Below are 55082 nucleotides of genomic sequence, written 5' to 3'. Positions count from 1 at the left end.
TCCAGCCCCCGCAGCCGCCGCCGACGCTGCCGTGATGCCCGGGACAACCGCCCAGTCCACACCCGCCGCATCAAGCGCATCCATTTCTTCGTCCAGCCGCGCAAACATCGCCGGATCACCGGATTTCAGCCGCACCACATGGTGGCCCTGCGCCGCATGGGAAATCATCAGATCGTTGATGTCCGCCTGCGACCAGCTTTCGCCAAAGCCCCGTTTGCCGGTTTCAACGACAATGGCTTCGCGCCGCGCCAGCTCCAGAATTTCGCCGGTGACCATCTGGTCGTGCAGCACAACGTCTGCCTCATGCAGCAGTTTGCGTGCCCGAAGGGTCAGCAGCTCCGCATCCCCCGGACCAGCACCCACCAGATCGACGCGTCCCGCACTTCGTTTGGCCGCGATTGTCTGCGCCAGCAGGTCTTTCAACTCTGTGCGAACGGCCTGTTCGCCGCCGGACGTCAGCGCCTTTGGCCCGCGCTCGAAGTAAAACCGCGACCAGAAATCCCGCCGCTTGCGGCCCATAGGAAGAACCTCGACCGCGCTGCGAAACGCCTGTCCCAGACGCGCAAGTGCGCCAAGGGACGGGGGCAGGGCCTCTTCCACCTGTGCCTTGATGTGACGGGCGAGAACCGGTGCCGCGCCTTCGGTGCCGATGGCAACCGTGACCGGATCACGGTCTACAATAGCGGGGGTGATGAACTGGCTGTCTTGCAGGTTGTCCACGATATTTACCAGCGCACCGCCCGCGCGACCCAATGCTGCTACACGCGCGTCCGCTGCGTCATCGTCCTGCGCTGCGTAAACCAGACGTGCGCCATCCACGTCGTCCGCCTGCATATTGCGGCGGTGCAGTGTGATGCGATCCGCTTTGGCCCAGCTTTCAATCAGCTCTACCGCTTCCGGCGCAAAGACGTGAACCTCGGCTTCGGTCTTGAGGATCAGCCGCAGCTTTGCCACCGCCGTTTCGCCGCCGCCAGCCAGCAAAACCCGCTGGTTCACAAGATTCACAAAGATCGGAAAATGCTTCATTGTCCCGTCCACTTTCAATTCGTTAGGCTCGATATAGCGGTTTGGAGGAAGAAATTCCATTTACAAACCCGATTTGACGTGAAATAGGAAAATATGACTTTCGAAAGCTTCCAAATTGGAACAAGCGTCGCGAAATGAGAGGAAAGACAAAATGTCCATCGCTCTAGACCCTCTGGACCGGAAAATCCTTGCGGAATTGCAAAAGGATGCCTCCCAGTCGCTGGATGATATCGCCCGCACGGTCGGGGCCAGTAAGACGCCTGTCTGGAACCGCATCCGCAAGATGCGCGAGGCGGGCCTGATACGCGGCCAGACAACCTTGGTCGATCCCGAGATGTTGGGGCTAGAGGCTTGTTTCTTTGTGCTTATCCGCACATCCGAACACGATCAAAGCTGGCAGGATGCCTTCCTGAAAACCCTGCTGGAACGCCCCGAAGTGATGGAGGCGCATCGTCTTGCAGGGGACATTGATTACATCCTGAAGGTGCGGGTCAGTAATGCCAAAGCCTATGACACATTTTATCAGGCGCTGATCTCTGAGGTGAAAATCTTCAACGTCACCGCGCTTCTGTCTATGGAAGAAATCAAGAGCACAACGATTCTTCCGGTCTGAAAAGCGCACAGCACTCCGGTTTCAATGTTCCGGAAATACTCGATTTCCCGACAACGGGCAGCACCCTACTTTTTAGCCAAACCGTCTGCCTTGCGCCGCACAATCACTGTGCGCAGATCGTGCATTGCCATCAGCAGATCATCCGCAAACATCTCGATCTGTTCGTCCGTAGCGCGGGTCTGCACCCACTGCGCCGTCAGGTTCAGGTGGTCTGTGGTGCGCAGCAAATCGTCAATGCGCCGTTCTTCGATAATCTTGCGCCGTGCCACGACCCATGCGTCAATCTCGTTGCGCTCTGCCGCGGTGGGAATCTGATCCCCCTGAGGTTTCACTTCGCCAGAGCGGATATTCACCACGGCGATTTGTTGCATGTCCAGACGGCGCTGGCGGTTCTCGGCATCAACACGATACACCGCCGCACCGTTTTCGCGAACACGGAAGAACAGGTTTTGCAGGTCGGCCATGGGTTCTCCTACTTCAATCGGGCGCAAAAATTCTGGATGCGGGTGCAGGCATCCGTCAATTCTTCACTGGAGGTGGCATAGCTGACACGAAAGTTCGGCGACAGACCAAAGGCTGCGCCAAAGACAACAGCAACGCCTTCTTCTTCCAGCAGTTCGGTAGCAAACACCTCATCAGAGGTGATTTCCACGCCCTTCCGTGTTGTCTTGCCAATGCAATCTGCGATGGAGGGATAGACGTAGAATGCTCCGTCAGGGGTAGGGCAGGTGATGCCTTCGGCCTTGTTCAGCATATCGACCACAAGATCGCGGCGATCCTGAAACACGGGGCGGGAGGTTTCGATATAATCCTGTGCGCCGTTCAACGCCTCGACGGCCGCCCACTGGCTGACAGAGCTGGGGTTCGATGTGGATTGCGACTGGATCTTGCGCATCGCTCCGATCAGATGTTTCGGCCCGGCGGCATAACCGATGCGCCAGCCTGTCATCGCATAGGCTTTGGAGACGCCATTTACTGTCAGGGTGCGCTCGTAAAGCTTGGGCTCCACTTCCGCAGGGGTGCAGAACTTGAAATCCCCGTAGGCGAGATGTTCATACATATCGTCGGTCATCACCCAGACATGAGGATGGCGCAGCAGCACATCTGTCAGCTCTTTTAGCTCTACCGCGCTGTAACCTGCGCCCGAGGGATTGGACGGAGAGTTGAAGATCAGCCATTTTGTTTTCGGCGTGATCGCCGCTTCAAGCTGGTCTGCGGTCAGTTTGAATCCCGTCTGGATCGAGGTATCGGCCACAACAGGGGTGCCTCCGGCCAGCAGAACCATATCGGGATAGGACACCCAGTAAGGTGCCGGGATCACCACTTCGTCGCCGGGGTTCAGCGTGGCCATCAGCGCATTGTAAAGCACCTGTTTACCACCCGAAGAAATCGAGACCTGATCCGGTGTATAGTCCAGCCCGTTGTCCCGTTTGAACTTGGAACAAACCGCCCGTTTTAACTCGGTGATGCCATCGGGGGCGGTGTATTTCGTTTTGCCTGCGTCAATCGCGGCCTTTGCTGCGGCCTTGATGTTGTCCGGCGTGTCGAAATCCGGTTCGCCCGCGCTCAGCGCGATAACGTCCCGTCCGGCGGCTTTCAATTCTGCCGCTTTGGCGGAAATCATAATCGTCGGAGAGGGTTTCACCCGATCCAGCGTTCTAGACAGAAAATCCGACATAACTTACCCCTTCTTGTATCTCGCACTGTCTTAGGAGGGCGCTGCGCGGGGTGCAAGGAAAACCCTGTCATGCAGGCTCTTGCCTGTCCCGCGGCCCCGTTCTAGAAGGCGGTATGGAACAGATGCACCCAAAAGACGAACCTTATGAGACCCGCCTGCGCAGACTGCGGATGCGTTCCTGGCGGCGTGGTATGAAAGAAATGGACCTGATTTTGGGTCGTTTCGCAGACACGGAACTGGCCAATCTGGACGCTGAAGCGCTCGACGCCCACGAGCATTTCATGAACCAGCCGGATCAGGTGCTATATTCGTGGATCAGCGGTGCTGCACCCACTCCAGAAGAATTCAAACCGGCTCTAGCGCGAATTTTAGACAATTTGTCAGTAAGATAATGGCAATTTCGAAAAAAATAACTTCTGTTTAACGAGTTGTTCGAACTTTTCCGCAATTCTGCCTGTGAATGGCTAATGGCGGAGAATAATGATGAGCATTCATGCACAAGTAAACCCAACCGAAGTTGATACCAAAGGGCCGGAGTTCCTTGGCTCTTATCTTGAAACACTTTCAATGGTTGAACGCCTTCACAGGCTGCTGCTTGACGTAATCAAGGATGAATTCGAACGTCTGGGGTTGCTGGATATAAACTCAGTTCAGGCGCTATTGTTGTTCAATATCGGTGATAATGAGGTGACCGCAGGCGAATTGAAATCCCGTGGTTACTATCAGGGTTCCAATGTGTCCTATAACCTCAAGAAACTGGTGGAGGCTGGGTACATGCACCACCACCGCTGCGAAATCGACAGACGCGCCGTGCGTGTCAGATTGACCGAGCGGGGGCGTGAAATCCGCGCTATCGTCACTGATCTTTTCGAACGGCACGCCGGTGGCATGGTCGGGCAGGACGTCATCGGAGAAGTGGGTTTGAAGAACATCAATACAGTGCTGCGGCGGGTGGAACGCTACTGGACTGATCAGATTCGCTATATCTATTAAAGCAGCCGACTGCATCTGATGGGCAGATGGGACTGGGAAAAACCCGGATGTTGCATCTATTCCAAGGGGTTGAACAGCCAGACTCAAGTGTATTCAGTTCAGGTTCCGGCTGACACATGCGGCGTTTTGTGGTCTAACTGTCTGTGCTAGAATACCCTATCTGGGTATCGACCCGACGTTCGGGCCGCAATTTTAGGGTGCCACCTATGGATTATGACCAACATATCGACGACGCTTTGAACCGCCTGCATGATGAAGGCCGGTATCGTGTGTTCCAGAATATCCGCCGGATGAATCAGCAGTTTCCCCGTGCGATCTGGTCAAAACCTGATGGCAGCGAAGCGGAAATTACCGTTTGGTGTGGCAATGACTACCTTGGGATGGGCCAGCATCCGGTGGTTCTGGATGCGCTGAAAACAGCCGCAGACGAAGCCGGCGCCGGTTCGGGGGGCACCCGAAATATCTCTGGCAATACAGCCTATCACCACGAGTTGGAGGCAGAGCTTGCGGATCTGCACAATAAAGAACGGGCGGTTTTGTTCACGTCTGCTTATAACGCAAACGAGGCAACGCTTTCGGTTCTGCCCAAACTCTTTCCCGGCTTGGTGATCCTGTCTGACGAACTGAACCACGCTTCCATGATCGAAGGCATCCGTCACGGTTTCGGGGAAAAGCACGTCTTCGCCCATAATGATGTGAACCACCTGCGCAGCCTGCTGGAAAAGCTGCCCCGTGACACACCAAAACTGATCGCATTTGAATCGCTTTATTCCATGGACGGGGATTTCGCGCCCATTGAAGAAATTTGCGATCTTGCGGATGAATTCAACGCCCTGACCTATATTGATGAAGTACATGCTGTCGGGCTCTATGGTCCGCGCGGCGGCGGCATCACGGAACAGGACAATCTTGCTGGCCGGATCGATATTATCAATGGAACGCTGGCTAAAGCATACGGTGTTATGGGGGGCTATATTGCAACCTCCGACCGGCTGGCCGATGCCGTGCGCTCTTATGCGCCGGGGTTCATTTTCACCACCTCGCTGCCACCTGCAGTTGCCGCCGCCGCAGCGGCTTCGGTCAAGCACCTCAAGACAGACAATGCCTTGCGTGGCCTTCACCAGAAAAAAGCTGCGTTGCTGAAAGCCCGCCTGCGCGCATTGAACTTGCCGCTTGACGATCAGGGCAGCCATATTGTTCCGGTCCATGTGGGAAATCCGGTAAAATGTAAAATGCTGTCGGATATGCTGTTGGAAAACCACGGTATTTATGTCCAACCCATCAATTTCCCGACAGTTCCCCGCGGCACAGAACGGCTGCGGTTTACACCGTCGCCGGTCCATACCGATGCTATGATCAACGCTCTGGTTTCGGCGCTGGACGGGCTTTGGGGTCATTGCGCGCTGAACCGTATGGATATGGTCGGATAAGCTTCGGGTTGCCCAAAATCTGAGCGTTCTTGAGCGGTTTTTCGCCACCTCGTAAAATGCAACAATTTTTGTGCGCAGGGGTGCACAAAAATCGTATCCTGTGGTAGAGATGCAATATAACAACGGATGAACGAATCGTCCGATGCGGGGGCAACCGCAAAACAAGTATCCGGACGCAAGGGGTCAGGCAGGTTGGATGGACAAGGGCTTTGGGAAACAACAGCCACGCGGCTTTGATACGTTCGAGGTAACACTCGGCGACCAAATGCGCGGAGAGCGAGCCACGCTCGGCAAATCCCTGCTGGATGTCCAACGGGATTTGCGGATCAAAGCCACCTATATTTCGGCTATCGAAAACTGCGATCCTTCGGTCTTTCAGACGCAAGGGTTTATCGCCGGGTACGTGCGGTCCTATGCGCGGTATCTGGAAATGGACCCTGACGAATGTTTCGTCAGATTCTGTGAAGAAAGCGGCTTCAACGGGGTACACTCCGAACTGAAACCCAATTCGCTCGCCAACAAATCTGCAGCCTTGCTACACACGCCGGTGCGTCCTGCAACTGCCGACCCGATTGCGCGGCCCCGTATCCCAATGACCCCGCCTTCCGCCAGTTTCCTGAGCAATATTTCGCCTTCCGCGCTCGGTTCCGTGCTGGTGCTGGCCCTGTTGGTCGGTGGGCTTGGATACGGCAGCTGGGCAGTCCTGCAAGAAGTCCAGCGCGTGCAGTTCGTTCCGGTGAACCAGACGCCGGGTGTGACGTCCGAAGTAGCAACCCTTCCGATCGAACCTACGTCCCAGCGGGATAATGTTGTGGCTTTGAACCCGACCTCGGATTTCCAGACCTCGAATCTGGATCAGCTTTATCGGCCGACCGAACTGGAAGTGCCGCAAATGGTGGCGCGGGATGCGCCGATTTCATCCTTCAATGCGGGCAGCCTCGGGGCTTATGCGGATTTGCAAACACGCGATGTGCATCCCCCCGTTGTGGAGCAGGTGGAAGAAGCCGCGCCGCGCGTTGTTGCCGAAGGCCCGCCGCCCGTGGATGTGGTCGCTCTGAAACCGGCGTGGATTCGCGTTTATTTTGATGACGGGTCTGTTCTGTTCGAAAAAATCCTAGACGCAGGGGAACGGTACCGCATCCCGAGCGATGTTGACGGTGCCAAGCTGCGGGCCGGTAACGCAGGTGCGGTTTTTGTTATGGTCGGAGACAATACCTACGGGCCGGTCGGAAATCGCGGCGGGGTCGTGCGCGATGTGGCTTTGGGCAAGGAAAACGTGACCGAGACGATGGCTCTGGCCACGGATTTGTTCACCACGCCACTGGCGCCACCTCTTAACGGGATGAACCCTGTGGCCGATGCAAGCGGGTCAAACTGATCTGCGGCATTGCAGCACTCGTCGCTGCATGTAAAACACCCTATATGCAGTAGAAACCGAATACTCGTCAGGAAACCCTATGTCCCTGAATGCCGTGCGCCCGTGGCGCAATATTTACCGCCGTAAGTCCCGTCAGATCCACGTGGGGTCTGTGCCTGTGGGGGGCGATGCGCCGATTTCAGTGCAAACCATGACCAATACGCTGACCCATGACGCGGCAGCGACAATCAAACAGATTCAGGCCTGTGCGGATGCTGGGGCTGATATTGTCCGCGTGTCCTGTCCCGATGAGGCAAGCACTAAAGCCATGCATGAAATCGTGCGGGAAAGTCCCGTTCCCTTGGTAGCGGACATCCATTTCCACTATAAACGCGCGATTGAGGCGGCGGAAGCAGGTGCGGCCTGTCTGCGGATCAATCCGGGTAACATCGGCAGCCCCGAAAGGGTGCGCGAGGTGGTAAGTGCTGCGCGGGATCACGGATGCTCCATCCGCATCGGTGTGAATGCCGGCTCGCTTGAAAAGCACCTGCTCGACAAATACGGAGAGCCCTGTCCTGATGCGATGATCGAGAGCGGTCTCGATCATATGCGCATTCTGGATGACAACAATTTCCGCGAATACAAGATCAGCGTGAAAGCTTCTGATGTGTTCATGGCGGCTGCTGCCTATCAGGGGTTGGCCGAAGCAACGGATGCACCCATCCATCTGGGAATAACCGAAGCAGGCGGGCTGACATCCGGTACGATCAAATCCGCAATCGGACTGGGCAATCTCTTGTGGATGGGAATCGGTGATACCCTGCGTGTCAGCCTGTCTGCCGATCCGGTGGAAGAAGTCAAAGTGGGCTTTGAGATCCTCAAATCGCTGGGCCTGCGCCATCGCGGGGTGAACATCATTTCCTGCCCGTCCTGTGCCCGTCAGGGGTTTGACGTCATCAAAACCGTTGAAATCCTTGAGAAAAGGCTGGAACATATCAAAACCCCGATGAGCCTGTCGATCATCGGCTGTGTTGTGAACGGTCCGGGGGAAGCGCTGATGACGGATGTGGGCTTCACGGGGGGCGGTGCCGGTTCGGGCATGGTCTATCTGGCGGGCGCGCAGAGCCACAAGATGTCCAACGACCAGATGATCGAACATATCGTAGAGCAGGTTGAAAAGCGGGCGGAACAGATCGAATCCGACGAAGTAACCAAGATTGCCGTTTAGGCAGTCCTTGAAAAGAGGTGTTGTGATGTTTGGCTGGTTCCTGATTGCACTTGTTGTTGCTGCCCTGTTGTGGTTCCGCTTTGCGCCAAGCAATCCGGCACTGTGGCACAAAGATCCGGCCACTGTTCAAAAGACGGCCAAACCGAACCAGTTCCTGATGCGGGGTGGCGCGGATTCTGACGGCGCGGATACGGCAGCAGAAATCTTTGATGTTCCGGCAGAAGAACTCGCCAGAGCCTTTCACAAGGTTGCAATGGCGCAGCCACGGGTCAGCGTTCTGGCAGAAGCAGACAATGACTTCTGGATCACCTATGTGCAGCGCAGCAAATTAATGGGATATCCGGATTATATCTCTGTACGCATTGAACCTGTGGGCACGGACAGATCCGCGCTTCTGGTCTATTCACGCTCGCGCTTCGGCCGCTCCGATCTAGGGGTGAACAAGGCCCGCATGAAGGACTGGCTCGGACAGTTGCGGCAGGCTGTTGCGCGATGACAGACACCCTTGTCCGGTGTCCCGCCACATCGGGTTGTTCAGGGACATTTCGCATCGGGCCTGGAAATCCCGCCCGTCCACCCGCAGACAAATGACTTCGCCCAATTCAACCCGAGCCCCGGTTTTATCGGTGCAGTAACAGTCAGGCCAAGTTACATCGGCATTTTGTGCAAGTGCGGCCGACCCGAGAGCCGACACGAGCAAACCGGTCATTAAAGCGGTTCTCATCCCCTAATAATAAGGGATTTCCGCCGATTTGTCACTTACTGCTTGACCTGCGGCCTGACGCAGGTGATTTCACGCCTATGATCCCGATAGAAAAACTTGAACAGATAAAACAACGCTTTGCCTTTCTGGAGGCAAAGATGTCCGAAGGTAGCGCCAGCGATGATTTCGCTGCACTGTCAAAGGAATACGCAGATTTGCGGCCTGTGGTGGAAACGATCCAGCAATACCAGTCTCTGCTACAAGATATTGCAGAGGCCGAAGATATGATGGCCGATCCCGAACTGCGGGAGCTTGCAGCCGAGGAACTGCCAGCGCTTCAGGAGCGATTGCCTGCCCTTGAACATGCCGTACAGCTCAGCCTTATTCCCAAGGACGAAGCAGACGAACGTTCTGCCATTCTGGAAATCCGTGCCGGTACCGGCGGGGATGAGGCCGCCTTGTTCGCGGGGGACTTGTTGCGGATGTACCAGCGCTACGCAGAAGGCGCGGGCTGGAAGTTTGAAGTGATGGAGGAAAGCGCCACCGAACTTGGCGGGCTGAAAGAAGCAGTGATCAACGTCAAAGGGCAGGGGGTTTTTGCCCGTCTGAAATTTGAAAGCGGTGTGCACCGTGTGCAGCGTGTGCCGGTTACCGAAAGCGGCGGGCGCGTGCACACTTCGGCGGCGACAGTTGCGGTTCTGCCCGAGGCGCAAGAGGTGGACATCGACATCCCCGCCAGTGACATTCGTATTGATACCATGCGGGCGTCCGGTTCCGGCGGGCAGCATGTGAACACCACGGATTCGGCAGTTCGAATAGTGCATATTCCGACAAACATCATGGTCGTCAGCGCCGAAAAGTCCCAGCACCGCAACCGAGAGATCGCCATGCAGGTGCTGCGCACGCGGCTTTACGATCTCAAACGCCAGCAGGCGGATGACGAACGGGCCGCCAGTCGTAAGGGGCAGGTCGGCTCGGGGGACCGTTCGGAGCGGATCCGCACCTATAACTTCCCGCAGGGGCGTCTGACGGATCACCGGATCAATCTGACGCTATATAAGCTGGATCAGGTGATGCAGGGCGATCTGGACGAGATTATCGACGCGCTGATTTCAGATGATCAGGCGGCCCGACTGGCAGAGATGGACCCATGATCCAAACCGCTTCTATGGTGCTGCGCAGTGGCACGAAATTGTTGCGCGACGCGATTGGCGACGGTGCGAACCGCGACGCCCGCATCCTGATGGCGCATATGATGGGGATTCCCGCAGACCGGCTGACGCTGGAATTGTCGCGTACCATCACCCCAACGCAGGTGTCCCAGTTCGAACACATGATCAAACGCCGCGCTGCGCACGAGCCTGTGTCCCATATCATTGGAAAACGGGACTTCTGGAAGCATGAATTCAAGGTCACGCCGGATGTGCTTGATCCGCGCCCTGAGACCGAAACACTGGTAGAGCTCGCTCTCCGCGGACCTGCGCCGCAGAGCATTCTGGATCTGGGGACGGGATCGGGGTGCATCCTGCTGTCGCTGCTGGCAGAGTATCCGGAAGCCCGTGGATTGGGGACGGATATGTCCGGGAAAGCCCTGAACGTTGCACAGGAAAACGCCGCTGCGCTGGGACTGGCAGATCGTGTCAGCTTTATACAGGCCGACTGGTTTAGCGGACTGTCCGGACGCTTCGATCTGATCGTCAGCAACCCGCCTTATATCACCGCGGCGGAAATGGATGAGCTGTCATCGGATGTGCGGGATTACGAGCCCCATCAGGCCCTGACACCTGGTGGCGACGGATTGTCTTCCTATCGCACGCTGGCAGCCAGTCTGGCACATTTTCTGGCCCCCGCCGGGCGGGCGCTGTTTGAAATCGGCTACAAACAGGGACCGGATGTTGTGGCAATTTTTAGGGATGCAGGTTTTACAGAGGTTAACCTTCACAAAGATTTGGCGGGCCATGACCGGATCGTCACCGTTTCCTAGGCGAAAACCGGCGAAAAGGGCAAAAATAATGCTCAAGCGCCCGATTTCACCGCATTTTCGCTTGTCATGGGAACCTTAGCCATTGTACTTTGGCCTATCGGATGATGGAACCGGTCGGTTCTCATCCCCTAGCATCCAAATAGGCATCTGGACTTTAGGTCTTTACGAAGACTGCTCAAAATCAAAGACGAAAAAGGTACTCGGATCATATGAGATCTTCTAGCAAATCGCGCTCGCGCAACAAGAACCGTTCCAACCGTTCCAATCTCGGGAATGTGGTTAATCGGGTGTTCGACAGTTCCGGCCCCGACGGTAAGGTGCGCGGCACGCCCCAGCAGATTATCGAGAAATATCAGACCCTGTCCCGCGATGCCCAATTGTCCGGTGACCGTGTAGCAGCTGAAAACTTCCTGCAACACGCCGAACATTATGTTCGCCTACTGGGTGAGGCTCAAAAGGAAATGGATCAACGCCGCGAACAGCAAGAAGCGCAGCGTCAGAACCAGCAGAACAACAACAATAACAATCAGGCTGGTGGCCAGAATCAGGGCTCTAACCAGCAGAATAACCAGAACAACGGACAGCAGCAGGAAAAGAAACCTGCCCAGAACGCCAATGCCAACGGTAGCGGAAACAACGCACCCGCACCGGCGGCTGTTGATCCGTCAGGCGAACAGCCTTCCATTCCGCAAAGCGATGACCTGTTTCCGGGACAGGAAGACGACAGCAATCTGGTTGAAACACCGGAAAGCAAACCGGCCAAGCCTGTAAAGAAAGCTGCTCCGCGCAAACGTGCACCGGCAAAGCCGAAGGCGAAACCGGCAGCGGAAGCTGCGGAAACCCCTGCAGAGCCGGCACCGGCTGTAGCAGAAGACACCAAAGCCGCAGAGTAAGGCTTTATTGCGCCCGAAGCTGTTCGCTAAGGGCGCAAAATCCGGCGAGGTCGATTTCTTCGGCCCGTTGCGTCGGTTTGATTCCCGCAGCAACAATCCTGTCTTCCAGATCCGGTGCCAGCCCCTTCAGGCTGGCGCGCAGCATTTTGCGGCGCTGACCGAAGGCTTTGGCCACTGTGCGGGACAGCCACACCGGATCAGCGGGATAGCGCGGTTCTTCCAGACGCTCCAGATGCACGACGGATGAGGTTACCTTCGGGGGCGGTGTGAACGCTTCCGGAGGCAATTCCATCACGATTTTTGCATCCGTGCGCCACTGCGCAAGGATTGACAGTCGGCCGTAGGTCTTGCTGCCGGGTTTTGCCACGATCCGCTGGGCGACTTCTTTCTGGAACATTAACGTCAGGGACTGCCAGTAGGGTGGCCATTCGGCGGGTGACAGCCAGCGGGTCAGCAGTTCGGTGCCCACATTGTAGGGCAGGTTCGATACGATCCGTACAGGGGCTGTCAGATGCTCCCACGGGTTGATTTGCAGCGCATCGCCCTGAATCACTGTCAGCTTGCCGTCGTAATGCTCTGACACTTCGGCCAGCGCAGGCAGGCATCGGGGGTCCTGTTCAATCGCCACCACATTGCGCGCTCCTTCCAGCAACAACGCGCGGGTCAGACCGCCCGGACCGGGGCCGACCTCCAGCACATCGCAGGTGGTCAGATTGCCCGCCTGCCGCGCGATTTTTGCCGTCAGGTTCAGGTCCAGCAGAAAGTTCTGGCCAAGGGATTTCTTGGCCCGTAACTCATGGGTGTTGATCACCTCCCGCAAAGGGGGAAGACCGTCAATGCTCAGCGTCATAAAGCGCCCTCGCTTTGGCCATGTCGCGCGCACGGCGCAGGGCCTCTATCAGTGAAGTGGCATCTGCAACCTGCTTTCCGGCAATGCCGAAGGCCGTGCCGTGGTCGGGGGAGGTGCGGATGAAGGGCAGGCCGAGTGTCACATTCACGCCTGCCGAAAAGTTCAGGGTCTTGATCGGGATAAGGGCCTGATCGTGATACATGCAGACCGCTACATCATAGGTGGCACGGGCGGCCGGATGAAACATGGTATCCGCAGGCAGGGGGGAAGTGATTTCCATCCCTTCGGCCCGCAGTTTTTGCAGAACGGGTTCGATTAGGGTAATCTCCTCGCGTCCCATCACGCCGCCTTCACCTGCATGCGGGTTCAGTCCGGCAATGGCAATGCGCGGGGCGGCAAGGCCGAAATCCCGTACCAATGCGGCGCGGGTGATGCGGATGGTGTCTTCCAGAAGGTCCGCGGTCAGCGCCTGTTTCACCTGTTCGAGCGGGATGTGGATTGTCACCGGCACCACCGACAGTTCAGGCGCGGTGAGCATCATCACAGAGCGTTCCACCCCGCCAAGTTCAGCCAGAAATTCGGTGTGACCCGGATGGGGAAAGCCCGCACCTTCGATCAGGACCTGTTTGCTGATCGGGTTGGTACACACGGCGCTGGCTGTACCGTCTTTTGCAAAGGCAACAGCCTGTTCGATAGAGGCAATAACGCCCGCTGCATTCGCGTGGTCCGGTTGACCGGCGGTCGCAGGAGCGGCGAATTCCAGAGGCAGCAGGGGTACACCCCTGGCCATCGCGGCCCGGGCCTTGGACGGGGCGGAAATTTCCACGGTTTCTGGGAAATGACGCGGATCGCCGATCACAAAAAAGGTCAGTTCTTCCTTCAACGCAGACCATGCTGCGCGTGTGATTCCCGGCCCGACTCCTGCAGGGTCTCCGCTGGTCAGAGCAATGGGACGGGATCGTGGATCTGTCATGGGTAAACGATGACAGCATCGCCTTTCAGTTCTTGCAGATACCCCTGACCCAGTGCGCTGACACGCTGGTTGAACAATCCGTTGCGGATGTTATCCCGTGTACCTTCAGGCAGGTCGCGGGTCCGGTCACAAAGCATCACAACGCTCAGAGTACCCGCCGTATTGGTGTAATAACTGGCTTCATGCCGGTCGAGCCCGGCCAGCGTCACGGCAATGTGGTCGGGAACCGTTCCAACCGTCTGGCTGTGATCGGTGTATCCCGGCACGGCAAAGCGTTCGGATTGCGCCCGCAAGTCGTCGCAGGTGTCAACGTCATTGATCAGATCGGTCGCCTCTGCCAGCAGACGCTCTGAACCGGGTTCTCCGGGGATATCTACCGTCGTATAGCTTACAGAAACCACCTGATCGGCTGACGGAGGATCGTTGCGCACGCCACGCAACTGGAACAGACCGACAGTTGCGCCAAGTGTGACAGGGGCTGTCACTTCGCCCGGTTGCAAGGCCATGATCTGGCCTGCGAGTGCTGCGGGCAGTTGCGCAACTGGCAACCAGTCGAGACGGCCGCTGCGGGCACGGCTGGGTGCGCGGGAATAGCGGCGGGCTGCCGCTGCAAAGGCGGCTTCGGAGCGAATGGATTTTGACAGGTTGTCAGCAAGTTCCAGCGTCTGCGCATCAGTCTGCTGGTTAAGGGGAAGACGGATTTCCGAAAACAGGATGGACTGAGAGGGGCGCACAGCGATCAGGTTCAACGTGGTATCGATTTCACTGTCGCTTACATTGGCACGTCCGGCGAACCGGACCTGAACCAGATTACGCCACAACAATCCGGCACGCACGAAATCCTGCATGCTTTCCCGCGCCGCGCCCCGTTGGGCCACGAACTGGTAAAGCTGTTCGCCTGTCAGATTGGCGCGACCGGCAAACTCGTCGACACCGGCTTCGATTTCTTCATCGGTCACGTTGAGGCCAGCCTGTTTGGCGGCTTGCAACCGCAGACGATCCTCGATCAGTTGCTCTTCGGCGATTTCGCGCAGATCGCCGGTTGTCCCGAACGCCTGCAACAATAGAACACGCTGGCTGATCTCAAAATTGGTCACAACGCTGTCATTTACCCTGATGGCAACGCCGTAAGGGTTGCTGCTTTGTGCAGATGCAGGGGAAGCAACCGCCATCAGACCTGCCATTATAGCCATTGCCACTGATTTCATATCTACCACCTGAACTACCCGCTTAAAGCTGCACATCTGCGTGCATATTTTGTGTTTCTCTTTTTATTGCCCAGTCCGGCCAGTTCCACGGTCAAGCCGACCTCACGTGTAGTGCTTACAGCATCATCCGTATCGTATTCAAGCGAGAGCGAAAGGTTCACTGCGACGCATTCGTTTTCGTATCGCACACCAAATTCACCGCTTGTCGCGTGGCCTGTTTCCAGATTCTGCCGCCATTCACCGGCGTAGGTCCAGTAATCATTCCGGCGATAGCTGAGTTCGAGCGAAGCTTCGTGGCTGCGATCGGAAGCACCTGCGACAACATCCTGCTCCAGATAGATATAGGTTGCCGCAGTCGAAAGACGGTCAAAATCCATCGCCAGTGTTGCTTCGTTTTTAGAAACGCTGAAATCGCTGTCAAAGAGGGTGCGATTGCTGAAATCAAAACGGTCCTGATAGGAAAGGGTAACGGCACTAACGTAGTCCGAATGGCGCCCGTCGAGTCCTGTGCCGGTGCCAAACTGGTTCAGGTCTTCAAGCCGGTAAACCCGTCCCACTGTCAGGCCGTAGGACCAACCCTCGGGATTGTATCGGGTGTAAGAAACACCGACATTGGCACGAAGACCCCGTTCTGAGTCATCAAAGCCCGGAAACCGGTTGTAGGAAAACAGGTTGGTTTCCTCAAAGTTCAACTGGACGCTGTCTTCATTCGGGTTGGCGCGGGCGTCTTTCGGGGACCAGACCAGTTGCACCCGCGGTTCGATGACATGGGTCACACTCCCGTTCTGGCGGGACAGCGGATAGCGCAGGTCTACGGCGGCGGTGGGGATGGTTTCAGACAGGGTGCCATCGTTGAAACCGGTAATGTTTTCGGTCAGGTAGGTGCTGGCAGCAACACCGGCGTAAGCCGAAACGATCAGGCCGTTGCGCAGGTACCAGTCGTTGCTCCACTCTGCCACCAGACCGGCACGCGCGAACCTGCTGTCGTCTTCGCGCAGCAGGGTAACCGATTGCGCCGTCAGGGCCAGTTTGCCGCCGAACCATGGATCACGCCATGTCTTGCGCCCGTAAATTTCCGGAAATACCAGCGGAATTTCCTGATCGATCTCATTCGTGCGCAAGCTTTGAATGTATGACGCGCTTACGCTGGCAAAGGAGTCCTTGCGGGTACGGCGCAGGGTCACAAAGGATGTCAGGCGATCTTCGTCCTCTTCTCCGATGCCGTAATCGTCGCGAAAGTCATTGTCAGACGCTACGTCGATCTGGAACTCCAGTTCGATCTCGTTGGGAAGCTGAAACAATCCGGTCGCCGTCAGGGACGAACGGGTGTCGTTGTCTTCCAGATCGTCGGCCAGTGTCAGGTAGGAATCAACTTCGAAATAGCCCCTCTTTACATATCGCCGGTACTCGGGGTTAAGGAGGAAAGCGCCCTTGGAATAGACCTGAGTGGTCACGGTCAGATCCGCATGTTCCCCAAGCGGCCAGTAATAGGGAATTTCCATCCCGTAGCCGAGTGTATTGGAACTGGAAAATTTAGGAACGAGCATCCCTTTGGCACGGTTTACGCCCGGTTCCGGCACGCGCAGGTTCGGGACATAGGCCACCGGTATCCCGATCACATCCAGTGTGGCATTTTCAAAGTAAAGCTGGCGGGCCTCTTCGTCGTGTATCACGCGACGGGAGCGGATTTTCCAGAATGGAACGGGATATTGCGAACAGACCTGACAGCTTGTCGCGACGACCTTGTCGAGCACTTTGAACGCGCCATCCTGTCGGTGCATCCTCTCACTGACAAGCTGCAACTGCTGTTGGATTAACAGTTCCGCCCCTTCGATCAGCCCGTTTTCCAGATCCGTATCCAGTTCAGCGCCGGCAGCACGCGTAATCACGTCCTTACCGTCGGTCAGGGTCATCCGGCCCGGTACTGACAGATGGCGGTTGCGCTGGTCATAGACCAACCGGTCGGTCGCCAGCACCTGTGTGCCGCGGAACACCTGCACATTGCCGGAGGCGGTCAGCACGCCGGTTGCAGGGTCGAAACTGACAGTGTCGGCTATCAGAGAAATCGGACGGGTTTCTTCGCTCGATGAAAGATTTTGCGGTTCTGCGGTTTGCGCTTTCACAGGTGAAACCCCCGTGAGGGCAAGAGGTGCGCTTGTGGCAAAAAGGAACAGCAATGCCCAACGTTTCATGACTTACCCGTCCTCAAATCTGAGGAACAACCCCACGGCAAACAAGTTAGCAGCAAGCGGAGGCGCCCAAGCCGCCGCGAAAACGGGAATCTCCCCCGCTTCTCCCAGAGTCATAGCAAGATTTTGTAGGAAGTAGAGTGAAAAACCACAAATTAACGCGATAAACACCGAGACTCCGAGGTTACCCATTCGCGCATTTTGCAAGGTGAATGCGGCGCCGATAATCATCATAGCCATAAGCATCAGGGGCCGCGCCAGTTCCATATTCAGATGTATACGGTGGGGCAGGGTCGAAAAACCGGCGTCGCCGATTGCGCGGATGGTACGCCATTTGTCCCACAAAGGCACAGCTTCCGGTTTGGGGTATCCTTCCAGAATTTGTTCCGGTGTGATGTCGGTTGGAAACCGCTTGATCTCGAAAACTTCAGACGTGCTTTCAGGGTTGGCTGTTGTGCGGTCCGTGCGCCAGTATTTACCATTCGTAAAGACCCACTCGCCCTCGCGCAGGATCGCGGTACGGGAATAGAGGCGGGACACAAGCTGCCCCTCTGCATCAAATTCCAGTGCTGTCGCCCCGCGCAGACTGGTACCGCGCGAATTGGCACTTTCGGCATGGATCACTGTGTGGCCATCCGCATCTTTCTGACGCAACCAGAAGCCGTCCTCGCTGAAGGAAACCGTTTTGGTGTTCGAGTTTGTGTAAGTTTCCCGAATACTGTCATGCTGGATCGCAAAAAACGCTGACAAAGGGTTTAGCACCAGCATCGCCGCAAGCCCCAATCCAAATGCGCTAAGGGACGGGGCTACCATCGCCTTCAGGGCTGACACCCCGACAGCGCGGGTTACGACAAATTCGTTCGAACGCGCCAGACCGACACAAAACGTCAGTCCGCCGAGCATCACGATGATGGGCATCGCTTGTAAAACCAGCTCGGGAGAACTGAAGGCTGCCAGCCACGCTGCCTGCCCGAAATCCACCCCGTGTTTTGAAAGCCCGCGAATGTTTTCAAGGGTCTCCAGTACAAAGATCAGCAAGGCCAGCACCGCAAAAACACGGACAAATGCCCCGAGAAACCGTTTTGCGAAATAGAAATACAGGGTCATGGCAGGCCTCTGTTGGGGAACAGAAGGCCACGCAGCCCTGATTTCCAAGGCGCCTGACCCATACGGATCATAAACAGCACCGCCAGAAATGCGACGAGCACAGGCGCGTAAAGTAAGGGCCAAGCTTGCGGTGTGGCCTCAACCAGTCCCTGAAACACACCACGGGCGGAATTGATCGCAACCATGAATACCACCCCTAGCGCAATGCGCAGGAAAAAACCGCTCCGGCTGAACCCCGCCGAGAGCAGGACAACCGCACCGAGTACGGGTACGATGATCGCGAGAAGGGACTTCACAAGTCGATCATGAAATTCCAGCATCGCATCCCCATTTTCAGAATCCGGCAAGTCCCAGCTATATTGTTCGCGCGCCGAAATCTTGCGGGCGCCGACCGTTTTGGCAAACTGGCTGAGGTCATAGCTCAGACTGTCAAACTGGATGGTGCTGAGGGTGCGCGCTTCCGGTTCGAACTGCTGGATTGATCCTTCAAACAACACCAGTTTCGGCTTGTTTTCCGAAGAGATCAGCTGTCCCGAGGCTGCTGTGTGGGTCACAATCACGGTCTCGTCGCGGCGGTCATTGATCAGCACATCCCGCAAGTTTCCCTCTGGCGTGGTCTCTCCGAAAAAGATCGTCACCCCATCCGCAGGGCTTGCAAATTCGCCAGCCACAATGAATTGCGTCAGGTACTCCTTGCTGATTTCGTATTGCCTGTCCTGAAAGGTCGAAAGGGACCAGGGTGTTGCTATATGTGTTAGAAGGCTCATCAGAAGAAAACACAAAAGGCCAAAGGCAAAGAACGGCGTCGTAGTGTTCGCCGGCCCGTGGCCGACGCCCATGAACACCACCAGTTCGGATTCCGAATACAATCGGTTGGTCAGGTATATCGCACAGGCAAATGCTGCGACAGGGACAACAGTTTCCAGAACTTTGGGCAAAAGATAGAGTGAAAGTTCCGCAAAAACGCCTCCCGATTGCCCGTTGCTGATGACGACATCCACAATGCGCAGCGCCTGGTTCAGCCATAAAATGCCGCCAAAGATCACCATGAAAAACAGAAACGGCCCCAACAACTGGCGCAGAACATACCTGTCTATCCGTTTCACCTTTGCAGACCTCTGGTTTCTCCAAGTCTACCTGACCTAACGCATTTTTTTCGGAGGCAACAGACGCAGGTGGTCAAATCGGCTGAAAAACGTTAAATCGGGGGAAAACACGCAAAATGAAAAGGGCGTTCAATGACTTCTCCCATCTCTCCTGACTTCGTGGAAACCGATCTGGACCGGATCGACAGCTTTGAGGGCAAAATTGTATGTTTTCTCACGCCCGCAGGCGGGCTGGACCCTCTGGCGCGGCGAGTGAACAAACTGGCCAGAGGCGTGCTGGCGCGGTTCTCCGAATCAGAAGCCTTTGAAAACATGAAGACAGGTGCGGTTCAGGTGATGGACTATCCTGCGAATATTGCTGCCAAGGCGATCGTGATCGTAAAGCTCGGGCGCAAGGCAGATGCCGAAGTGGCCCGTAAGGCCGGTGCCGATGCCGCAAAGGCCGTTGGCAAATCCGACGCCATGCTGCTGGCCGGTGCAAACCGTGCGGCAATTGACGTGGTGCAAGGCTATGTGCTGCGCGCTTACGATTTCAGCGACCACAAATCCGGTGAGAAAACCGAACAGGGCGGTCTGACAGTGCTGGCCAATAACGTAGAAGAAGCGAAATCGGCCTATGCAGCCCGTCAGGCGGCCAATGAAGGGGTCTTCATGACCCGCGATCTGGTTAATGAACCGGCCAATATCCTGACGACAACGGAATTTGCCAACCGTCTGACAGAAATGGAAGAAATCGGGTTGAAAGTGACCGTTCTGGAAGAAGCGGACATGGAAAAGCTGGGAATGCATGCGCTGCTTGGTGTGGGGCTTGGTTCTGTCAGCCCGTCGAAGCTGGTGGTTATGGAATGGACCGGCGGCGGGGATGAAAAACCTTTCGCGCTGGTGGGCAAGGGCGTTGTCTTTGACACCGGCGGGATCAGCCTGAAACCGGCTGCCGGCATGGAAGACATGACCATGGACATGGGTGGCGCGGGCGTTGTGGCGGGCGTGATGAAAACGCTGGCGCTGCGCAAGGCGAAAGCCAATGTTGTCGGTCTTGTCGGGTTGGTCGAGAACATGCCCGACGGCAAGGCGCAACGTCCGGGTGACGTTGTGACCTCCATGAAAGGCGACACCATCGAAGTGATCAACACCGATGCCGAAGGGCGTCTGGTTTTGGCAGATGTACTCTGGTACGCGCAAAAAACATACGAGCCTGTGGGGATGATCAACCTCGCCACGCTGACCGGTGCGATTATCATCGGGCTTGGACATGAAAACGCGGGTGTGTTTTCCAACAACGACGATTTGTGCAACCGCTTCCTCAAAGCCGCCAAGGCCGAATCCGAAGGCGCTTGGCGGATGCCGCTCGGCGATGCCTATGACCAGTTGATCAAATCCCGCATTGCCGACATCAAAAACACCGGCGGCCGTGCGGCAGGTTCCATCACTGCAGGACAGTTCCTGCAACGTTTTGTAGAACCGGATATGCCGTGGATTCACCTCGATATTGCCGGTGTGGCCTCGGTCAAGTCCGCCACGGACCTTGCCCCTGCGGGTGCAACAGGCTGGGGCGTTCGCGCGCTCGACCGTCTGATTGCCGATAACTACGAACAGGTCGATGGCTGAGGTTTTCTTCTATCACCTGACTCGATCCCGGCTGGAACAGGCGCTGCCTGACCTGCTGGAAAAAGTGCGTGCCAAACCCTGGCGCGCACTGGTGCGGGGCAGGGAGGATAGCAAGCTGAACCAACTGGATGCCGCACTCTGGCAATACCGTGAGGACGCCTTTCTGCCCCACGGCATTGCTGGCGGCCCCCATGACGCAGAACAGCCGATCCTGCTGACGCTGTCTGATGATAACCCCAACAACGCCGAAATCTTGTTGCTGACAGACGGGGCAAAAACCACCCCCGAAGAAGTCGCCCGCTATGCCCGCGTCTGCCTGATGTTTGATGGCAATAATTCCGATGAACTGACCGCCGCGCGGGAAGATTGGAAAACCCTCACCGCCGCGGGGATCGCGGCGCAATACTGGGCACAGGAAGACGGACGCTGGACCAAGAAGGCAGAAAAAGCGGGAAGCTAACTCCGGCCCGCTTCAATGTTCCAGAAATACTCATGACTCAAGGCCGCAGGATCAATTTGTCCCCGCGCATGGAGATCTCTGAAAACCGGTTGAGGTAGGTCATTCCCAGAAGTGACCCGTTCATTTCTCCGCCATTAACCGAGGCCCGAACATCATAATCTACCAGATCCCCGAGCGCGACGCGGTCAAGTACAGTGGAGGCTGTTTCGACCACGCCATTTGCGGTGTTTGCCCGCCCCAAATAGCTGAGACTGTCCGGGTCAATACCGACTTTGATCGCGTCCTGACGGCTCAGAACGATTGAAGTCGCGCCTGTATCTACCACAAATGGAACGGTTTTTCCGTTCACTTCCAGCGCAAGGTAGAAGTGTCCGTCCCGTGCGCGCTGCACGACATAGCCGTCACTGCTCATCGTTGCACGGGATGGCATAATCTGCTGTTTCAACGTGTCCGAAAACCCGTAGGCGATGATCACGCCAACAAAAATCAGTCCCCAGATCGCGGCTTGTTGCAGGCTTTTGCCCAGCTTCTGGCGGTAGCCGAACAGGAAACCGCTGCCAATAAACAGCAACAGCAAGGTCAGATAGAAGAAATAGGCCTTCTCGTCACCGCTCATATCACGCCCAATCCGTGCATGCCGTCCACAACGAATTGCACCGCCAGCGCTGCCAGTAACATGCCCAGCAGCCGCGTCACCACGTTGATGCCGACTTTGCCAAGCAGGCGTTCGACAGGGCCCGCCAGAAAGAACAGCGCCAGAACAAGGGCCAGTACCAGAAACAACGCGCCAAGGGTGATCGACAGTGCCTGCACGCGGTCGGTCCCGCCCCCCGCCAGCAGGATCACCGCCGCGATGGAACCCGGCCCCGCAATCAGCGGTGTGGCCAGCGGAAAGACCGAAGGATCGGGCCGGTCAGAGGCTTCGGTCTGGTTGCCCCGCCGCTCTGCGCGTTTCTCAAACAACATGTCCACCGCTGTCATAAACAGCAAAACACCCCCCGCGATGCGGAACGCAGGCATGCCGATGCCAATCCCTTGCAGGATCTGATCACCGGCAAAGGCGAACAGCAACAGCACAAACAGCGAAATTCCGGTAGAGCGCAGGGCAATGCCACGGCGTTCGGTTTTCGTATGCTCGCTTGTCAGCGCGATGTAGAACGGCAGCAGGCCGATCGGGTCGATAACGAGGAAAATCGTAACGAAAGCAGTGACAAACAGATCAAACGTCATTGGCTCTTTGCAAGCTCCAGTTCTTCGGACGCGGCCATCCACAGTTCTTCGGCCCGCTTCAGACCGTCATTAATTTCGCGGGCTTTGCCCTGTAATAACATCAGTTTGTCGCGGTAAACAGGGGTGTATAGATCGGGGTCGGCCAGCCGGTCCTCAATTTTGGCTTTCAACTCTTCCAGCTTGGCGACACGGGCTTCGCATTTGGACACTTCCGCCTGCAAGGGCGCAATCGCCTTGCGCTGCTCGGCAGCAGGCTTGCGTTTCTCGCGGGGTTTCTTCTTTTCAGGTGCCGCAGCAACACCGCCGCCGCCCCGCTCGCTCAGCAGCAGTTTCTGATAGGCATCCAGATCCTCATTGAAGGGTTTGACGCTGCCATCTTTCACCAGCCACAGACGATCCGCCACCATGCCCACCAGATGGGGGTCGTGGCTGACAAGGATCACCGCACCGTCATAATCCATCAAGGCGCGCACCAGTGCCTCGCGGCTTTCGATATCAAGGTGGTTTGTCGGCTCGTCAAGTATCACCAGATGGGGCGCATCAAGTGTGGCCAGCAGCATCGACAGCCGCGCTTTCTGGCCACCGGACAGTTTGCCCACCAGCGTTTCGGCCTGTTCCGGCCCGACGCCCCCCTGTGCCAGCCGCGAGCGCAGCTTGGCAGGTGGCATTTCGGGACGTTCGCGGGCCAGATGTTGCAGCGGGGTTTCGTCCAGATGCAATTCGTCCACCTGATGCTGGGCAAAATAACCGATGCGCAGTTTGGAAGAGGCGATCACCTCTCCTTTTTGGGGCACCAGCCGGTTGGCAAACAGTTTGGACAGGGTGGATTTACCCTGACCGTTCGCCCCGAGCAGCGCGATCCGGTCGTCCTGATCAATCCGCAGGTTCAGGTTGCGCAGGATCGTGACATCGTCATAGCCCACGTCCACTCCGTCCAGTTTCATGATCGGTGGCGAAAGCTGTTCGGGAGAGGGGAAGTTGAACGAGGCCACGTTGTTTTCCGTGGCGGCCGCAATGGGTTCCATCCGCTCCAGCATTTTCAGACGGGACTGGGCCTGTTTTGCTTTGGATGCCTTGGCGCGGAAACGGTCTACAAAACTTTGCATATGGGCACGTTCTGCCGCCTGTTTCTTGGCCGCTGCCGCCAGTTCCGCCAGTTTTGCACGACGCACCGCATCGAACGTGTCGTAATTTCCCTGATAGAGCGTCAGTTTCTGATCCATCAGGTGCAGGATCGAATTGACCGAGCGGTTCAGCAACTGGCGGTCGTGAGAGATCACCAGCACCGTATGGGGGTATTTCGCCAAATACCCTTCAAGCCAGAGCGTGCCTTCAAGATCCAGATAGTTGGTCGGTTCATCCAGCAAAAGCACATCGGGTTCAGAGAAAAGCACCGCCGCGAGCGCAACGCGCATCCGCCAGCCACCGGAAAAATCGGCGCAGGGGCGGGCTTGGGCCTCTTTGTCAAATCCCAGACCGTGCAGAATGGCAGCGGCGCGGGCCTCGGCGGAATAGGCGTCAATATCGCCCAGCCGCGCATGGACCTCGGCAATGCGTACCGGATCATCGGTGGTCTCGGCTTCCTCCAGCAGGGCGGCCCGTTCCGTATCGGCCATCAGGACCGTATCAAGCAGGCTGTCGTCACTGGCGGGCGCTTCCTGTGCGACGCCGCCGATACGGGCTCCGCGGGGAATTTCAACGGTCCCCCCGTCCATCGCCAGTTTGCCGGTGATCAGGTGGAACAGCGTCGTCTTGCCCGTCCCGTTGCGTCCGACAAAGCCCACCTTGTGGCCGGTCGGAATCGTTGCGGAAGCACCATCAAATAAAGGACGGCCCGAAATCGAATAGGATATATCTGTCAGCTTTAGCATGCCTCGCAATGCCCCAGTGGCCCGATACTGTCAACAGGGGCTGAATGGGTGCTTTCCAATAAGGATGTTCCATGCTATCGCACCGCCAAATTCACCAACCCAAAGGACAGTCAAAATGGCTCTCGAACGTACTTTCTCCATCGTCAAACCAGACGCAACAAAACGCAACCTGACAGGCAAAATCTGTGCCATGCTGGAAGACGGCGGCCTGCGCATCATCGCGCAAAAGCGCATTCAACTGACACTGGCTCAGGCTCAGGCGTTTTACGCTGTCCACAAAGAGCGTCCTTTCTACGACGAATTGTGCGAATTCATGGTTTCCGAGCCGATCGTTGTTCAGGTTCTGGAAGGTGAAAACGCCATCCTGCGCAACCGTGAAATCATGGGCGCAACAAACCCTGCCGATGCTGACGAAGGTACAATCCGCAAAACTTTCGCTCTGTCCTTGGGTGAAAACTCCATCCACGGGTCCGATGCCCCTGAAACAGCCGCTGAAGAAATCGCGTATTTCTTCTCCGGTCTGGAACTGGTTGGCTAAGCCGGCATTTTGATCGGCGGGCGGGATCATCCCGCCCCAAAGGAAAAGGGCCCTCAAGGGCCCTTTTTTTGTGCTGTTACGCTAACGGGTTCTCTCAGTCGGCTGTGACATGGCGGATCACGCCCATGACCGGTGCGACTTCAGAACTGGAATTGCCGCAGCTATAATAGTTGTGATGGGTTGTGATATCTACATCGCCAGAGGTGTGAATCCCTACACCGTAGTGATCCGAATTACCCGACCCGCCCGAAGCAAGGTGGATGGCACCGTCAATAACCAGCGTCAGATTGGTGGCCAGAAACTTTGCAGCCATATGCACATCGGCATTGGTCATCACTGTCACACGGTCAAGCGGGTCACAGGAATAATTCGACGCGCCGATTGTGGTGCCGGAAGATCCGGAGATGCCACTATCGCTGGTCGACAGGATAAGGGTCCCTAGCAGGTCGGCTTCACTGCTGAAGTTTATCGGGCAATCTGTGATGACCGCCAGATCCTTCAAGGGCGCATTGGAGAAGTCGAGTGACGAAACCGATTCAACTTCGCCATCCGCACTGTTCTTGTTTTTTCCGTTGCCATTGCCATTGCCGTTACCGTTGCCATTACCATTTCCGTTCCCGTTGCTGGTACTTGCCGTGGCAGGTACTGCGCAACTTACGCTATAGGTCAGGCCCTCGGGTATATCTTCCATCAGGGAAAACTCCGTTGCGGAGATTTCGACAACAGATCCACGTTCCAGATAAGTGGTTTCGTAATCCAGTTCGCTGAGCGATGAGAGATCCCTGTCCAAGGCGCGTCCTTCGAAGAATGCCTCCTTGATAGAGCTGTCGCCGGAGTCAAGAAATGACAGTTCCGTCCGTTCGATCCAGTCCGCAATATCAGGCATGATGTATTTGGTTTCGTAAGCCGCCTCAACGATTCCGGGATTTTTGTCGTTATCGTCGCATTTCGCACAAAGGGTAAGGTCGGGCATGGTGACATAGGCGCCATCGTCAAACACATTGTGGTTTGACATCGTCACATAATCGTTGCTGTGCAGGCAGACGCCTTCTCCGAACCCGTTATGGGACCGCAACTGGATGTTGCCTTGTGCAAACAGCCCTTCGGTATTGCTGCACCGCTGGGTGCCCGCCATAGCAGTGGCGGCAGAAGCGGAGAAGGTCCATTCCTCCAGCCCGACCCAGTTCAGCAGGAAGGTCGAAACACCGTTTTTGGTGGATTCATCGCGCCTTAGCGTAACACCGACCGCATTTGCCATGCCGGAGTCGCTCCAGGTGGAATCTTTGGCATTGTAGTTGGCTACCACAATATCAGAGGCGGAGTTCGCAATTACAGGGCCGAAGACGTCGCTGGGATAGTTCTGCTGGACCGATGCAATCGCCGCAGCCCGCGCATCCCCTTCGGAGCCGGTATTCATCAGCGCGACCAGCCCCGCATGAGAAGCCGCTTCCGCAGTGACGGTCAGGTGTTCCTTGGCGTTGCGGGCGTTGCTTACGTCGATAGCAAAGCCGCTTCCGGCAGCCAGAACGGCGAACCATGCAAGGTTCCAGCCGGTCGCGCCGCCGTCTTCATCGCAAAGGAAATCGGAAATCTGGTTTTTCAGATAAGGCATGGGTCTCTCCTTAAATAGGTTCGAGCGCATAGGTCACTACGGCGGAAATTTCAGTTCCCTGAAGGATTTTGAAAATGCCGAATGATGCGATGGTGTCAGCCTGGCCAAACAAGCGCACAGTCACGTCATTTGAAGTAATTTCCACTTCGGTTTCAGGTTCGACACCGGAATAGGTGGCCATCTTCTTCGCGTAGGCCTCGGCCTCGCTTTCTGTCATGGCATGGCGGGCAACTTGTCGGGCGGTATCCCGTGCTACACCCCAGTAGTTTGTTTTATATGCAAAAATTGTGCCCACATCGACAGCCCCTGTCATCAGGGCAACAAAGACCGGAACCCAGAGCATGAATTCTACGCTTACCCCGCCGTCTTCGTTGTGACGGGTTCTTCTTATCAATTTGGAAAAGCTTGAACGCATGTCGAACTTCCCTTCTGGCTAATGTTTTGGCTGCCCCTAATTTGGCGGGCAAATGCGGTCAGAAAAGGGAATAGGTGTGGCTGATGATTATTAATTACATTGTTTAGTAACTTTTTAAGATTTTGTTTTTTAACGAATATTTTAATGCTTGCGTCAGGTCGCCTTAGGGTTGTGCGGATTGTGGTGGGAATGTCCGAGCATTGTCATAATTCTTGCACATTCTCGGAACGGCGAATCCGGAGTATTTCGCATGTGGAAACAGTCTGCGGCGTAACGTGATTCACTGTTTCCACAGTGGTCCCAAACTGGCGGAGTTCTCATTCGAGCTCGCCAATTAATTTGCGCAGGGCGGCGGGATAGAGCTTGTGCTCTTCCACAAGAACGCGCGCTGCGAGATCACTGGCTGTATCACCGTCAAGGATCGGGACGCTTGCCTGTCCCAGAATCGGGCCATCGTCCAGCGCGGCTGTGACCAGATGCACAGAACAGCCGCCTTCTGTATCGCCTGCATCAAGGGCGCGCTGGTGGGTGTGCAGCCCTTTGTATTTCGGTAGCAGGGAAGGATGGATGTTCAACATCCGGTTTTCCCATTGCGCGGTAAACTCGGGGGTCAGAACCCGCATGAACCCTGCCAGACAGATAACGTCCGGTTTGTATGCGTCCAGAACCTTGGAGATTTCAGCTTCAAAACCGGCGCGGTCACTGTAATCGCGGTGATCTACGGCGGCGGTGGGAACACCGCGCGCGGCTGCTTTGGCCAGACCACCGGCTTTCGCGGAATTGGCCAGTACCAGAACAGGTTGTGCCCCGAAAGACGGATCTTCCATCGCATCCAAGAGCGACAGCATGTTGGAGCCGCCGCCCGAGATGAAAATGGCAACCCGCTTCATCAGAGCGAACCGGAGTAGGAGACCCCACTGCCAGCAACTACCTTACCGATGGTCATCGCCTCGACGCCTTCACCTTTCAGTGCATCCAGAACGTCCTGCGCCTGATCCGCAGCGGCGATGGCAATCATGCCCAGACCGCAGTTGAAGGTTTTCAGGGCTTCGGCCTGATCCAGACCGGCGCCCTTGATCAGCCAGTCAAAGACGGGCAGGCGGGTCCATGCATCAAGGTCGATTTCAGCCCCCAGACCTTCCGGCAGGGCGCGGGGCAGGTTTTCTGTCAGACCGCCGCCTGTAACGTGGGCCAGACCGTGCAGCCCGCCGGTTTCCAGCGCGGCTACCGCAGGGCGGACATAGATTTTGGTTGGTTCCAGCAGGGCTTCACCCAAAGTGCCTTCTCCGAAGGGGCAGGGTGCATCCCAGCCAAGGCCGGAGTTTTCAACGATCTTGCGCACCAGTGAATACCCGTTGGAGTGAACCCCGCTTGACGGCATTCCGATCAGCACATCACCTTCGGAGACATTTGCGGGCAGCATTGCGCCTCGTTCCATCGCGCCGACCGAGAAACCGGCCAGATCGAAATCATCCGCTTCATACATGCCGGGCATTTCGGCAGTTTCCCCGCCCACCAGCGCAGTGTTGGCCTGACGGCAGCCCTCGGCGATGCCCTCGATCACTTTGGCAGCACTGTCTACATCCAGTTTTCCGGTGGCGAAGTAATCAAGGAAGAACAGGGGAACAGCACCCTGACAGATAAGATCATTGACGCACATAGCCACCAGATCAATGCCGACCGTGCCAACATGGCCTGTATCAATCGCGATGCGTAACTTGGTGCCAACCCCGTCTGTCGCGCTGACCAGAACCGGATCGTTGAATCCCGCAGCTTTCAGGTCGAACATCGCGCCAAAGCCGCCAAGCCCGTCCATAACGCCGGGGCGTTTGGTGCTGCTTGCAGCGGGTTTGATGCGATCTACCAGTGCGTTACCGGCATCAATATCCACACCGGCATCGGCATAGGTCAGGCTGTTCTTGCGATCGTTCATGTGGGCCTCCAGAATCTCTTGCATCCCTGTAACGTAAGGGCGCTTGGTTGAAAACAGCCATTGCGCCGCGGCGGGACTGGAATAGAGTGCCGCCATGACTCAAGATCGCCCCCTCCTTGGCATAGCCTTCATGACCGGCTTTTGCATTCTGGCCCCTGTCGGGGATTCGATTGCAAAGATTCTCGGGGATTCGGTGCCTCTCGTACAACTGCTACTGGTACGATTTGTTGCGCAGGCAGTGCTGCTCTGGCCGATAATCTGGTTTACCCGAATGCCGGTAAGACTACCGAGACGGTTCTTCTGGTTGATGGTGTTGCGCACGATTCTGCATATTTTGGGGATCGGTGCGATGTTTACATCCCTGCGGTATCTGCCACTGGCTGATGCCATTGCGATTGCATTCGTAATGCCTTTTATCATGCTACTTTTGGGGAAATTTGTATTGAACGAAGAAGTTGGCCCTCACCGGCTGGCGGCTTGCTTCGTCGGTTTCTTGGGGACGTTGCTGGTGATCCAGCCAAGTTTCGCCGCAGTGGGCTGGCCGGCCTTGCTGCCTTTAGGGGTTGCAGTAAATTTTGCTTTGTTTGTTCTGGTAACGCGGCAGGTTGCCAAAGACGTGGACGCCATGAACCTGCAAGCACAATCCGGCGTGATTGCCACTGTTCTATTGCTGGGGGTTCTTCTGGCTTTCTCGGGGAGCGAACTGAACATGTTCGCTGTGATCAGCCCAAACAACTATGAATGGGGACTTCTGGTCGCGATTGGTGTGCTCGGTACCGTGGCCCATCTGCTGATGACATGGTCGTTAAGGTTTGCGCCATCCGCCACGCTTGCACCCATGCAGTATCTTGAGATCCCAATGGCGACGATTGTGGGCTATCTGATCTTTAAGGACTTTCCCAACCCGCTGGCCAGTCTTGGAATCTGCATCACCATCGGGGCTGGGTTGTACGTGATCTTCCGGGAGCAGCAATTGTACCGGAAAGGCGCCTGAAAGATGCTTGACCCTGACGCAGCCCTTGGGTATCGCTTTGCCCACCCTTACGGGGGCCTGTAGCTCAGTTGGTTAGAGCAGAGCGCTCATAACGCTTTGGTCGTAGGTTCGAGTCCTACCGGGCCTACCAATTTGCCTAAAATTCGTGCATAGTCTTCTCTTGGCTTGGAAAAACGCCAAATAGGGGGGATTGTATGATAGCAACGCGGCTCAAGAAACTTGCGCTTACACTAAAGTTGCGGTGGCAGCTCTGTTCCAGACTGGGCCTGTTCGCGGTGAGGGGGGTGCGGGTCAGAAAGATCGAAGACCGATCTGTTGTTGCTACTGGCGCCTATAAAGGTCAGCGAGTCGTCTACAAACAATATCCGCAGGAAAATGCAGTTGGCCGCGCAAAACGGGCCTGCACAGAGTTGCAGTTTCTGGAAAAGAACCTGCCGGCCCCGTATTTCGTGAACGGATGCATTGATACAGTGCCTGATCTGGGGGTTGTGATCCTGAAGTGGGTTGACGGTGAAACTGTACGCCACCTTTACAACGAAGCGGACGCGCCGGAACGCGAGGCCATCGTCTTGCAGGTCGCCGGCTGGCTGAAAGCCTGTGCTGACCTGCGGAAAAAGGAAAAGCCTTTGAAGGCCGCCCATCTTGTGGCGCGTCTTGATGTTTCGGATAACGAAACCCTGAGCGGCGAGGAGCGTTCCCTTCTGGAGGCCATGCTGGCAGAAATGGAAGCGCTGGCAGAAAGTATCGAGGCCAAGCCGGTAATCTATACGAGTGGCCATGATGACATGACGCTGGTTAACCTGAAAATCTGGAACGGCGGCCTTTATGCTATTGATATCAACAAAGAGCGCTGGCTTCCCTTGATGCGCATGGCGGCCCGTTTTCTGGTAATGAAGGATTTCTTCACGCCCCCGGACGGGCAGGAACTGTTTCACGGTTTGCCAGCCAAAGAGGCGCGAATGTTCCTGAAGGCTGCTGGTGTTGCCTTGCGGCAAAAGCGCGTGGTCCGGTACTTCATCGCAGAACAGATGGTCCGCGTTTACGTGGCCCGCGAAACCGAAGCGGAAAAGCAGGAATACGCCCGCAACCGGATGCGCGCATTTCTGGAAAAACAGTCCGAAACAGCTTGAAAGGAATACCTTGCCGGTGCTGTGCAAACCTGTTTCAAGGAGAGGATACAGTATTCAAAAATGCAGGACAGATCCCAAGCCGGTCCGTTCCAGCAAAAATAACAGGATAGTTTATGCTCGATTACGGTTCGTTTTGTTATCTCGATGTCCAGAAGACCGGATCGAGTTTTGTCGTCGATTTTTTGAAGCGCCATGTTGCAGGCGAACCGGTCAAGTTCTTCAAACACCGTCGTGTATCCTTTAAGAGGGCCAAACAGGATGGCGAGACGTTTTATTTCATTACGGCGCGCGATCCGCTCGATCAGTATAAAAGCCTGTATCACTTCGGCCTGACCAAACCCAACAGCCCGATCCGCCGCCGTCTGGACGCACATTTCAGCGGCGGGGACAGCCTTTATGCCGAAGGCGCTGCCGGGTTTCACAACTGGCTGGAATTTATGCTCGATCCGCAGAATGCCCGTTTTTATGAAGCGCCTTATGCCGAAACCCATGCGGATATGTTCGGCTATATGACCCATCGCTTTCTAACCCTTGGCTTGCCCGGTAAGCACAAAGAACTGAACGCGTTCAAGGATCGCGAACAGGTGCTCCGGCGCTACAAGAACAAGGGGTTGCCCAAAGCGGTGATCCGCAATGAAAGCCTGAATGCGGATCTCGCAGCGTTGATCAAGTCCGAACTTGGTCCGAACCTGCTGGATGCGGAAGCAGCGGTAAACGAGTTGATGACCTCTGACACCCGTATCAATGCCTCAAACCGTGACGACGCCAAAGACGACCTGTCCGATGATCTGCTGCGGGCGGTGCAGGATCGCGAATGGTTCCTGTTCCAGCAGCTTGGCTATCCGGCTTACGTTTAAAAGCCTCAGGCGTCCAATTCGACCCAGATCGGGACGTGATCGCTGGGTTTCTCGCGGCCCCGTGTATCGCGGTCGATCTGGCAGTCCAGCAGCAGGTCGGCGCATTGGGGGGTCAGCAGGAAGTGGTCGATGCGGATGCCTTGGTTCTTGTTCCAGCGACCCGCCTGATAATCCCAGAAGGTGTAATTCATCGGCGCCTGATTGCGGGCGCGGAAGGCTTCGGTAAAGCCGAGGTTCTTGACCCGCTCAAACGCGGCGCGGGATTGGGGCAGGAACAGTGCATCATCCAGCCACGGTTCCACGTCCCAGCAATCTTCGGGCTGGGGGATCACGTTGTAATCGCCTGCCATCAGCGCCGGCTCTTCCGCAGCCATCAGATCACGGGCGCGGGCGTGCAGACGCTCCATCCATCCCAGTTTGTAGTCGTATTTCGGACCGGGTGCCGGATTGCCGTTGGGCAGGTACAGGCCACAGACACGAACAGCCGTTTTGTCGCCTATCACCGTGGCCTCGATCCAGCGGGCCTGTTCGTCTTCGTCATCGCCGGGCAGGCCACGTGTGATGTCTTCCAGTGGCAGTTTGGAGAGGATCGCCACCCCGTTAAATGATTTCTGCCCGTGGGTTTCCACGCGGTAGCCCAGATCCTCAATCGGTTCGCGGGGAAAATTCTCGTCCACCGATTTGATTTCCTGCAACAGGGCCACATCCGGTTTCGCCTCTTCCAGCCACTGCAAAAGGGCAGGCAGGCGGGCTTTGATCCCGTTGATGTTGAAGCTGGCGATTTTCATGTAAGCTAGTCCTTTGATTGCCGCGCAAATATCGCGGCAATCCTGTCAGAGAACAAGCGCAAACCGGTCCCGCTAGGGGCGGTTTACATGCTGAAGCTGGTACCGCACCCGCAAGAGCTGCTGGCATTGGGGTTTTCGATTACAAAGCGTGCGCCGATCAGTTCCTGACTGAAATCAATCACCGCATTGGTCAGGAAGGGCAGGGAAACACTATCCACCAGCACCTTCTGTCCGTTCTTTTCAAGAACAAGATCATCATCGGCAGCCGCTTCTTCCAGTTTTATGTCATACTGGAAGCCGGAGCAGCCGCCGCCTTCGACGGCGACGCGCAGGCATTGGGACGCGGTTGCGCCTTCGTTGATCTCGGCAAGCCGTTCAAACGCGCGGTCGGTTACTTTGGGGGGCAGGGACAAGTCCATCTGTTAACGTCCACATCAATCGTGTAAGGTTTCCCTAAACATAGGCTGCGATAAACGCGGCATCAAGGACAAGACAGACGTTTAGATCGGGGCCTCAATCAAATGTTAGCGAATTATGCCAGTAATCCTGCGAATAGCAGGGGTCGGCTTGTGGATGAGGGGCACTCCGCCCACCGCTCGGCCTTTCAGCGGGATCGGGACCGGATCATCCATTCCACCGCCTTCCGCCGGCTGAAACACAAGACGCAGGTTTTTGTCGAACATGAAGGCGATCACAACCGCACCCGTCTGACCCACTCGATTGAGGTCGGGCAAGTGGCGCGGACGATTTCCGGTGCGCTGGGCCTGAACATAGAGCTGACAGAGGCGGTGGCGCTGGCCCATGATCTGGGCCACACGCCGTTCGGCCACGCCGGAGAGGATGCGCTTGATGAATGTATGGCGCCTTACGGCGGCTTTGATCACAACGCGCAGGCCATCAAGATCGTCACCGATCTGGAACGCCATTACGCGGAATTTGACGGTCTGAACCTGACGTGGGAATGTCTGGAAGGCATCGCCAAGCACAACGGTCCGGTGTTGGGGGAAATCCCCTTTGCACTGGCGGAATATAACGCAAAACACGATCTGGAACTGCACACACATGCAAGTGCCGAGGCACAGGTGGCCGCCCTGTCCGATGATATCGCCTATAACAATCACGATCTGGATGACGGGCTGCGGGCGGGTTTGTTCAGCATCGACGATATTCTGCACCTGCCGCTGGTCAAACCCTGCTTTGCCGAAGTGGACCGCAAGTATCCCAATCTGGACCCTGACCGCCGCCGCCATGAAGCCCTGCGCCGTGTCTTTGGTCTGATGGTAGAGGATCTGCTGACCGAAAGCCGCATCTGGCTGGAAAAATCCGGTGCCCAAACCGCGCAGGACATTCGCAATCTGGACCATCCGGTGATTGCCTTTTCGGACGAACTTTTATCCGGCCTGAACGCGATCCGCGAGTTTCTCTATGCCAATATGTACCGCCACCCGGATGTTCTGGTCGTGCGCGAGGAAATGACCGCCGTGCTGCGCGATCTGTTCCACCGGTTTATGGATAACCCTGAACTGCTGCCCGAGGGCTGGACCCCTTACAGCGACGATTTCGCCCGCGCCCGACTGGTGGCGGATTACGTTTCGGGCATGACCGACCGCTTTGCACTGAAATTGCACAAGGAGTGGGGCGGGGTGAGTTGACCCTTTGCGCCAACATGCTAAACCGCGCCTGATACATAGGAAAGCGCCATGAACCTTTTTGCAGACATCAGAACACTCGTGCTCGACAGCCTGACAGCCCTTCAGTCCGAAGGCGTGCTTCCGGCCGATCTGGATTTCACTAATGTAGCGGTAGAGCCGCCCCGTGACGCCTTGCACGGGGACATGGCCACAAATGCGGCAATGGTGCTGGCGAAACCTGCCAAATCCAAGCCGCGCGACATTGCCGAGGCGCTGGCGGCAAAACTGTTGCAGGACGACCGGATTACAGCGGCAGATGTGGCTGGACCGGGCTTTTTGAACCTGACGCTCGACCCTGCAAGCTGGACCGCAATTGTGCCGCTGGCAATTCAGTCCGGCGCCGATTTCGGCCGTTCTGACATGGGGCAGGGGAAAAAGGTCAACGTGGAATATGTTTCTGCCAACCCGACAGGCCCGCTGCATGTGGGCCACACACGGGGCGCGGTCTTTGGCGATGCACTGGCCAGCCTGCTGGATTTTGCCGGTTATGACGTGACGCGGGAATATTACATCAACGATGGCGGTGCGCAGGTGGATGTGCTCGCCCGTTCGGCCTATCTGCGGTATCTGGAAGCGAATGGTCAGGAAGTAGCGTTCGAGGATGGCACCTATCCCGGTGACTATCTGATCCCTGTGGGCGAGGCGTTGAAGGAAAAATACGGCGACAGCCTTGTGGGCAAGCCGGAATCCGAGTGGCTGGCTGATCTACGGGCCTTTGGCACCGAAGCCATGATGGATATGATCCGTGCCGATCTTAAGGCGCTGAATATTGAAATGGACGTGTTCTATTCCGAAAAATCGCTCTACGGCACGGGCCGGATCGAAGCTGCGATCGACAGTCTGAAAGACAAGGGCCTGATTTATGAGGGCGTGCTTGAACCGCCAAAAGGCAAAAAGCCCGAAGACTGGGAACCACGCGAGCAAACCCTGTTCAAATCCACCGAACACGGCGATGATGTGGACCGTCCGGTGAAAAAATCCGACGGGTCATGGACTTATTTTGCCCCCGACATCGCCTATCACTATGACAAGATTTCCCGCGGGTATGACGCGCTGATCGATATTTTCGGCGCGGATCATGGCGGTTACGTCAAACGGATGAAAGCAGCGGTTTCGGCCCTGTCTGACGGTCAGGTGCCGGTGGACATCAAGCTGACCCAGCTTGTCAAATTGTTCAAAGACGGTGAGCCGTTCAAAATGTCCAAACGGGCAGGGACATTTATTACCCTGCGCGATGTGGTGGAACAGGTGGGCCCCGATGTGACCCGTTTCCACATGCTGACCCGAAAGCAGGATGCACCACTGGACTTTGATTTTGACAAAGTTCTGGAGCAATCCAAAGAAAACCCAGTGTTCTACGTGCAATACGCCAACGCACGGATCTGTTCGGTCATGCGCAAGGCGAACGAGGCGGGTGTGGATACATCTGATGCGATACTTGCAACGGCGGATATGGGCGCGAACACCCATCCGGCGGAACTGGCACTGGCCCGCAAGCTGGCTGAATGGCCGCGTTTGCTGGAGCTGGCTGCCAAACACAACGAGCCGCACCGCGTGTCTTTCTACCTCTATGAACTGGCGGCGGAATACCATTCCCTGCACAATCTGGGCAAAGCCGAGCCGCAACTGCGCTTCTGGCAGGCAGATAGTACCGATCTGTCTCTGTCTAAAATTGCCCTGATCCGTGCCGTTTCGGTTGTTTTATCCGCCGGTCTTGGTATTCTGGGCGTAACCCCGATGACCGAAATGTAAATCGGGCGTCTGGCGGGCTAACATATAAATTGCCACAGGCACCGGACCCTGCAGGTTCGGGTGGTTTCAAGAATAACGGCCCCGGAACGCACAAATAAGGCGGAATAACCGCTTGTTTCGGGGGTTGAGCAGTTAAGCACATGCAATATCGTGTGCGAGTAAAGAGGCGAACCTGATGTCCAAGAAGAAGACGGAGTCAAAATCCCAACCGGCGGCAGGTGCCGGAGGTCTGGGAGTTGTGCGAACAGCAGTCAACTGGGGTGTAGCTGGCCTGTCGGTCGCTGTCGTCGGCGGCTTTGTGTACTGGACGGTCAGCCTTGGCACCCGCGATCCCCATGATGTGCCGATTATCCGTGCGATGGTCGGCCCGTCCCGTGTCGCACCGGAAGATCCGGGCGGGATGCAGGCCTCCCATCAGGGGCTGGCGGTGAATTCGGTTCAGGCCGAAGGCGGTGTGGCCGCCCCTGCCAATACTGTTGTGCTGGCCCCGGAGCCGGCGCGTCTGACCCAGGAAGACCTGCCCGCAGGAGAGGCCGCAAAAGTGACCCGTGTCTCTGCCAAAGCGGAGGATGACACAAGCCTTGAAGCGATCAACGACGAAACAGAAATCGACGTCGAGATCGAAAGTGGCGACGGTGAAGCGGTGGAAGCCGATCTTGACGCGCTTGAGATTGTCGAAGATGTGGCAGAACAATTTGCAGAGCGCGAACAGGCCAATGTGGACCCGGCCACCATCCCGCGCAGCAACATTCGCGGTACACAATACTCCCCTTCGGCATCGTCCCGCCCGCAAGTACGGCCGAACAATCTGGAAACCCAGATCACCCGTGTACAGCCGACCTCGTCCCAGTCGGATGAAGTGCCGGAATTCCAGAGCGTGGAGTCCGTTCCCGCAGGAACACGGCTGATCCAGCTCGGAGCATATGACAGCGCCGAACTTGCCAAAGCGGACTGGCTGAAGCTGTTAAAACAGCACAACCATCTGCTGGAAGACAAAAAACGTCTGGTGATTGCAGCGAAATCCGGTGGGCGCAAATTCTACCGTCTGCGGGCCGCCGGATTTGATTCTCTGGATGAATCCCGCGCGCTTTGTTCTGCCTTGTTGGCGGTTGGTACGCCCTGCATTCCTGTGACGGCCCGGTAATGGCACCGCGCGCTGCCATATTCGGCTGTCTCGGCCCAGTGCTGTCTGCAGAGGAAACCGCTTTCTTTCGCGCGGCAGACCCTTGGGGTTTCATCCTCTTTGCCCGCAACATCGAAACACCGGGCCAGTTGCGCAGTCTGACTGCACAACTGCGGGACGCTGTGGGCCGTGATGCGCCGATCCTGATCGATCAGGAGGGCGGTCGCGTGGCGCGGCTGCGTGCTCCTCACTGGCGGGAATGGGATGCGGCCCTAGATTTTGCACAGCGGGCAGGGGCCAACGCACCACAGGCCATGCACCTGCGGGGGCGGATGATCGCTGCTGAACTGCATGACCTCGGGATAGATGTTAATTGTGCGCCCATGCTGGATGTGGCGACACAAGACAGCCACGCAATAATCCTGAACCGCTGTTACGGATATGATCCCGAAACCGTCGCAGCCAATGGGCGCGCGCTGGCCGAAGGCCAACTGGCCGGTGGTGTCCTGCCGATCATCAAACATATTCCGGGCCACGGGCGTGCTTCGCTTGACAGCCATTTTGATTTGCCAAAACTCGATACGCCACTGGCAGACCTGCAAGCCTCTGATTTTGTACCATTCTCGCGCCTGTCCGACCTTCCCATGGCCATGACGGCCCATATTATCTATTCTGCGATTGATCCGCAAAACTGCGCAACGCTGTCCCCTGCGGTGATTGACGTCATCCGGCAGGATATTGGTTTCGGCGGATTGCTTATGACAGATGATTTGTCGATGAAAGCGCTGTCGGGCAGTTTTGAAGAGCGTACAGCGACCGCGCTGACAGCAGGCTGTGATGTGATCCTGCATTGCAACGGAGAACGGGGGGAAATGGAACCGATCCTGAGTGAAACCCCTGAGCTGTCCGGTTTGGCGGCATCCCGTGCAGAGGCCACGCTGGACCTGCGCCACAGCCCTGAACCTTTTGATACCGCGCAAGCAGAAGACGCGTTGGCGTTGCTGATGGAAGACGCGGTTCATGGTTGAAGAAACACCCGCTGACGGTTCAGAGGCCGCGATGGACGCCACACAGGCGCGGATCGCCTCCGAGGCGCTTCTGATCGATGTGGATGGCTACGAAGGACCGCTCGACCTGCTGCTGACACTGGCGCGGACCCAGAAGGTGGACCTGCGCAAGATTTCCGTGCTGGCCTTGGCAGAGCAATATCTTTCCTTTGTAGATCGTGCCAAGACCCTTCGGATTGAACTGGCGGCAGATTATCTGGTGATGGCGGCCTGGCTGGCCTTCCTGAAGTCGCGTCTATTGTTGCCTGCCGACCCGCAGGAAGATGGCCCTTCAGGTGAGGAACTGGCCGCGCATCTCGCATTCCAGCTGGAACGGCTTGAAGCCATGCGCCGTGCGGCGGCAAAGCTGATGGCACGGGACCAATTGGGGCGGGACTTTTTCGCACGGGGACTGCCAGAAGATACAGGCGTTAAAAAAACCGTCGTCTACAAGGCCACCGTGCTTGATCTGATGCAGGCTTACGCGCGGCTGAAAACCAAGGACAGTTTTGCCCCTCTGCACTATGCCGAACGGGACAGTGTGCTGACCATGGAGCAGGCGCTGGAGCGGATGAAATCCCTGATGGGACATGCGCTCGAATGGTCCGACCTGTCGCAATTTCTGCCTGACGGCTGGTCTGACGACCCGAAAAAACGACGCTCTGCCACGGCCGCCTCTTTTGCTGCGGCGCTGGAACTTGTCAAAAACGGCTCGCTCGAAATCCGCCAGTCCGATACATTCGCGCCCATCCAGTTGCGCAAGAAGGGGGTCTGAGGATGTCCGATGACAAACCGGAACAGCCTGCCAACATCACCGAGAGCCTGTTCGAAGCGCCGCCGATGGCCGAACAGGAACGGATGATCGAAGCGATCCTGTTTGCGACAAGCGCGCCGCAGACCAAGTTGCAAATCGAAAACCGGATGCCCCATGGTTCTGACGTGGCCGAGGCGATGGCCCGACTGCGTAAACGGTATGAGGGACGTGGAGTTAATCTTGTACGGGTCGGCGATGCCTGGGCGTTCCGCACCGCCGCCGATCTGGGATTCCTGATGCAAAAGGAACAGGTGGAAACCCGCAAACTCAGCCGTGCAGCCATTGAGACACTGGCGATTATTGCCTACCACCAGCCGGTCACCCGCGCCGAGATTGAGGAAATCCGTGGGGTTTCCGTTTCCTCGGGCACAATTGACATGTTGATGGAGCTGGACTGGATCAAGCTGGGCCGCCGCCGAATGACTCCGGGGCGTCCGGTGACATTCGTGGTGACGCAACTGTTCCTTGATCACTTCGGACTTGAAAACGCCCGTGATCTTCCGGGTGTTAAGGAACTGCGCGATGCAGGGCTGCTTGACAACCGTCCGCCCCCGGGGGCGCTGCAAATCCCGAGCGACGATCCCGACACTGCAGAAGAACAGGATGATATGTTCGGCTGATCCGTTCAATTGGAATGTGGACCGCAACGGTCTATACTCCGTAAAAAGCGTAAAGCGGGCAGGAGCCAAGGCAATGAATGTAAACCAGATCGTTAACCTGATTATCCGGATGATTATGCGGCGCGGGATCAACGCGGGCATCAACAAGGGAATGGGCATGGCGCGGGGTGCCGGAAAATCCCGCACTCAGGCAAAGCAGAGCCGCCCGCCCATGACGCCTGAAGAAGAAGCCGAGTTTCAGGAGTTCAGGCGCCAGAAGAAACTGGCGCGCAAACAGGCCGAAAAGCAAAAGCGCAAGAATGATCCGATAGACCGGATGTAAGACGCTACATGCGGAAATGTTTGGACAGTTTCAGTCCCTGACCCTGATAATTGGACTTCAGATCTGCGCCATAGAGCACATCCGGCACCTCTGCCATGTATTCATACACCAGCCGCCCGACGCTCTGGCCATGTTCCAGCGCGAAGGGCGCTTCGTGGCAGCGGACTTCCAGAACGCCCCGTGATCCGGTGCCCCCTGCTGCGGAATGGCCGAAACCGGGATCGAAAAAGCCTGCGTAATGGACGCGGAATTCCCCGACCATCGCCAGATAGGGCGCCATTTCCGCCGCGCAGTTGGGCGGGATATGGACAGCTTCACGGCTGACAAGAATGTAAAAAGCGCCCGGATCAAGGATGATACCGCCGTTGCGCGTGGTGACGGGTTCCCAAAATTCGGACGGATCGTAATGGTTGATCTGGTCAAGGTCGATCAGACCCGTGTGTGGTTTGGCACGGTAGCCCACCAGACCGTTCCTGTCGCCGTTCAGATCCACCGAGAAGCCCAATCCGCTATCAATCTGGGCGATACCGTCCACCAGTCCGATCTCTTCGTGCAGGGCTGCCAGAGCATCGTCGGACAGTTCCGATTTGCCCCGCCGGAAGCGGATCTGGTTCAACCGCATGCCCGGTCGCACCAAAACGGAAAAGCTGCGCGGGCTGATTTCTGCATAAAGCGGCCCGGTATACCCTTTTTCGATCCGGTCGAATTCGATTCCCCGATCGGTGATGCAGCGGGTGAACAGGTCCAGCCGTCCGGTCGAGCTTTTGGCGTTGGCCACCGCGTTGACTTCAGCTGGCAGGTTCAGGGATTCCATCAGCGGTACGACATAGACACAGCCTTTTTCCAGCACTGCACCCTGTCGCAGGTCGATCTCGTGCATCTGGAATTCCTGCAAACGCTCTGCCACAGTGCCATTCGCCCCTGCAAGGAAAGAGGCCCGTACCCGCCACGCTTTGGTTCCAAGACGCAGGTCGAGCGAGGCCGGCTGGATCTGCCCTTCAACAGGGGGAACCGTTGTGCGGATTTCCCCGCGCTCCAGCATCTTTGCAATGGACTGGCTGGAAACTACGCCTTTTGTTGTCATAACGATCCCTTCCCCTGCTCTTTAAGGGCTTATGCCGTATTTTATGCGGCACTGCACTTAAAAAGTGTCCGGTGGCAACGCGGTAACGAACAGTCGGGATTTGGATATTTGAACCAAAAAGAGCCAAAGCCGGCGCGCAAAACATTTGGAGCCTCTTTTTGGCAAAATATCCGCGGGGTCCGGGGCCGCCAGCCCCGGTCGGGCTGCGGTTGTTGACTGAATTGTCCAAGGGATAGGTGGGGGAAATGGTCGGGCTAGCAGGATTCGAACCTGCGACCTCTCGTCCCCCAGACGAACGCGCTACCAAGCTGCGCTATAGCCCGACACTCTGGCGTTCATGTAAGGGTTTGGGCGCGGCTCTGCAAGTCAGAACTGCACCCAAACCAACAAGTTATGACGGCCGGTTTTCATGCTGCTTTATGGAGCGGCGCATTTTGTTGCGGGCCATGCGCAGGCTGTAATAGAGCATCTCGATTTCGCCCATGGTTTTGGAGTCGTAATCATCCGCTGTGCCGATGCGGTAGGGGGCGTTCATAACCATATCCGGCACCAGTCCGGCCCAGTCTTCGGCTTCTTCGTCAGCAGCGGCTTTGGCAAGTGCGGCCTGTTGCGCAGCGGCCTGACGTTCAGCCTCTGTGGCTTTTGCCTGCATGGCAGGGTCGACAACCGGTTCATCCGTTTTTTCGGACGCAGCCTCGGTGGTATCTTCAACCGGTGCTGGCGCGGACTCTTGCGGATCGGGCGATTCCGAACCGGCTTGGGCGGCCTTGGTCTCTTCTTGGGGTGTGTCCTTGCTCATCGGCGTTTCCTCTGGGGAAGGGGCTGATTCTGTAACGGGGTCTGCAGTTGTACCGGCAAGCGGCTTTTCTTCCGGTGCTGCCTGCTTGGCTTTTTTTACTACGCGCACTTCTACAGCGGGCTTGGGTTTCGCCTCTTCCTGAGAGGTTTCCTTCACCATTCTGGAAATATCCGCCTTGTCGGCGGCATCCGCAGTGGACTGCGGTGTCACGACAGGCGTGTTCAGGTCTGGCGAGAGTTCCATGACGTGCTTGACGCCCTTGTCCTTCAAGAGCGCCTTGGCCGCCTTGATTGTCAGTTCGTCAAAATGCAGCAGCTTTTTGATGCCCCCCAGCAGCATCATATCCTCGGGCCGGTAATACCGCCGGCCGCCGGCACGCTTCACCGGTTTGATCTGGGGAAAACGACTTTCCCAGAAACGCAGGACATATGTTGGCGTATCAAGCCACTCAGATACCTCTGAAATGGTGCGAAACGCGTCTGGAGATTTACTCATTTACACTTGGTCCCTTTAGGACTTGTTACCGTTGGCCACACGGTCCTTCATCAGGTGAGAGGGCCGGAAGGTCAACACACGGCGGGGCCGGATTGGCACCTCTTCGCCGGTTTTAGGGTTGCGGCCGATCCGTTCGGTTTTGTCTCGGATGCTGAATGTACCGAAAGACGAGATCTTTACGTTCTCGCCGCTGACCAGAGCGTCAGAGATATTATCCAGCACACTTTCAACCAGATCGGCTGATTCATTACGTGATAGTCCAACTTCGCGAAACACGGATTCACTTAAATCCATACGTGTTAAGGTCTTACCGCCCATAACTGTCTCCCTGTTCTATTCACAAACACTAGGAGAAATCCGATTTACCTGTCAACTGCAACGCATTGGTACATAAGAAATAATTAGCGCAAGCCGCGGGAAAGCCCTTTGAGGGGAAGGAGTTTAGTGGCGGTGCCGGACGACAGAACGTTACAATAAATTCGCATCAGGGCACTACGAATCACCAGCGCAGGACGACCGAACCCCAAGCCAGACCGCCACCGATGGCTTCAGCCACCAGAAGCTGGTTCTTTTCGATCATGCCTTTTTCCACAGCGACAGAAAGAGCGAGCGGAATAGAGGCAGCGGAGGTGTTGCCATGATCCTGCACGGTAACAACGACCTTCTCCATCGGTACGCCAAGCTTGCTTGCGGTGCTTTTGATGATCCGCAGATTTGCTTGGTGGGGGACAACCCAATCCACGTCTTCATGGGTGAGACCGGCTTTGTGAAGGGAGGCATTTGCCGTCGCGGCCAGTTTGGAAACCGCGTGTTTGAAGACCTCACGTCCCTCCATCACCAGATGACCGGTGGTTTGGGTGGAGGATACGCCGCCGTTGACGTAGAGTAGGTCGTTGTATTCACCGTCCGAGTTGAGGTCGGTGGCAAGGATACCGCGGTCGCTGCTTTCGCCTGTGCCTTCCTGAGCTTCCAGGATCAGCGCGCCAGCACCATCACCAAAGAGAACGCAGGTGGTGCGATCTTCCCAGTTCATGATCCGGCTGAAGGTTTCCGCGCCGATCACCAGAACCCGTTTGGCCTGACCCGAAACAATCAGGGCATCCGCATTGGCCAGCGCAAAGGCGAACCCGGCGCAAACGGCCTGAATGTCAAAGGCAAAACCGCCTTTCATACCCAGACGGTGCTGTACCTTCGTGGCAGTAGAGGGAAAGGTTTGGTCCGGCGTGGAAGTTGCCAGCACGATCGCGTCAATGTCGCTACCGCTCAGGCCTGCGTAATCAAGGGCCTTTTGGGCTGCTTTCACTGCCAGATCGGAGGTCAGTTCGCCCTCTGCCGCGAAATGGCGGCGCTGGATCCCGGAACGGGATTGTATCCATTCATCGGACGTATCCAGTTTCGCTGCAAATTCCTCGTTTGGAACAACACGTTCGGGCAGATAGTGCCCAATGCCAATTGCAACTGATCGGATCGTCGTCATTATTCAGAATTTCCCGGTGGTTTTTAGGAGCCGTCGGCAGATGTGCCGGTGGTGTCATCCTCATCTTGTCTGTTCTGCATGCCGGATGCAACACGCGCTGCCAGTTTTTCGGTAAAGCGTAACTGTGCAAGCTGCTGGGCCAGCCGGATCGCAGCGGCAACGCCGGTGGCATCTGCCGCGCCGTGGGATTTGATCACAGTACCGTTCAACCCCAGAAACACACCGCCGTTCACGCGACGGGGATCGATCCGGTGCTGCAACCGCCGCAGGCTGGGGTAGGCGAAAATGGCTGACAGGCGGGACAGCAGGCCGCTCTTGAAGGCTTCGCGCATCCGCAGTGTAATCAGCCCTGACGTTCCTTCGCCGGTTTTCAGGGCAATATTGCCGGTGAAACCGTCGGTGACGATCACATCAACCTTGTCAGAGTGAATATCACCGCCTTCGACAAAGCCGACATATTCGAAATCGTTCAGAAGCGCGTCTTCTTCGATAATGTCGTTGGCTTCGTGCAGTTCGGGGCGGCCTTTGTGTTCCTCGGTGCCCACATTCAGAAGGCCGATCCGTGGGCGCTTCAACCCCAGCCCGTTGCGGGCATAAGAGGCGCCCATCAGGGCAAAAACCTTGAGGTCCTGCGCATCGGCGCGAATATCCGCCCCGACGTCGAGCATGACATTGAAGTTTTGGGGATTAAGGGACGGCCAGAGTACCGCAATTGCAGGACGTTTCACGCCCGGAGCCTTGCGCAGGCGAATCATGGACAGCGCCATCAATGCGCCGGTGTTCCCGCAGGACACAGCAACGCTGGCTTCTTTGGTGCGCACGGATTCCAGTGCGGACCACATGGATGTGCCCTTGCCGTGGCGCATGACGTGGCTGGGGCGGTCGTGCATGTCTACAACGCCTTCAGCGTGGCAGATGCTTACGCGGCCCTCAAGCACTTGCTTGCGCTTGATCAGGGGCTCCAGCGTGTGCTGGTCCCCGTGCACAATGAACGAGATGCCGGCGTTTTCACCGGCAGCCTTGGCCATTCCATCAACAACAACGGCGACCCCGAGGTCGCCGCCCATCGCGTCAATGGAAATGACTGTTTTGGAAGCAGAATCAGAGCCGACAGTTACGCTGGTTTGCATGTCTGGTCAGCTCAATCTCTCTTGCTCAGGCTGCGTCTTCGTCGATTTCGACGTCGTCAACAACGGCAACTACTTCACGGTCGGCATAGTGGCCGCAAGCACCACAAACGTGGTGAGGGCGTTTCAGCTCTCCGCAGTTCGGGCATTCGTTCGGGTTATCCGCAACGAGTGAATCGTGGGATCGACGGTTTCCGCGACGGGAGCGGGTAATTTTATTCTGTGGGACAGCCATGTCACAACCTCAAGATATGGCGGGTAAACACTACCCGGATGCGCGGTGATGTAACCCTTGTTCGTCGCAAGAACAAGGCGTCATTTCCCGCCTGTAGATAAGAGCCGCGAAAATACAAAGATACTGTGTCTTAGCAACCCCTTTTCCATGTGTTTCTACGATTTGTCCATTTTTTCTTTTAATGCGGCCAGTCCTGCAAAGGGTTTGGCCTCGTCGTCGGTCATCGGTTTGACGCCCGGTTCCGCAAAAACTGATTCTTCCAAGGCTGCGCTATCGCTGCGGGGATAATCCGGCATCGCCAAGGCAACAGATTCGATAGCTATGTTTTCAAGGTCGATCACCGTGCCAAGCGGGTCCTGATCCACATCTTCTGGCATCTCTACCACAGTGTCGGGGTCCGGTTCGTGCCAGTCGGCAACAAAGGTGCGGGTGACGGGTTCATCCAGACGGGTTTTGACCGGAGCGAGACTGACAACGCAGGCCTGCGTGATCGTAGCGCCCAGATCCGCGGCCAGCGTCCAGTCACTGCGCCCGCGCGGCGAAAGGGTGCCGGTGAGCCGGAGTTTCTGCACTTCGAGAATGCCGAGCGTTTCCTGCGCGGCCTGTAACTGGGCCTTGTCAAAGACCAGATCGAAGTCAATGGTCCGGCCCGAAGGCATATCGGCGACCGGTATTTGTGCACGTGTGTCCACCCGCTTTTGTCCGCTACCGGATTTTGCTGCTGGTTTGCCGTCGGATTTGGCCATTGGACCCCTCATATCGTCAGTTTTGCGTTACTCTCTTCCATAAGATATTTGATTGTCGGACGAGAGCAAGCTATGACACGCCAGTGACATAAGAAACGGGGCGCAGGCAACATGCAATTCAAGCATGCCAGAAAGATCAGAACTACACTCGCGATCATCGGCCTGTCCGTGACTGTCGCCTGTGCGGCAACCTATACCAACCACGGCTATGTCCCGACAGAGAGCGAACTAGAGAATATCATAGTGGGGACAGATACCCGCAGCACCGTGGCAGAGACGATCGGTCAGCCGTCCTCAACCGGCGTTCTGTCGGACGGAGCGTGGTACTATATTTCCAGTCGGGTAAAATATTATACGTATCATCGCCCCGAGACGATTGAGCGTACAATTCTGGCGGTGTCTTTTGACGCCAATGACAAAGTTAGCAATATCGAACGTTTCGGTCTGGAAGACGGACGCGTGATTACCTTTACCCGCCGTGTGACAGACAGCGGCGTGCAGGGAACCGGCATCTTCCGCCAGCTGATCGGCAACTTTGGCAATATCAGCGCAGAGCAACTGCTCGACGAGTAATCCCAACAAAAAAAGCCCGCCATTTGAAGGGCGGGCCACTGTTTCAGTTCCTGAAGGGCAGGGGGTATCCTGAACCCCTGTTTATTCCTGTTCGAAGGTCAGGGCCGCGCCGTTCATACAGTAGCGCAGGCCGGTTGGTTGCGGGCCGTCGTTGAATACATGGCCAAGATGGGCGTCACATCTTGCGCAAACCACTTCGGTGCGGCGCATGAACCAGCCGTTGTCCTCTCGCTCCTCTACAGCTTCACTGCTTGCAGGTGCGTAGAAAGACGGCCAGCCGGTGCCGCTGTCAAACTTGGTGTCGGCATCAAACAGCGGCGCGTTACAGCAGACGCAGTGGAACACGCCCGGGGCTTTGGGATAGTTATCATTGGTAAAGGCCCGTTCCGTGCCGCCCTTGCGGGTCACCTTATAGGCCAGATCGGACAGTTGCGCGCGCCATTCTGCATCGCTCTTTTCAATCTTGTCTGCCACGTCATGCTCCTTCATCGAATATCGACATTGTCGTTTAGTGCTTGGTCCCATAGATATAGTGAAACAGGGCGGCTGCAAGCGGTCCGATCAGTGATTGGTGATGGATGACCGCATTTGATAACAGGATCACGTCTGTTCCGGCCGTGTGCAGGGGCAGCTTGCAAGCCCGCATGGCCACAGGCGCGGGTGATCTGGAAGCGGCGCAGCGTTTGCGTCACAAGATGTTTTCCGGCGGACAGGCCGCAGACAGCGGCGCACTGGATGCAGACGGTTTTGATCCGAAATGCCAGCACGTTCTGGTCGAGGATACCGAAACCGGAGCGATCCTTGCCTGTTTCCGTTTTTTGCACCTTAACAGTGGCGCGGATATCGGCATCAGCTACTCTGCCCAGTTCTACGATCTGGAAAACCTGCACGGTTACCGCGAACCCATGCTGGAAATCGGCCGGTTTTGTACAGCCGAAGGTGTGGGCGACCCTGATGTGATAAGGCTTGGCTGGGCCATGCTGACACGCTATGTGGACGCCCACAGCATTGGTATGATGTTTGGCTGTTCGTCCTTTCCGGGCAATGATACGCGGCCTTACAGGGCGGCTCTGGCCCTGCTGCACCGGCGCCACCTTGCGCCTGTCGAAATGGCACCCAAGCCCAAAGCCCCCGAAACCCGCCCGCTGGCATCCGTCGGGAAATCGGGGCAGTGCGATGGCAGAAAACCCCTGCCAAGCCTGCTGCGGACCTATCTTGGAATGGGGGGGTGGGTGTCCGACCACGCCGTCATAGACCGCGCCCTTGGAACGTTTCACGTCTTCACTGGCGTAGAGATTGCGAAGATACCCCAGCGGCGGGCGGAGCTGTTACGGGCAGACGCGCGGTGAGGGGGCTGACTAAGGCCGTCTGACAGCAACATCCTCGTAGTCGCCTACCCGCAGATAAGCGTATTCCCTGACGAGTTTCAGGGTCGGTCGCAAACCGAACAGGATCGAGCCGATCAGGAACAGCCATGTGCCCGCATAAGCGGTGGCTTCCCTGAAGAACAAGATGCTGCCCAGCACAAATAAAGAGGCAGCGGTGACATCAACCACCGTATAGGCCAACTCGAAATACGCATAAATCTTCTTGTGCCGCTCGCTCAGATTCCGTGTGTCGGGATCAAATATTTGCATGATTGTCTCCTGAGTTTGGGAGGTGTCTCTCAGGAGTTAACAGGTTGCTGAGGCTGAAGTTCCGCGACCAGGAGGGAAGGGTAGTGCTTATAATTAGTTGCTATCTTTAGAAAGCTATTTAAAGTTGAGTGAATATTTGAGTGAAAGGTAATTTATGCTGGCTGCAAACCTATCCCGTCTGGCTACTGAATATACTTACGAACGTGCTAAACAGTTTACTGGTTCAACTTTTGCAGATTTCGTGAGACACGATATCGCTATGGATGCCAAAATGGCGCTATCACTCTGGCACTTTGATTTGAATGTTAAGGCTAGCGTAGGGCAGGGGGGGTGGGCCTCAGTACCTTGGCTCGGATTTTTTGATCCATTGGTCACTGAGACGGCGACGCAAGGATTCTACGTAGTCATTTTGATAAACCCAGACGAGCAGGCAATCATCTTGTCCATGAATCAGGGAACTACTGCGATTTACCATGAGTTTGGCCAACTTCGGGGGCGCGAGATACTCAAAAGGCGGGCTAAAGATATAGCCGACCGGGTGCCGGAGTTTAAAAAGCATTTTTCCGAAGATCCGATCAATCTTAGCTCTACAGCTGGTTTGCCAGCAGGATATGAGGCTGGACATGCGTTTGGCAAAACAATGCAGTGTGGCGACCTCACAGAAACGGGTCTTTCGGCTGATTTGTATCAAATGCTCGTCCTATACGAGACTTTAGTTAGCCGAGGGGGGACGACTCCGAGCGAAGTTATGCAAGAAGAGGCGGCGGGAAAAGATGTTGAAGAGACGCGCCGATATATTCTTTCTCGACGAATAGAGCGATCCCCGCGAGTGCGTAAACAGGTCCTGAAAGTTAGACCTGCGATTTGCGAGAGTTGTGGTTTGGATCCTAAACGGGACTACGGATTTGATGGGCCTGTTCATAAAACCCCACTTGATATACACCATACAGCACCGCTTTTCGGTTTGTCCGAAGGAGAAACACGAAGGTACAAAATACCAAATGATTTTCTGGTTCTCTGCCCGACCTGCCATCGCATGATACACAAAAGTGACAATCCGTCCGACTTAGAGGGACTTAAATCAAAAATTCGATTTAAGATCGCAAGAAGCGTAGCTTCTCACCTACTTTGAATGTATCGAACAACTATTGGGTCTCCTTTTTCTCCTGACCGCATCTCAGGAAAGCCTATTTAGCACTCTGCTAGGTGTGACTGAAAATACCCCCCCCAACCATCACCCGCCGGTATGACTCATATGCCGTGTCATTGTCCCTGCCACTTCCTGCCGTGAATAATCGAAATCATGGCCCTTGGGCTTTTTCGCGATGGCGGCGTGGATGGCGTGTATCAGCGGGGTGTTGTCTTCGGGGTTGTCCCGCAGCACGCGGCGCAGGTCGGCTTCGTCTTCCTGTCCCAGACACTGGAACAACTGGCCGGTGCAGGTCAAGCGCACGCGGTTGCAACTTTCGCAGAAATTATGGGTCAGGGGGGTGATAAAGCCGATTTTCTGCCCTGTCTCATTCACCCGCACATAGCGGGCCGGGCCGCCGGTGTTTTCTGACAATTCGGTCAGGGACCATGTTTCTTCCAGACGTGCGCGCAGATCTTTGAGGGACCAATACTGGTCCAGACGGTCCTCATTCCCGAGATCGCCCATGGGCATCACCTCGATAAAGGTCAGATCCATGCCTCGGTCTGCACACCATTTCACGATGGTTTCCAGTTCGTCCTCGTTGCCGCCTTTCAGCGCAACGACATTGATCTTGACCCGCAGGCCCGCCTCTTGCGCGGCGTCGATCCCGTCCAGCACCTGTGCCAGACGGCCCCAGCGGGTGATCTTGGCGAATTTCTGCTCGTTCAGCGTATCAAGCGAGATGTTCACCCGCCGCACGCCACAATCGGCCAGTTCCTGCGCAAAGCGGCGCAGTTGTGATCCGTTGGTGGTCAGGGTCAGTTCGTCCAGCTTGCCGCTGTCGATATGGCGGCTCATGGCGCGGAAATATTCCATAATGCCACGGCGTACCAGCGGTTCGCCCCCCGTAATCCGCAGCTTGCGCACACCCTGTTCTACAAATGCCGTGCACAGACGGTCCAGTTCTTCCAGCGTAAGAAGCTCTTTCTTGGGCAGGAAGGTCATGTTTTCGGACATGCAATAGACGCAACGGAAATCACACCTGTCGGTTACGGAAACCCGCAGGTAGGTGATGGCGCGCTGGAACGGGTCTACAAGTCTGGGTGCATCTGTCATAGGGCGAACCTAGGGGGTGACTGCCAGCGCATCAAGGGGATTCCCACCCCTTTTTCGGGGAGTTGAATTGGAACGCTGCTGGACCTATCGTCTGGCGGGACACCGCCGCCTTGTGCAACCGCAGGGCCAATGACTTAGACGACACCGCCCCGTAACACCGACAGGACATTCGCCATGAAAACATCTCTTCTCCTTACAACGGCTGCAACTCTGGCGCTGGCGGGCTGCGGAGACAGGGGATTCGGATTGTTCAAACGGGGCGGGGACGCGCCGAAACCGGTGGCACAAGCGCCGCTCGAAAACGACGTGCGGCCAAAGGCGCGTCCTGACACGCCACCGCTGAATGAAGGGGGCGCCCTGACACAGGCCGCGGCAGGCGCTGTCAGCGACTCCGAACTGGCGGAGGCGGTCAAACCGGTGGAACGCCCTGAACAGGACAAGGGCACCACCGTGGCCTCGCTCGGCCTGTTGGAGCGGGACGGGTTCTGGCTGCGCACCCCGCTGGTCACATCCGAGGCAGACGGGCGCGTGGTGCTGGAACCTTCGGGGGCATCGGTGAATGTCCGGCTCCTGCCAAGCGGGGGAGAAGCGGGTGCCGGTTCGCAGCTTTCCATCGCGGCGATGCAGGTGCTTGGCGTGCCGATTACCGATCTTGTGACAGTGCGGGTGTTCATCCGATGACCCGTTTCGCCGATCCGCTTGTGCCCCGCCGCGACAGCTGGCGGGCGATGCGTGCGGCGTTTGAATGGCCGGATCTGGACCGGTTCAATATGGCCAGCGCCTGTGTGGAACGCTGGGCGCGGCAGGATCCCGAACGCACGGCGCTGATCTGCCTGAAAGACAGCGGCGCAGCCACACGGGTGTCGTTCCAGCAGTTGGACAGGCTCGCCAACCGCTTTGCCAATGTGCTGGTGGCGGGCGGGGCAGGGCGCGGGGACCGCTGTGCCATCCTGTTGCAGCAATCCTTAGAGACCGCAGTCTGCCATTTCGGGATCTATAAAACCGCAGGCGTGGCCCTGCCGCTGTTTACCCTGTTCGGGGCTGACGCGCTGGAGTTCCGGCTGCGTGACAGCGGGGCGCGGGTGCTGGTGACGGACAGCGCCAACCTGCCCAAAGTGCTGGAGGTGCGCGACCGCCTGCCAGACCTTGAAACCATCTATTGTATCGACGGGGCAGGGCCGCAGGCGCGGGACTTTCACGCCGATCTGAACGCCGCCTCTGACAGTTTCCGCACGCAAGCCACCAGCCCCGATGACCCCGCGCTGCTGGTCTATACTTCGGGCACCACAGGGCCGCCCAAAGGCGCGCTGCACGGGCATCGTGTGCTGATCGGCCATCTGCCCTGTATCGAAACCGCCCATAATTTCTTCCCGATCGAAGGCGATCTGCACTGGACCCCTGCGGATTGGGCGTGGATGGGCGGGTTGATGAATACCCTTATGCCGAGCCTTTATTACGGGGTGCCGGTGGTGGCCTATCGCATGGGAAAATTCGATCCGGAACGGGTTTATGACCTGATCGCGGCCCATTCCATCCGCAACGCCTTTCTGCCGCCTACCGCGTTGAAACTGATGCGGCAGGTGCCGGCACCGGGTGCGACAACCCTGCGATCCGTTCTGTCAGGGGGCGAGGCGCTGGGCGCCGACATCCTTGACTGGGGGCGCAAGGGGCTGGGGCTGACCATCAACGAGATCTACGGCCAGACCGAATGCAACCTTGTGCTGGGCAATTGCGTGCGCAGCTTTGACCCCAAACCCAACAGTATGGGGCAGGCGGTGCCCGGTGCCGAGGTGGTGATCCTTGACCCTGACGGCACCCCGCTGGACTCCGGAGAGACCGGAGAGATCGCCATCCACCGCAGCCACAGGGCGATGTTCCTGAAATACTGGAACGCACCGGAAAAAACCGCCGCCAAATTCAGCGGCGAATGGATGCGCACGGGTGACATCGGCACCTGCGACGAAGAGGGCTTCTTCGCCTTCTCCTCCCGCGATGACGATGTGATTTCCTCGGCCGGATACCGTGTTGGCCCGAGCGAGATCGAAGCCTGCCTTGGGGGCCACGAAGACGTGGTCTTTGCAGGCGTGATCGGCGTGCCGGACGAGATACGGGGCGAGGTGGTCAAAGCCTTCATCGTCCTGCGCGAAGGCGTGTCACAGGAGGGCATGGAGCAGGTGCTGATCGATCGGGTGAAACAAAAAGTCTCCCCCCACGTCGCCCCCCGCTCTGTCAGGTTCCTGACGGAAATGCCGATGACCGCGACCAGCAAGATCATGCGGCGGGAGTTACGGGCGCTGGAGTGAGGGGGGGTTAAGGCAATCGCCCCCCTATCAAGCCGGAGAAATGTTTCCAGATGCCTTTAAAATTAGGCATCTCTATTGATTTCAAATCGCCTGAAACTTCCAAAAGTTTCTCTCGGCTGGTGTGCCAAGCCGCTTTGGGGGAGTTTTTCACACTTTCCCAAACCTCTTGTTTCGTCGGGATTTTCATAGCGCAAATCTTATCTCTGTCGTTGGCGTGGGAGACATCGGGATTGATTGCAACCTGAAGCTCGTAAATATCCTTCATGTTGGCACAAGCAACCTGAAGTTCGTAAGCAGTTGCTGCAAGTACAATTGCAATACCGTAAAAGGGAATACTTTCGCCAGGTATGCTGGAAAGGTTAGTGGCCGTTGCCCTCACCGTTCTCTTGGCAACACGGTTGAGAACCTCTGAAGAAGCTTGTTTGACTGTTGTGGACTTACCCCGCATACGGATCATGTCTTTGTTCCGGAGAGCAGCAGTCTCCTTTGAAAGCTTGGCGACTCTCGTCCTCTCTACCGCAAGACTGTCTTCTAATCGGGCGATCTTCGTGGATTTTTTTTGTGCTTCGATGCCGCTTCGCCCCATCACAGTGGAGCCTGCACCAGCTACAGCGGTGATAGCCGTGCTGGTAAGTGCCGCCACCGCAGTGACTGTATGGCTGGCAACAAAAAATCCGAGAACTAGAATTATCGTCAGAATACGACCGATGTTCGCGATGTTACTTATGGATTTCAGAATGGTTGAGAATAAGTTTTTGTACATAAATAGAGCTGCTTGTTGAAAGTGAATTTCTTTCGTTTGATCGTGCAGAAAACAATTGTGTGCGGCAAGTAAATTCCCCCCCCTACCGCGGCAGCCTGAACGCCGCCTTCAGACCGCCCAACCTTTCACTATCCCCGAGGTTCAAACTCCCCCCGTGGCTTCTCGCAATATCGGCGGCGATGGCGAGGCCCAGTCCCACTCCGCTGCCTTTGTCCTGATTGCGGGCGGTGTCCAGACGGGCGAAGGGTTTTACGGCGGTTTCTCTCTGGTCGGGGTGGATGCCGGGGCCGTTGTCTTCCACCACGAACTCCACAAAACCGGCCCCCGTATAAAGGGTCAGTTCGCTCCGGTCGCCGTATTTCGCGGCATTGGACAGCAGGTTTGCAATCGCCCGCTGCACGGCGGGGCGGCGCATTTTGACGGGTTCTCCGGCGGCTTCGGCCCCTTCAAGGTTCAGCGGGATGACCCGACCGCCGCGCTCGGCATTGGCGACGACCTGCTCGGCCAGCGCAAGGGGGGACACCATCTCGTCCTGCTCCTCGCTGTCGCCTTTGGCAAAGGCCAGAAACTCGTTCAGGATGTCCTCCATCTCGTCCAGATCCCGCGCCATCAGGGTGGTTTCCTCGTCGTCTGAATCCAGCAGCGACAGGGACAGTTTCAACCGTGTCAGCGGCGTGCGCAGGTCGTGGCTGACGCCCGACAGCATCAGCGTGCGCTGTTCGATCTGCCGTTCAATCCGTGATCGCATGGACAAAAACGCATTGGTGGCCGCCCGCACTTCGGAGGCGCCACGGGGATAGAGCGGCAGGGACTGGCCTTTCCCGAAGGCATCGGCAGCACGGGCCAGACGGCGCACGGGGCTGATCTGGTTGCGCAGGAAAGCGGCGGCAAGGGCTGTCAGGAAAATCGCCGCTGCCACCATCGCCACCAGCAACTGGTGCGGATTGGCGGCAGACACACGCTGGCGGGGCAGGGTGAATTCATATGGCGTACCGTTCACCTGTGCAATCAGGGTCACGGCGCTTTTGGGGCTGGCAAGGTCAATGACGCGGGCCTCCGGCACTTCGGCGCGGAGTGTTTCAATGACGTAGCGTCCCGAAAAATCCAGACTGTCCTTCAACCGGTCCGGTGCATCCAGATCCGCATCGGGCACAGGGCGCAGCGTGATCTGCAAATCCCGCGCCGCTTGTGTCGTGTCCTGCCCGTCTTTCAGCAGCGCAATCAGGTGGTTAAGGTCAAGGGATGTGGACTGCGTCATCTGCCGCGATACGTCCTGAAACAGGCGTTCCACAAAGACAACGCCGACCACGACCTGAATCAGCACAATGGGCACCGCAAGGATCATAAAGGCGCGGCCGAAAAGGGATCGGGGCAGATAGGGCTTGAGCCATTTGTTAAACATCACCACAACAGCGTTACGGGCGGAACCGCCCCTGTGCAACCCAAAGCTGGA

Annotated in this window: 58 protein-coding genes and 2 tRNA genes (1 of these 60 only partly in view); 29 read left to right on the top strand and 31 right to left on the bottom strand. The window is 56.7% G+C overall.

The genetic code is table 11. The features are described 5' to 3' along the window. Nucleotides 1-1026, bottom strand: the 5' portion of a protein-coding gene (gene cysG, locus C0U40_RS17070) for a siroheme synthase CysG (RefSeq protein WP_101657137.1). It extends 378 nt beyond the left edge of the window; 1026 of the gene's 1404 nt are visible here — the first part of the coding sequence; the start codon lies at nucleotides 1024-1026; its stop codon lies off the left edge, out of view. A 151-nt stretch (nucleotides 1027-1177) separates the two neighbouring features. On the opposite strand from cysG, the gene C0U40_RS17065 reads away from it, so the two are divergent. Further along, a complete protein-coding gene (locus C0U40_RS17065) occupies nucleotides 1178-1639 on the top strand; it encodes an Lrp/AsnC family transcriptional regulator (RefSeq protein WP_101657014.1) in 462 nt (153 codons plus the stop codon). A gap of 65 nt (nucleotides 1640-1704) precedes the next feature. On the opposite strand, the gene C0U40_RS17060 is transcribed toward C0U40_RS17065, so the two are convergent. Together C0U40_RS17060 and C0U40_RS17055 are read right to left on the bottom strand one after the other, a co-directional pair. Then, the gene (locus tag C0U40_RS17060) at nucleotides 1705-2103 is read right to left on the bottom strand and encodes a hypothetical protein (protein ID WP_101657013.1); all 399 of its coding nucleotides are present in this window, start codon (nucleotides 2101-2103) and stop codon (nucleotides 1705-1707) included. 8 nt (nucleotides 2104-2111) lie between these two features. Beyond that, nucleotides 2112-3317 (bottom strand): pyridoxal phosphate-dependent aminotransferase, encoded by a 1206-nt coding sequence (locus C0U40_RS17055; RefSeq protein ID WP_101657012.1) that lies wholly within the window; start codon nucleotides 3315-3317, stop codon nucleotides 2112-2114. A gap of 113 nt (nucleotides 3318-3430) precedes the next feature. Here C0U40_RS17055 and C0U40_RS17050 point away from each other — a divergent pair, with 113 nt between their 5' ends. The 9 genes from C0U40_RS17050 (at nucleotide 3431) to C0U40_RS17005 (ending at nucleotide 11905) form a co-directional block, all read left to right on the top strand. Further along, complete coding sequence (locus tag C0U40_RS17050) at nucleotides 3431-3709, top strand: succinate dehydrogenase assembly factor 2 (protein ID WP_286135063.1); 279 nt, start codon at nucleotides 3431-3433, stop codon at nucleotides 3707-3709. Between the two features lie 91 nt (nucleotides 3710-3800). Then, nucleotides 3801-4310 (top strand): MarR family winged helix-turn-helix transcriptional regulator, encoded by a 510-nt coding sequence (locus C0U40_RS17045; protein WP_101657011.1) that lies wholly within the window; start codon nucleotides 3801-3803, stop codon nucleotides 4308-4310. 206 nt (nucleotides 4311-4516) lie between these two features. After that, nucleotides 4517-5740, top strand: a complete 1224-nt coding sequence (gene hemA, locus C0U40_RS17040) for a 5-aminolevulinate synthase (protein WP_101657010.1) — start codon at nucleotides 4517-4519, stop codon at nucleotides 5738-5740. A gap of 196 nt (nucleotides 5741-5936) precedes the next feature. Continuing rightward, nucleotides 5937-7118: a helix-turn-helix domain-containing protein gene (locus tag C0U40_RS17035; RefSeq protein WP_180957735.1), complete on the top strand. Its 1182-nt coding sequence runs from the start codon at nucleotides 5937-5939 to the stop codon at nucleotides 7116-7118. 79 nt (nucleotides 7119-7197) lie between these two features. Further along, a complete protein-coding gene (gene ispG / locus C0U40_RS17030) occupies nucleotides 7198-8325 on the top strand; it encodes a flavodoxin-dependent (E)-4-hydroxy-3-methylbut-2-enyl-diphosphate synthase (protein ID WP_101657008.1) in 1128 nt (375 codons plus the stop codon). A gap of 25 nt (nucleotides 8326-8350) precedes the next feature. Then, entirely contained in the window at nucleotides 8351-8821 is a 471-nt protein-coding gene (locus C0U40_RS17025; protein WP_101657007.1) for a DUF1499 domain-containing protein, read from the top strand. 305 nt (nucleotides 8822-9126) lie between these two features. Then, nucleotides 9127-10182 carry a peptide chain release factor 1 gene (gene prfA, locus C0U40_RS17015; RefSeq protein WP_101657005.1) on the top strand — a complete coding sequence of 352 codons (1056 nt, stop codon included), beginning with the start codon at nucleotides 9127-9129 and terminating at the stop codon, nucleotides 10180-10182. Then, entirely contained in the window at nucleotides 10179-11012 is an 834-nt protein-coding gene (gene prmC, locus C0U40_RS17010) for a peptide chain release factor N(5)-glutamine methyltransferase (protein WP_286135062.1), read from the top strand. Before prfA ends, prmC begins: the two co-directional genes overlap by 4 nt. A 209-nt stretch (nucleotides 11013-11221) precedes the next feature. Beyond that, nucleotides 11222-11905, top strand: coding sequence for a DUF4167 domain-containing protein (locus tag C0U40_RS17005; protein ID WP_101657004.1), 684 nt, complete (start codon nucleotides 11222-11224; stop codon nucleotides 11903-11905). Between the two features lie 4 nt (nucleotides 11906-11909). On the opposite strand, the gene rsmA is transcribed toward C0U40_RS17005, so the two are convergent. The 6 genes from rsmA to lptF are packed head-to-tail and all read right to left on the bottom strand — an operon-like array spanning nucleotide 11910 to nucleotide 19338. Next, a complete protein-coding gene (rsmA, locus tag C0U40_RS17000; protein WP_101657003.1) occupies nucleotides 11910-12755 on the bottom strand; it encodes a 16S rRNA (adenine(1518)-N(6)/adenine(1519)-N(6))-dimethyltransferase RsmA in 846 nt (281 codons plus the stop codon). Next, the gene (pdxA, locus tag C0U40_RS16995; RefSeq protein WP_101657002.1) at nucleotides 12739-13728 is read right to left on the bottom strand and encodes a 4-hydroxythreonine-4-phosphate dehydrogenase PdxA; all 990 of its coding nucleotides are present in this window, start codon (nucleotides 13726-13728) and stop codon (nucleotides 12739-12741) included. Before pdxA ends, rsmA begins: the two co-directional genes overlap by 17 nt. Then, nucleotides 13725-14936 carry a peptidylprolyl isomerase gene (locus C0U40_RS16990; RefSeq protein WP_180957734.1) on the bottom strand — a complete coding sequence of 404 codons (1212 nt, stop codon included), beginning with the start codon at nucleotides 14934-14936 and terminating at the stop codon, nucleotides 13725-13727. Before C0U40_RS16990 ends, pdxA begins: the two co-directional genes overlap by 4 nt. Before the next feature lie 14 nt (nucleotides 14937-14950). Beyond that, nucleotides 14951-17128, bottom strand: coding sequence for an LPS-assembly protein LptD (locus tag C0U40_RS16985; protein ID WP_101657000.1), 2178 nt, complete (start codon nucleotides 17126-17128; stop codon nucleotides 14951-14953). Nucleotides 17129-17131: 3 nt separating this feature from the next. Next, nucleotides 17132-18232: an LPS export ABC transporter permease LptG gene (lptG, locus tag C0U40_RS16980; RefSeq protein WP_101656999.1), complete on the bottom strand. Its 1101-nt coding sequence runs from the start codon at nucleotides 18230-18232 to the stop codon at nucleotides 17132-17134. Then, entirely contained in the window at nucleotides 18229-19338 is a 1110-nt protein-coding gene (gene lptF, locus C0U40_RS16975) for an LPS export ABC transporter permease LptF (protein WP_101656998.1), read from the bottom strand. The genes lptG and lptF overlap by 4 nt, the downstream gene beginning before the upstream one ends. Before the next feature lie 132 nt (nucleotides 19339-19470). Here lptF and C0U40_RS16970 point away from each other — a divergent pair, with 132 nt between their 5' ends. Next, nucleotides 19471-20946: a leucyl aminopeptidase gene (locus C0U40_RS16970; protein ID WP_101656997.1), complete on the top strand. Its 1476-nt coding sequence runs from the start codon at nucleotides 19471-19473 to the stop codon at nucleotides 20944-20946. After that, nucleotides 20939-21406: a DNA polymerase III subunit chi gene (locus C0U40_RS16965; protein ID WP_101656996.1), complete on the top strand. Its 468-nt coding sequence runs from the start codon at nucleotides 20939-20941 to the stop codon at nucleotides 21404-21406. Before C0U40_RS16970 ends, C0U40_RS16965 begins: the two co-directional genes overlap by 8 nt. A gap of 37 nt (nucleotides 21407-21443) precedes the next feature. Here C0U40_RS16965 and C0U40_RS16960 read toward each other — a convergent pair whose 3' ends face one another. The 3 genes from C0U40_RS16960 to C0U40_RS16950 are packed head-to-tail and all read right to left on the bottom strand — an operon-like array spanning nucleotide 21444 to nucleotide 24507. After that, nucleotides 21444-22022: a retropepsin-like aspartic protease family protein gene (locus C0U40_RS16960; RefSeq protein WP_101656995.1), complete on the bottom strand. Its 579-nt coding sequence runs from the start codon at nucleotides 22020-22022 to the stop codon at nucleotides 21444-21446. Continuing rightward, nucleotides 22019-22636, bottom strand: a complete 618-nt coding sequence (locus C0U40_RS16955; protein WP_101656994.1) for a MarC family protein — start codon at nucleotides 22634-22636, stop codon at nucleotides 22019-22021. The genes C0U40_RS16960 and C0U40_RS16955 overlap by 4 nt, the downstream gene beginning before the upstream one ends. Beyond that, the gene (locus C0U40_RS16950) at nucleotides 22633-24507 is read right to left on the bottom strand and encodes an ABC-F family ATP-binding cassette domain-containing protein (RefSeq protein ID WP_101656993.1); all 1875 of its coding nucleotides are present in this window, start codon (nucleotides 24505-24507) and stop codon (nucleotides 22633-22635) included. The genes C0U40_RS16955 and C0U40_RS16950 overlap by 4 nt, the downstream gene beginning before the upstream one ends. Nucleotides 24508-24622: 115 nt before the next feature. On the opposite strand from C0U40_RS16950, the gene ndk reads away from it, so the two are divergent. Next, the gene (ndk, locus tag C0U40_RS16945) at nucleotides 24623-25045 is read left to right on the top strand and encodes a nucleoside-diphosphate kinase (protein WP_069299463.1); all 423 of its coding nucleotides are present in this window, start codon (nucleotides 24623-24625) and stop codon (nucleotides 25043-25045) included. 94 nt (nucleotides 25046-25139) lie between these two features. On the opposite strand, the gene C0U40_RS16940 is transcribed toward ndk, so the two are convergent. The 4 genes from C0U40_RS16940 to purM all read right to left on the bottom strand — a co-directional run bounded on the left by C0U40_RS16940 (nucleotide 25140) and on the right by purM (nucleotide 29005). After that, complete coding sequence (locus C0U40_RS16940; protein ID WP_101656992.1) at nucleotides 25140-26657, bottom strand: hypothetical protein; 1518 nt, start codon at nucleotides 26655-26657, stop codon at nucleotides 25140-25142. 10 nt (nucleotides 26658-26667) lie between these two features. Then, nucleotides 26668-27072 (bottom strand): TadE/TadG family type IV pilus assembly protein, encoded by a 405-nt coding sequence (locus C0U40_RS16935; RefSeq protein ID WP_101656991.1) that lies wholly within the window; start codon nucleotides 27070-27072, stop codon nucleotides 26668-26670. Between the two features lie 317 nt (nucleotides 27073-27389). Further along, nucleotides 27390-27962 carry a phosphoribosylglycinamide formyltransferase gene (gene purN / locus C0U40_RS16930; RefSeq protein WP_101656990.1) on the bottom strand — a complete coding sequence of 191 codons (573 nt, stop codon included), beginning with the start codon at nucleotides 27960-27962 and terminating at the stop codon, nucleotides 27390-27392. After that, nucleotides 27962-29005: a phosphoribosylformylglycinamidine cyclo-ligase gene (gene purM, locus C0U40_RS16925; protein ID WP_101657134.1), complete on the bottom strand. Its 1044-nt coding sequence runs from the start codon at nucleotides 29003-29005 to the stop codon at nucleotides 27962-27964. The genes purN and purM overlap by 1 nt, the downstream gene beginning before the upstream one ends. Before the next feature lie 94 nt (nucleotides 29006-29099). Between purM and C0U40_RS16920 the strand changes: the two genes are divergently transcribed. The 4 genes from C0U40_RS16920 to C0U40_RS16905 all read left to right on the top strand — a co-directional run bounded on the left by C0U40_RS16920 (nucleotide 29100) and on the right by C0U40_RS16905 (nucleotide 31986). Next, complete coding sequence (locus C0U40_RS16920; RefSeq protein ID WP_101656989.1) at nucleotides 29100-29999, top strand: DMT family transporter; 900 nt, start codon at nucleotides 29100-29102, stop codon at nucleotides 29997-29999. A gap of 53 nt (nucleotides 30000-30052) precedes the next feature. Beyond that, a tRNA-Ile gene (locus C0U40_RS16915) sits at nucleotides 30053-30129 on the top strand. 64 nt (nucleotides 30130-30193) lie between these two features. Further along, nucleotides 30194-31129, top strand: coding sequence for a hypothetical protein (locus tag C0U40_RS16910; RefSeq protein ID WP_101656988.1), 936 nt, complete (start codon nucleotides 30194-30196; stop codon nucleotides 31127-31129). 113 nt (nucleotides 31130-31242) lie between these two features. Beyond that, nucleotides 31243-31986: a hypothetical protein gene (locus C0U40_RS16905; protein ID WP_101656987.1), complete on the top strand. Its 744-nt coding sequence runs from the start codon at nucleotides 31243-31245 to the stop codon at nucleotides 31984-31986. 5 nt (nucleotides 31987-31991) lie between these two features. Here C0U40_RS16905 and xth read toward each other — a convergent pair whose 3' ends face one another. Together xth and erpA are read right to left on the bottom strand one after the other, a co-directional pair. Then, nucleotides 31992-32774 carry an exodeoxyribonuclease III gene (xth, locus tag C0U40_RS16900; protein ID WP_101656986.1) on the bottom strand — a complete coding sequence of 261 codons (783 nt, stop codon included), beginning with the start codon at nucleotides 32772-32774 and terminating at the stop codon, nucleotides 31992-31994. 83 nt (nucleotides 32775-32857) lie between these two features. Next, nucleotides 32858-33187: an iron-sulfur cluster insertion protein ErpA gene (gene erpA, locus C0U40_RS16895; RefSeq protein WP_101657133.1), complete on the bottom strand. Its 330-nt coding sequence runs from the start codon at nucleotides 33185-33187 to the stop codon at nucleotides 32858-32860. 108 nt (nucleotides 33188-33295) lie between these two features. Between erpA and C0U40_RS16890 the strand changes: the two genes are divergently transcribed. From C0U40_RS16890 to C0U40_RS16860, 7 genes are all read left to right on the top strand, one after another. After that, the gene (locus C0U40_RS16890; RefSeq protein ID WP_101656985.1) at nucleotides 33296-34426 is read left to right on the top strand and encodes a deoxyguanosinetriphosphate triphosphohydrolase; all 1131 of its coding nucleotides are present in this window, start codon (nucleotides 33296-33298) and stop codon (nucleotides 34424-34426) included. A 48-nt stretch (nucleotides 34427-34474) separates the two neighbouring features. Further along, complete coding sequence (argS, locus tag C0U40_RS16885) at nucleotides 34475-36217, top strand: arginine--tRNA ligase (protein ID WP_101656984.1); 1743 nt, start codon at nucleotides 34475-34477, stop codon at nucleotides 36215-36217. 175 nt (nucleotides 36218-36392) lie between these two features. Beyond that, a complete protein-coding gene (locus tag C0U40_RS16880) occupies nucleotides 36393-37361 on the top strand; it encodes an SPOR domain-containing protein (protein WP_101656983.1) in 969 nt (322 codons plus the stop codon). After that, nucleotides 37361-38368: a beta-N-acetylhexosaminidase gene (nagZ, locus tag C0U40_RS16875; RefSeq protein ID WP_101656982.1), complete on the top strand. Its 1008-nt coding sequence runs from the start codon at nucleotides 37361-37363 to the stop codon at nucleotides 38366-38368. Before C0U40_RS16880 ends, nagZ begins: the two co-directional genes overlap by 1 nt. Beyond that, nucleotides 38361-39161: a segregation and condensation protein A gene (locus tag C0U40_RS16870; RefSeq protein WP_286135059.1), complete on the top strand. Its 801-nt coding sequence runs from the start codon at nucleotides 38361-38363 to the stop codon at nucleotides 39159-39161. The genes nagZ and C0U40_RS16870 overlap by 8 nt, the downstream gene beginning before the upstream one ends. Before the next feature lie 2 nt (nucleotides 39162-39163). Continuing rightward, nucleotides 39164-39820, top strand: a complete 657-nt coding sequence (gene scpB, locus C0U40_RS16865) for an SMC-Scp complex subunit ScpB (protein ID WP_101656981.1) — start codon at nucleotides 39164-39166, stop codon at nucleotides 39818-39820. Between the two features lie 73 nt (nucleotides 39821-39893). Further along, nucleotides 39894-40142 carry a hypothetical protein gene (locus C0U40_RS16860; protein WP_101656980.1) on the top strand — a complete coding sequence of 83 codons (249 nt, stop codon included), beginning with the start codon at nucleotides 39894-39896 and terminating at the stop codon, nucleotides 40140-40142. A gap of 4 nt (nucleotides 40143-40146) precedes the next feature. Here C0U40_RS16860 and C0U40_RS16855 read toward each other — a convergent pair whose 3' ends face one another. The 8 genes from C0U40_RS16855 to C0U40_RS16820 form a co-directional block, all read right to left on the bottom strand. After that, nucleotides 40147-41226: a 2'-deoxycytidine 5'-triphosphate deaminase gene (locus tag C0U40_RS16855; protein ID WP_101656979.1), complete on the bottom strand. Its 1080-nt coding sequence runs from the start codon at nucleotides 41224-41226 to the stop codon at nucleotides 40147-40149. 246 nt (nucleotides 41227-41472) lie between these two features. Then, nucleotides 41473-41549, bottom strand: a tRNA-Pro gene (locus tag C0U40_RS16850). A gap of 68 nt (nucleotides 41550-41617) precedes the next feature. Next, nucleotides 41618-42520, bottom strand: a complete 903-nt coding sequence (locus tag C0U40_RS16845) for a MerR family transcriptional regulator (protein WP_101656978.1) — start codon at nucleotides 42518-42520, stop codon at nucleotides 41618-41620. Nucleotides 42521-42535: 15 nt separating this feature from the next. After that, the gene (gene ihfA / locus C0U40_RS16840) at nucleotides 42536-42838 is read right to left on the bottom strand and encodes an integration host factor subunit alpha (protein ID WP_069299444.1); all 303 of its coding nucleotides are present in this window, start codon (nucleotides 42836-42838) and stop codon (nucleotides 42536-42538) included. Between the two features lie 181 nt (nucleotides 42839-43019). Beyond that, a complete protein-coding gene (locus C0U40_RS16835) occupies nucleotides 43020-43997 on the bottom strand; it encodes a beta-ketoacyl-ACP synthase III (protein WP_101656977.1) in 978 nt (325 codons plus the stop codon). A 23-nt stretch (nucleotides 43998-44020) separates the two neighbouring features. Further along, nucleotides 44021-45127, bottom strand: coding sequence for a phosphate acyltransferase PlsX (plsX, locus tag C0U40_RS16830; RefSeq protein WP_101656976.1), 1107 nt, complete (start codon nucleotides 45125-45127; stop codon nucleotides 44021-44023). Between the two features lie 25 nt (nucleotides 45128-45152). Continuing rightward, on the bottom strand, nucleotides 45153-45359 hold the full coding sequence (rpmF, locus tag C0U40_RS16825; RefSeq protein ID WP_083225535.1) for a 50S ribosomal protein L32: 207 nt from the start codon (nucleotides 45357-45359) through the stop codon (nucleotides 45153-45155). A 155-nt stretch (nucleotides 45360-45514) separates the two neighbouring features. Next, the gene (locus tag C0U40_RS16820; RefSeq protein ID WP_101656975.1) at nucleotides 45515-46105 is read right to left on the bottom strand and encodes a YceD family protein; all 591 of its coding nucleotides are present in this window, start codon (nucleotides 46103-46105) and stop codon (nucleotides 45515-45517) included. A 111-nt stretch (nucleotides 46106-46216) separates the two neighbouring features. Here C0U40_RS16820 and C0U40_RS16815 point away from each other — a divergent pair, with 111 nt between their 5' ends. Beyond that, complete coding sequence (locus C0U40_RS16815) at nucleotides 46217-46678, top strand: outer membrane protein assembly factor BamE (RefSeq protein ID WP_101656974.1); 462 nt, start codon at nucleotides 46217-46219, stop codon at nucleotides 46676-46678. Between the two features lie 81 nt (nucleotides 46679-46759). Here the strand turns inward: C0U40_RS16815 and msrB are convergent, their stop codons facing one another. Further along, entirely contained in the window at nucleotides 46760-47167 is a 408-nt protein-coding gene (gene msrB / locus C0U40_RS16810; protein WP_101656973.1) for a peptide-methionine (R)-S-oxide reductase MsrB, read from the bottom strand. 89 nt (nucleotides 47168-47256) lie between these two features. Between msrB and C0U40_RS16805 the strand changes: the two genes are divergently transcribed. After that, nucleotides 47257-48027 carry a GNAT family N-acetyltransferase gene (locus C0U40_RS16805; protein WP_101656972.1) on the top strand — a complete coding sequence of 257 codons (771 nt, stop codon included), beginning with the start codon at nucleotides 47257-47259 and terminating at the stop codon, nucleotides 48025-48027. A gap of 9 nt (nucleotides 48028-48036) precedes the next feature. Here the strand turns inward: C0U40_RS16805 and C0U40_RS16800 are convergent, their stop codons facing one another. After that, entirely contained in the window at nucleotides 48037-48315 is a 279-nt protein-coding gene (locus tag C0U40_RS16800) for a YrhK family protein (protein ID WP_101656971.1), read from the bottom strand. Nucleotides 48316-48469: 154 nt separating this feature from the next. Here C0U40_RS16800 and C0U40_RS16795 point away from each other — a divergent pair, with 154 nt between their 5' ends. Continuing rightward, on the top strand, nucleotides 48470-49447 hold the full coding sequence (locus C0U40_RS16795) for an MrcB family domain-containing protein (RefSeq protein WP_101656970.1): 978 nt from the start codon (nucleotides 48470-48472) through the stop codon (nucleotides 49445-49447). A gap of 102 nt (nucleotides 49448-49549) precedes the next feature. Here the strand turns inward: C0U40_RS16795 and moaA are convergent, their stop codons facing one another. After that, nucleotides 49550-50563, bottom strand: coding sequence for a GTP 3',8-cyclase MoaA (moaA, locus tag C0U40_RS16790; RefSeq protein ID WP_101656969.1), 1014 nt, complete (start codon nucleotides 50561-50563; stop codon nucleotides 49550-49552). 174 nt (nucleotides 50564-50737) lie between these two features. Here moaA and C0U40_RS16785 point away from each other — a divergent pair, with 174 nt between their 5' ends. Continuing rightward, nucleotides 50738-51244 carry a hypothetical protein gene (locus tag C0U40_RS16785; protein ID WP_101656968.1) on the top strand — a complete coding sequence of 169 codons (507 nt, stop codon included), beginning with the start codon at nucleotides 50738-50740 and terminating at the stop codon, nucleotides 51242-51244. Further along, nucleotides 51241-52866, top strand: a complete 1626-nt coding sequence (locus C0U40_RS16780) for an AMP-binding protein (protein WP_101656967.1) — start codon at nucleotides 51241-51243, stop codon at nucleotides 52864-52866. The genes C0U40_RS16785 and C0U40_RS16780 overlap by 4 nt, the downstream gene beginning before the upstream one ends. 7 nt (nucleotides 52867-52873) lie before the next feature. Here C0U40_RS16780 and C0U40_RS16775 read toward each other — a convergent pair whose 3' ends face one another. Further along, nucleotides 52874-53629, bottom strand: coding sequence for a hypothetical protein (locus tag C0U40_RS16775; protein WP_101656966.1), 756 nt, complete (start codon nucleotides 53627-53629; stop codon nucleotides 52874-52876). 82 nt (nucleotides 53630-53711) lie between these two features. After that, nucleotides 53712-55031 carry an ATP-binding protein gene (locus C0U40_RS16770; protein WP_101656965.1) on the bottom strand — a complete coding sequence of 440 codons (1320 nt, stop codon included), beginning with the start codon at nucleotides 55029-55031 and terminating at the stop codon, nucleotides 53712-53714. Nucleotides 55032-55082: the final 51 nt, after the last annotated feature.

Source organism: Neptunicoccus cionae, from assembly GCF_002860325.1.
GTDB classification, from domain to species: Bacteria; Pseudomonadota; Alphaproteobacteria; order Rhodobacterales; family Rhodobacteraceae; genus Amylibacter; species Amylibacter lutimaris.
The sequence above is the reverse complement of the archived record's forward strand: the minus strand, read 5'-3'. Positions and strand labels throughout refer to the sequence as shown.

Excerpts from the sequence above, each read along its gene's own strand:
- C0U40_RS17065 (WP_101657014.1), top strand. The coding sequence starts at position 1,178 with ATGTCCATCGCTCTAGACCCTCTGGACCGGAAAATCCTTGCGGAATTG.
- C0U40_RS17060 (WP_101657013.1), bottom strand. The coding sequence starts at position 2,103 with ATGGCCGACCTGCAAAACCTGTTCTTCCGTGTTCGCGAAAACGGTGCG.
- C0U40_RS17055 (WP_101657012.1), bottom strand. The coding sequence starts at position 3,317 with ATGTCGGATTTTCTGTCTAGAACGCTGGATCGGGTGAAACCCTCTCCG.
- C0U40_RS17050 (WP_286135063.1), top strand. The coding sequence starts at position 3,431 with ATGGAACAGATGCACCCAAAAGACGAACCTTATGAGACCCGCCTGCGC.
- C0U40_RS17045 (WP_101657011.1), top strand. The coding sequence starts at position 3,801 with ATGAGCATTCATGCACAAGTAAACCCAACCGAAGTTGATACCAAAGGG.
- hemA (WP_101657010.1), top strand. The coding sequence starts at position 4,517 with ATGGATTATGACCAACATATCGACGACGCTTTGAACCGCCTGCATGAT.
- C0U40_RS17035 (WP_180957735.1), top strand. The coding sequence starts at position 5,937 with ATGGACAAGGGCTTTGGGAAACAACAGCCACGCGGCTTTGATACGTTC.
- ispG (WP_101657008.1), top strand. The coding sequence starts at position 7,198 with ATGTCCCTGAATGCCGTGCGCCCGTGGCGCAATATTTACCGCCGTAAG.
- C0U40_RS17025 (WP_101657007.1), top strand. The coding sequence starts at position 8,351 with ATGTTTGGCTGGTTCCTGATTGCACTTGTTGTTGCTGCCCTGTTGTGG.
- prfA (WP_101657005.1), top strand. The coding sequence starts at position 9,127 with ATGATCCCGATAGAAAAACTTGAACAGATAAAACAACGCTTTGCCTTT.
- prmC (WP_286135062.1), top strand. The coding sequence starts at position 10,179 with ATGATCCAAACCGCTTCTATGGTGCTGCGCAGTGGCACGAAATTGTTG.
- C0U40_RS17005 (WP_101657004.1), top strand. The coding sequence starts at position 11,222 with ATGAGATCTTCTAGCAAATCGCGCTCGCGCAACAAGAACCGTTCCAAC.
- rsmA (WP_101657003.1), bottom strand. The coding sequence starts at position 12,755 with ATGACGCTGAGCATTGACGGTCTTCCCCCTTTGCGGGAGGTGATCAAC.
- pdxA (WP_101657002.1), bottom strand. The coding sequence starts at position 13,728 with ATGACAGATCCACGATCCCGTCCCATTGCTCTGACCAGCGGAGACCCT.
- C0U40_RS16990 (WP_180957734.1), bottom strand. The coding sequence starts at position 14,936 with ATGAAATCAGTGGCAATGGCTATAATGGCAGGTCTGATGGCGGTTGCT.
- C0U40_RS16985 (WP_101657000.1), bottom strand. The coding sequence starts at position 17,128 with ATGAAACGTTGGGCATTGCTGTTCCTTTTTGCCACAAGCGCACCTCTT.
- lptG (WP_101656999.1), bottom strand. The coding sequence starts at position 18,232 with ATGACCCTGTATTTCTATTTCGCAAAACGGTTTCTCGGGGCATTTGTC.
- C0U40_RS16970 (WP_101656997.1), top strand. The coding sequence starts at position 19,471 with ATGACTTCTCCCATCTCTCCTGACTTCGTGGAAACCGATCTGGACCGG.
- C0U40_RS16965 (WP_101656996.1), top strand. The coding sequence starts at position 20,939 with ATGGCTGAGGTTTTCTTCTATCACCTGACTCGATCCCGGCTGGAACAG.
- C0U40_RS16960 (WP_101656995.1), bottom strand. The coding sequence starts at position 22,022 with ATGAGCGGTGACGAGAAGGCCTATTTCTTCTATCTGACCTTGCTGTTG.
- C0U40_RS16955 (WP_101656994.1), bottom strand. The coding sequence starts at position 22,636 with ATGACGTTTGATCTGTTTGTCACTGCTTTCGTTACGATTTTCCTCGTT.
- C0U40_RS16950 (WP_101656993.1), bottom strand. The coding sequence starts at position 24,507 with ATGCTAAAGCTGACAGATATATCCTATTCGATTTCGGGCCGTCCTTTA.
- ndk (WP_069299463.1), top strand. The coding sequence starts at position 24,623 with ATGGCTCTCGAACGTACTTTCTCCATCGTCAAACCAGACGCAACAAAA.
- C0U40_RS16940 (WP_101656992.1), bottom strand. The coding sequence starts at position 26,657 with ATGCCTTATCTGAAAAACCAGATTTCCGATTTCCTTTGCGATGAAGAC.
- C0U40_RS16935 (WP_101656991.1), bottom strand. The coding sequence starts at position 27,072 with ATGCGTTCAAGCTTTTCCAAATTGATAAGAAGAACCCGTCACAACGAA.
- purN (WP_101656990.1), bottom strand. The coding sequence starts at position 27,962 with ATGAAGCGGGTTGCCATTTTCATCTCGGGCGGCGGCTCCAACATGCTG.
- purM (WP_101657134.1), bottom strand. The coding sequence starts at position 29,005 with ATGAACGATCGCAAGAACAGCCTGACCTATGCCGATGCCGGTGTGGAT.
- C0U40_RS16920 (WP_101656989.1), top strand. The coding sequence starts at position 29,100 with ATGACTCAAGATCGCCCCCTCCTTGGCATAGCCTTCATGACCGGCTTT.
- C0U40_RS16910 (WP_101656988.1), top strand. The coding sequence starts at position 30,194 with ATGATAGCAACGCGGCTCAAGAAACTTGCGCTTACACTAAAGTTGCGG.
- C0U40_RS16905 (WP_101656987.1), top strand. The coding sequence starts at position 31,243 with ATGCTCGATTACGGTTCGTTTTGTTATCTCGATGTCCAGAAGACCGGA.
- xth (WP_101656986.1), bottom strand. The coding sequence starts at position 32,774 with ATGAAAATCGCCAGCTTCAACATCAACGGGATCAAAGCCCGCCTGCCT.
- C0U40_RS16890 (WP_101656985.1), top strand. The coding sequence starts at position 33,296 with ATGTTAGCGAATTATGCCAGTAATCCTGCGAATAGCAGGGGTCGGCTT.
- argS (WP_101656984.1), top strand. The coding sequence starts at position 34,475 with ATGAACCTTTTTGCAGACATCAGAACACTCGTGCTCGACAGCCTGACA.
- C0U40_RS16880 (WP_101656983.1), top strand. The coding sequence starts at position 36,393 with ATGTCCAAGAAGAAGACGGAGTCAAAATCCCAACCGGCGGCAGGTGCC.
- nagZ (WP_101656982.1), top strand. The coding sequence starts at position 37,361 with ATGGCACCGCGCGCTGCCATATTCGGCTGTCTCGGCCCAGTGCTGTCT.
- C0U40_RS16870 (WP_286135059.1), top strand. The coding sequence starts at position 38,361 with ATGGTTGAAGAAACACCCGCTGACGGTTCAGAGGCCGCGATGGACGCC.
- scpB (WP_101656981.1), top strand. The coding sequence starts at position 39,164 with ATGTCCGATGACAAACCGGAACAGCCTGCCAACATCACCGAGAGCCTG.
- C0U40_RS16860 (WP_101656980.1), top strand. The coding sequence starts at position 39,894 with ATGAATGTAAACCAGATCGTTAACCTGATTATCCGGATGATTATGCGG.
- C0U40_RS16855 (WP_101656979.1), bottom strand. The coding sequence starts at position 41,226 with ATGACAACAAAAGGCGTAGTTTCCAGCCAGTCCATTGCAAAGATGCTG.
- C0U40_RS16845 (WP_101656978.1), bottom strand. The coding sequence starts at position 42,520 with ATGAGTAAATCTCCAGACGCGTTTCGCACCATTTCAGAGGTATCTGAG.
- ihfA (WP_069299444.1), bottom strand. The coding sequence starts at position 42,838 with ATGGGCGGTAAGACCTTAACACGTATGGATTTAAGTGAATCCGTGTTT.
- C0U40_RS16835 (WP_101656977.1), bottom strand. The coding sequence starts at position 43,997 with ATGACGACGATCCGATCAGTTGCAATTGGCATTGGGCACTATCTGCCC.
- plsX (WP_101656976.1), bottom strand. The coding sequence starts at position 45,127 with ATGCAAACCAGCGTAACTGTCGGCTCTGATTCTGCTTCCAAAACAGTC.
- rpmF (WP_083225535.1), bottom strand. The coding sequence starts at position 45,359 with ATGGCTGTCCCACAGAATAAAATTACCCGCTCCCGTCGCGGAAACCGT.
- C0U40_RS16820 (WP_101656975.1), bottom strand. The coding sequence starts at position 46,105 with ATGGCCAAATCCGACGGCAAACCAGCAGCAAAATCCGGTAGCGGACAA.
- C0U40_RS16815 (WP_101656974.1), top strand. The coding sequence starts at position 46,217 with ATGCAATTCAAGCATGCCAGAAAGATCAGAACTACACTCGCGATCATC.
- msrB (WP_101656973.1), bottom strand. The coding sequence starts at position 47,167 with ATGAAGGAGCATGACGTGGCAGACAAGATTGAAAAGAGCGATGCAGAA.
- C0U40_RS16805 (WP_101656972.1), top strand. The coding sequence starts at position 47,257 with ATGACCGCATTTGATAACAGGATCACGTCTGTTCCGGCCGTGTGCAGG.
- C0U40_RS16800 (WP_101656971.1), bottom strand. The coding sequence starts at position 48,315 with ATGCAAATATTTGATCCCGACACACGGAATCTGAGCGAGCGGCACAAG.
- C0U40_RS16795 (WP_101656970.1), top strand. The coding sequence starts at position 48,470 with ATGCTGGCTGCAAACCTATCCCGTCTGGCTACTGAATATACTTACGAA.
- moaA (WP_101656969.1), bottom strand. The coding sequence starts at position 50,563 with ATGACAGATGCACCCAGACTTGTAGACCCGTTCCAGCGCGCCATCACC.
- C0U40_RS16785 (WP_101656968.1), top strand. The coding sequence starts at position 50,738 with ATGAAAACATCTCTTCTCCTTACAACGGCTGCAACTCTGGCGCTGGCG.
- C0U40_RS16780 (WP_101656967.1), top strand. The coding sequence starts at position 51,241 with ATGACCCGTTTCGCCGATCCGCTTGTGCCCCGCCGCGACAGCTGGCGG.
- C0U40_RS16775 (WP_101656966.1), bottom strand. The coding sequence starts at position 53,629 with ATGTACAAAAACTTATTCTCAACCATTCTGAAATCCATAAGTAACATC.
- C0U40_RS16770 (WP_101656965.1), bottom strand. The coding sequence starts at position 55,031 with ATGTTTAACAAATGGCTCAAGCCCTATCTGCCCCGATCCCTTTTCGGC.